The following is a 56958-nucleotide window of genomic DNA, read 5'->3' as shown; positions in this document are numbered from 1 at the left end:
TCAGGCGCGCTTCATCCTGTTCCAGCTCCGGCAGCGCCTTGATGCGCTTCTGGACGTCGTTGATTTCCGCGTCGACTTCCCTGCTCTGGCGGTTCACGCCGCGCACGATCGGGTGGTCTTCGGTGAAGCGGGTCAGCAGTTCGGTCTTTTTCTGCTGCAGCGCGATGCGGCGGCTGCGCGCTTCCGCGGCCTGCTGCAGGCTCATGCGTGCCTCTTCGCGCATGTCGACCGTGCCATGGCTATTGCGAAAATGGTTATAGCGCTCTTCCGATTGTTCGAGCTTGCGCTTTAGCGCGGGCAACTGCAGGTTCAGGAAAGCCAGCGACTTCTCCGCTTCCTCGGTCTTGCGCGCGAGATTCTGGCGCATGTACTCGCGCCCGATTTCGGTGAGCACGTTGTTGATGCGCTGCGGGTCGTCGCCCTGCAGGCGCACTTCGATAATGCCCGATTGCTTGCCCTGTTCGGTGATGACCATCGCGGTCTGGATGGCCTCGATGGTGCCCAGGCGCGACAGGCGGCGCAGGTGGAACTCGGCGCCCGGCCTGGCATCGAGCCGGTCTATGCGCAATTCGAGGTTGCCGCCGCCAGTCTGGGTCTTGAGCGTGGTGCCGACGCGGCCCTCGTAGACTACCGGCTGGCCGCCGCCGCTCAGGCGATAGATGCCGTCGCCCATGGCGGTGACGACGAAGCGCCGGTTCTGCCACGGCTCGGGCACATCGAACACCGACACCAGCGCCTTTTCTGCGCCCCATACAAAGCCGCCATGGCCGAAAATGCCCGGCTCGGACAGCTCGCCGTCGCCGCGCCCGGCGAACCAGAAGCCGATCACGGGGAAATACTTGGGCCGCACCTCGATATACAACTGCAGGTTGTCGACCGCATGCGAGATCACCATGCGCGAGCGCAGCAGCTCCATTTCTGCGATCGCATCTTTCTTGGTCTCGAACAGCGACGATACTTCGGCCAGGATGTTCTTCGACGCATTCGGGCTTTCTTCCTCGACGTGGATCAGCAGGTTGGCCTGGTAGACCGGCTTGGCCACCACCGCGTAGACGATCGCCAGCGCCGTGATCAGGAAGGTGACCAGGCCGATTTGCCAGCGGGCGTTGTACAGGATATTGAAGTAGCTGCGCAGCCCCGGCTCGTCCGGCTCAAGCTGGTGCTCGTAGCGCGGCTCGACCGGCATGTTGAGCATCGGTGGACTGGACAGCACGTTCGAGATCGGATGCTGGTCGGCGGGTCGGTTCATGATGATTGCCTCGTGGCGATTTACGGCCTGGTCGTGACACCGACAGCCTGCGTCAGCGCGCCGGGGAACAGCAGGGACAAGCCGCGGTGCCAGTTGGCCAGTGGCGATGCCGCGACGTAGACCAGGTCCTTGGGGTGCAGCTCGAAGGCTTCGGCCATTGCCAGCGCGCCCTTCTGGCGGGCGTCGAGCTGGAAGATGCGCGTGCCTTCGGCCGCCTTGCGCACCACAAACACCTGGCGCGCGTCACCCGTCATCGGGCTGATGCCGCCCGATTCGCCGAGCGCCTCGTTCAGGCTCAGGCGGCCGTTGTGCATGGTCAGCGCTTTCGGCGTGACGACCTCCCCCGACACGAATACCTTGCTTTCGTCGCGCGAGTGGACCCGAACCACGTCGCCATTGAGCAGCAGGATGGCGCCCGGATTGACGCCCTTCTGCACCAGGTCGCGCAGGTCGAGGTTATAGCGTTTCTTGGCGCGCTCGAGCACGATGCGGCTCTGGTCGGCGGTCGGCTGCAGGCCGCCGGCGCGGTTCAGCGCTTCAAGCAGGGTCATCGGAATGTCGTTGATCGCCTGCAAGCCGGGCAAGCGCACCTCGCCATCCATATAGATACGCTTGCTGCGGTAGGACTGCACGCGCAAGGTGACATTGGGCTGGGCGATATAGCGGGCCAGGCGCTGTGTCAGCAGGCTGCGCGCCTGCTCTTCAGTCAGCCCGGCCAGCTTGAGCGCGCCGGCGAACGGAAACTGCACCTTGCCCTCGTAGTCGACGACGAAGCCCTGGGGCGGCGTGGTCGTTGTGCCGGCCTCGGCGGAACTGCTGGACGCCACCAGCCCATGGCCGGCCAGCTCGGGGTGGTCCCAGACGACGATCGACAAGATATCGCCAGGACCGATTTTATAGGGCGGCGGATCGGCCACGACCAGGTGGCCGAGGGCCTGATGGGCGCGCTGCTCGCGCTGCAGCTTTTCAGCGGCGATCAGTTGCTCGGTGATCAGCTGGGTCTGCGGTGCGGCTGGCGCGGGCCCGGCCTGGTCGGACACATCGGGCATCTCGATGCGGCTGCTGCCGCCCGCGCAGCCGCCCAGCGCAACGGCGCACAGTAGCGCGGCAATGGTGAACAATCGGGTTTGCGCGATATTCTTCATGTTATGACCTCCCACTGTGCTTGCCGGGGACACAGCTTATTTGTGCTCCCGGAAAATTACCTGTCTGATCCAGAGTAAGTGAGCTAGATGACAACGGCTTTGGCGCAAATCAAATGGTGGGCTCAGGCACATTTATGCCATGGAATGATGCGCCGGAATGGGCAGCACGGCGGGCGCCGGCGTGGCTAGCGGACTTCTTCGATCAGCTTGAGCACCTGGTCGAAGGTCCAGAGGCGGCGGATCTCGATCACGTCGTAGCGCGACGCGATATTTGGCGGGAACTTTGAGTACAGCGCGTTGATGCGCACGATGCGGCGCACCGCGTCGTCGGTATCCTGGCGGCCGCTGGAACGAACGATGGTGACGTCCTCGATGCTGCCGTCGCTGCGCACGGCAACGCTGACCAGCGGATCGATGCGCGCACGCTCGCCGATCAGCTTGGGGAAATTCATGGCGCCGTTGCGCTCGATCTTCTGGCGCCAACTCTCGACGTACATGCGCAACGGCACGTCGCGCTCGGCACTGTCGACGACCACGCGGCGCGACTGGCGTGCATCGTCCGGGCGGGGGCGCACAGGCGGGGCGCCGGTCAGCAGGTCAAGACCTTTACTGAGGTCGCGCACGCGGTTGGCCAGGTCGCTGCCGTAATTCCCAGGCGGGCTGCTGGTGCGGCCGCTGCCACCCTGCCCGTCCGGCGCGCCGAATGGATCGCCCGCCGGTGCGGCGGTGCTTGCCACCGCCGCTTCGCGCGCGCGCGCCGCATCCTGGCGCGCACGCTCCTCGGCGAGCCTGCGGGCGGCTAGTTCATCGAGGCGCTGGCGCTCCGCTTGTTCTTGCGCGAGGCGCTGCTGCTCCGCCTGTGCCTGCGCGAGACGCTGCTGTTCCGCCTGTGCCTGCGCGAGACGCTGCTGTTCCGCCTGTGCCTGCGCAAGACGCTGCTGTTCCGCCTGTTCCTGCGCAAGACGCTGGCGCTCTGCCTGTTCCCGCGCGAACAATTGCTCTGCCTTCTGGCGCTCGGCAAGTTCGGCATCGCGGCGCAGTTGCGCCAGGCGTTCGTCCTCTTTCTGGCGTTCCAGTAAGTCGTGGGCGATGCGTTGTTGCGTGAGCGCGGCCTGTTCGCGCGCGGCAGCAGCCGCCTGGCGCTCCTCGTCAGCGGCCCGCTTCAGATCCCCGGCCGCCGCGTCGGTGCTTGCGAGGGCGGGCAACTGCAAGTCAGGCAGCGGCGCTTGTTCCTGCGCGGCGTCGGCAACGCCGTCGCTGCCATGCTGGGCCTCGACCGGGTCGATGGTCTGTTGCGCCGCCTCCTCAGGCTGCGGCAATGGAACGACGAAGTCGCTGTCGGGATTGTCGACCTGGGCGATGACGCGGGTCGGCGCATCGGTCTCGGGCTTCGGCAGCGGCGCGCTGATCCTTGGCGCCTTGCGCGGCTTGTCGCTGTTGACCGCTTTCGGACGCGGCGGCGCAGGCGGCGGCTTGGGGACCGGATCGACCAGCCGCATGCCGCTCGCTGGCGCGGGTGTCACAGCTTGAGTGTCAGGAATGGCCGGATCGAAAACGGCAGCGTCGGGCACTGTGGGCACTGGCGGCAGTACCCGTGCCAGCGTGATGTCGATGGCGGCGCGCGCCCCCTGCAATGCCATGCCCGGCACACCGAATTGCAGCGACAGCAGCAATGCGTGGAACAGGAGCGAGGCAAACAGGCCCCACGCCAGACGCCGTTCGGCGGACAGGCGTGGTGCGGCACCATCCGCCAGGACTAGCGCGCCTGCCTGCAGCATGAAGCGGGAAACTGTCGAGTTCGCACCATGGATGGATTCTAGCGAAAAGCGGACGGCGGCGATAGTATCGCGTGGTACAGGTCAAGATAGCGCGCGGCGATGCGTTCCCAGTCAAAGTTGTCGAAGCAAATCTGGCTGGTATCGAAGCCGGCGTAGTTGTCGATCATCTGCTCGAGGCCGCGCCGGATATCGGCCACGGAAGCCGGGTCGACCGCAACCCCGACATTCCCGCTGAAGGTGCCATCGATGCCCTGTCCCCTGGTGAACAATACCGGCAGGCCCTGCGACAAGGCTTCGACGTAGACCAGCCCGAAGGTCTCGTGGTGCGAGGCCATGGCAAACATATCGCTGGCGCGGCAGATGCCGATCAGCTCCGGCCCCGGCGCGACCGGCCCGTGGTACATGATGCATTCGCCGTGGCGCATCGCCAGCTGGCGCACCTTTTCCTCGTGCGGACCGGCGCCGCCGACCAGGCTTAGCCTGAGCTCCGGGCGCGAGGCGCGCAGCGCCAGGAAAGCCTGGATCAGCCGCACTGCATTCTTGTTGCGGTCGAAGCGCCCGATGAACAGGATGCGCTTGGCACAACTGCGCCTGGCGGGATGCAGGTTCTGCAGCCAGAGCTGTTCGATGCCGTTGTTGATCACCAGCGCCTTGCTCCAGTAGCGCAGGGCGAACATGGCCACCAGCGGATGCTGGAAGAAATTGTCGAGATTGGACTGGCTGATGAACACCAGCCGTGCAGCGTTGTCGAGTATCCGGCGCGCCAGGAAAATCAGGTGCGGCTTGTACTTCAGGAACATGTTGATATCGGTATTGCGAACCGAAACGATGTATGGCTTGCCGTATTTCCGGAACAGCTCATAGGCCAGCGCGCCATCGCTGAACAAGGTGGTCGCGTGCACCAGGTCGCAATCGCCGGCCACGCCGAAGGTCTCGAGATCACGATAGAGCGTGCGAATTTTCTGTTTGAAGAAAATGCGGTGATAGGCGCTGAGCACGCCAGAAAACCGGACCGCCGAACCGGGCACGGTGAAATCGATCTGGTTGTTGTTGCGGTTCGAGTGCTTGCGCAAGGGCGTGAAGATATCCTGCCGCACACCGAGCCGGTCGAGCTGGGTGTACAAGTTCCTGTGAACTCTGGTCCACAAGAAATCATTGCTGATATGAAGTATTCGAAGCTGCCCCATCCGAGCTAGGCTACGGGCTGGCGCACTCCCCTTGCTTGATGACGCGCAATTGCCTTGACATCAGGGCGCACGGATGCCGACTGCCGCAAAGTGCAACACCCAGTGTCGGCCCGGATCGGCGCCAACCAGGGCTGCGGCCTCGTCGTCGTAAAAAGCGCCGACCGGGCAAGCTGCCAGGCCGGCCGCGGTGGCGCCGAGCAGCCAGCGTTCGCCGATCAGGCCTGCTTCAAGCAAGCCGTGGCGATAACCGCGCGCGCCCTGCGCGAGCAGCTGGTCGCGATCGGCCGACAGGATCAGCACCGCGGCGGCGTCGCCGATCACATCTTGCGACAGCGCAGCCGAACGCGCCGTCGCCTGGTGGTCGCCGCTATGCAACGTGAGCAACGCGTGCCGTGGAAGGTAGCGGTAAACGCCGGGCGCCAGTCCGGCCACGCGGTTGACGACGACGTTGAGCGTCACCGCGCCTGACAGCTGCGCCGGCTGCGCGGCGGCGGCAAGCAGCGACGCCAGCGCCGACAGCGGCAAGGCGTCCGCGCTGAACCTGCGCTCGCTGCGGCGCTTGACGATGGTCTCGTGCAGGTCGCGCGTAAACGGCTGTGGCGCCGGCAATGCGGTGATCTCGCCTTCCGTCGCTACCTCGTTCCGCATCGAGGTGGCGCGCTGGACGATGCCGGTGACGCCGAGCGCCGACACGCCAGCCATCGCGATTGGTGCGAAGCGCTCCTGCCGCAGCCGCCCAGGCGCGGACTCGCCACTCAATGCCATCACGGCCAGTACGCCCTCCTCGACGCCATCGACCCTGATCGCACGCGCCGCGGCGGCGTCGTCAAATGCCGGCAGCAGTTGCGCATGCATGCCGGCGCGGTGCGCGCCGAGGCGCAGGTTCTCGAGCAAATGCCCGGCATCGGCGGCCGCGTAGCGATAGGCGCGGTTGTGATACTTGTACCCGGTACGGCGGAACACCGCGCTGAGGACGATGGCCGCCTCGGCCTGGTCGGCAGCAGCGGCGCCGAGCGTGGCCGGCAGCGGACCGAGGACATCGAGCCGGTGGTGCTCGGGGTCGTAGTGATACAGGCCAGGCGCCAGCCCGCCGACCGAGCGCGCTAGAACGTACAGCTCGCTCGGGAACAAGGCGCCGGACGACGGCGCGGCGCGCAGCGCGTTGCCGCCGCGCCGCAGCGTGATGCCGGACGAGAGATACAGCATCTCACCGAGCCGGGCCAGGTCGAGGCGTCCGCGTCCGCCAGCGGGCATTGCCAGCATCTCGGCAAGGCTGGCGCCCCCGGGTGCGCCGCGCGCGAGGGCGACTGTGGGCGCTGCCTGGTAGCGTTTGAATGGCGGCGGCGGCGATCCCCATTCAACCCCGGCCGCGCGCTTGAACACGCCGCTGCGCGATGCCGATGAGAACGCGTGATATTGGATCACCGCCTGCACCGATGCGGGCATGTCGCTTGCAACCGGGCCAGCCACGACATCATCGGCCTGGCGGGTGCCGACGAAATAGGCGACGCCAAATGCCGCCGCCAATGCCGCCGCCTGCAGCACCAGCCGCGGCCCGCCGGGCTGGCGGGCCGCTGGCTTGGCTGCCTTGCGGGTGAACCAGCGTACGACGATCGGCAAGTTGAACACAAGGTGAATCGCGACCAGCACCAGCGTGGCGTAGCCGAACAAATAGTGCCAGTCGAAGACCGGCAACTGCTGATTCGCGACCCAGAAAATGCCGAGGCCTGCCGTGGAGAGCAGGTAGGCCATCAGCAGCAGGCTGGTATGGACGTTGATTGCCATGCGCGCGGGCGCGCGGCCGCGCCACGCCAGCACGGCGAGGATGGCGGCGTACACCGCAAGCGGTATCAGGACCCAGGCGAGTTTCGGCATGGCGGCAGGGGCGAAGGAGTAGCTCTCGAATTCTATCCTTGTTCCCGCTGCACCCGCGCCCGCTGCGCAGGTGTCACAATATGGTTTTAAATGTCGGTGCACACACCATGATGACCTTCAACATCGGCCCCCTGAGCATCCAGGCCAGCCACGTCTTCCTGTTGACCAGCCTGCTAATAGCGACCGCGGTCGGCCACTGGGTGGGCCGGCGCGACCAGGTGCGCATCGGCGGGCTGCTGGTCGATATGCTGGTGGTCGGCCTGGTGGCGGCGCGGATCGCATTCGTCGCCAGCTGGTTCGACCTGTACAGCGCGGCGCCGCTGTCGATGATCGACATTCGCGACGGCGGCTTTTCGGTGTTGCCTGGCATCGGCGCGGCGCTCGGCTACGGCGGCTATCGCGCGTACCGGCACCAGCCGCTGCGCAATCCGCTGGTCGCCGGCGTGCTGGCCGGCGCCTTCGCGTGGTTCATGTCCGGCGCCCCTGCGTTGCTTGGCATGAAAGACCAGAAGACAGTGCCTGACGTCGCCATGATGACGCTGGAGGGCAAGCCGGTGGTGTTGTCCGAACTGGCGCCCGGCCGTCCGCTGGTCGTCAACCTGTGGGCGACCTGGTGCCCGCCGTGCCGGCGCGAGATGCCGGTGCTGGCGGCGGCACAGCAGCGCGATACCGGGGTGACGTTCGTGTTTGCCAACCAGCGCGAAGACGCCGCGCCGGTACTGAAGTACCTCAACGGCGAGACTTTGGCGCTCGACAATGTGCTGCTTGACCAGGCCGGCGAGGCCAGTCGCGCGGTCGGCTCGGCCGGTCTGCCAACGACGCTGTTCTACGACGCCAGGGGGACGCTGGTGGATGCCCATATCGGCCCGCTGTCGGCGGCGTCGCTTGAAGCCAAGCTCGTCAAGTTGCGCGGGAACGATATCGCGTCGCGCTAGCTGGCAAGTTTTCTATCTAGGTATGTTGTTAATTTGCAAACTTGAGGGTGCGCGCGTTCTGCCGTGAGGGGTGTTTCCTAAAGAGACTGGCATACTTGATCCTGTGCCCTTACTCGGGATCTAAAACAGCCTTTCCGGACAAATTTAGTGATGCACTTTGCCATAATCGCGACCGCCGTAGGCTTTATCGTACTAGCGACCCTGATGCCGCTGTCCCGTCTGGCCGTCTGGTGGATACGGGACTTCGACTTTCCCCGCCTGCAACTTGCCGTTCTCGCCTCCGCCCTGCTGATTGCGCAGCTGGTCTTTCTCGATCTCTCAGAGTTCGTGTCCCACGCGCTCATCACGATCACCGCCGCTTGCCTGCTGTATCAGGCCTGGTGGATCGTCCCATATACGAAGGTATTCCCGCACGAGGTCAAGGTGGCGATCAGCAACGACAGCGCCGACCGGATTCGCATCATGACGGCCAATGTGCTGACGCCGAACCGGAACACCGACGGCTTGATCGCACTGATCCGCAAGCATGAGCCCGATGTGTTCGTGACGCTGGAAACCGATGCATGGTGGCAGGAACGGCTCGACGTGCTGGAAGACGACTATCCGTTTTCAATGAAGTGCCCACTGGATAACCTATACGGCATGCACGTGTACTCGCGGTTGGCGCTGGAGGATTCCGCGATTCAATTCCTGGTCGAGGACGACATTCCCTCGATGCATACGATGGTGGTGCTGCCCTCAGGCCGCAAGGTGCGGATCCACTTCCTGCACCCCGCCCCGCCGAGCCCGACCGAGCACGACGAATCGACTGAACGCGATGCCGAACTGCTGGTGGTGGCCAAGAGCGTCAAGGGCCTCGATACGCCAGTGATCGTGGCGGGCGACCTGAACGATGTGGCGTGGTCGACCACGACGCGGCTGTTCCGCAAGATGAGCGGGCTGCTCGATCCGCGCATTGGCCGGGGCATGTTCAATACTTTCCACGCCGACCACTGGTTCCTGCGCTGGCCGCTGGACCATCTGTTCCACAGCCAGCATTTCACCTTGTCGTTCATCATGCGGCTGCCGTCGTTTGGTTCCGACCATTTCCCGGTGCTGGTCGAGCTGGCGTACGACCGCGCACGCGGTGCCGAGCAGGAAGGCCTGGTGCCGGATGCCGACGACGAGGCGCTGGCGGAAGAAAAGATTGCGGCCGAGCCCGTGTCCGAGGCGGATGTGCACGAACCACAGGGCTGACCCCAGCCCGTGGCGATTGCCACTAATGCAACAGATGGCGCATGATCGGCCGCGGGCGAGCGGCGAAAGCTATTGCCTGGCGTTGACTCCGGCAAAATGCTTCATGCTATACTTGACCCATATGGATCGCACCCTCAAGACGCTCATGCTCTGGTTTCTGATGGCTCTGGTACCGCTTCAAGCGGGCGCCGCAGCCATGGGCATGTCTTGTGGCCCCGCGCATCAGCAGCGTATGGCCGAGGCGATGCCGGTGTTCATGGAGCATCGCGAGCATGCCAGCGACACGGCTCACCATCACGATGGCGCGGACGCTTCTGCCGCGCTGGCGGATTCGGCCACCTCCGCTGACGCTTCCGACGCCTCCGAGCATGCCGGTCACGCGACCTGCAGCGGCTGTTCCGATCTCTGCGTCGGCGCCGTTGCGCCCCCTTCTTCTTTCAACTCCCTCCCTGCTTTCAGCGGCGCCGAGACGATCGTCATCGCGCCCGCACCGTCGGTCGCCGGTTTCGTACCGGACGGCCCGAAACGTCCCCCCAGAGGCATTTCCGCTTAATCGTTTGATCCGATCGTGCCCGGACACGCTTGTCCGCCGGCCGCTTCCATCGGATAGATCGTTTGTGCTTTGGCACATCCATACCATCGATTTTGGGAAATGACATGACACAAAGAAAATCCATTGCCATCGGCTTGATGGCCGCGTTGCCGTTTGCCGCCCTGGCACAGAGCGCACCCGCAAAATCCGACCCGCTGGACGCGAAGGCCGCCGTCACGGCCACGGCCTACCAATCCGCGTTTGCCGATTATGTTTCCGCTGCGTCCCTTGACAACGAGACAAGCCCGGACAAGGTTTGGCGTGCCGCCAACGACAAAGTTGCTCAGGCCGAAGGCCATTCGGGACATCACGGCAGCCATGGCATGCCTCCGGCCGAGCCGATGAAGCCAGCGCCCGTGAAGCAAGCGCCAGTCGATCACAGCAACCACTGATTAGGTCCAAAAAATTATGCGAGTAATGATTTCACCTACACGTGTCCGGTTGATCGCGCTTGGCGCCTCCGTCCTTTTCCTGGCCGGCTGCACGACGTTTTCCAAAGACGGTGGCCTCGAGGCGGTATCGGCCATGACCAACGCCCGCACCGGGCAGTCGGTGCAGTTTTCCAAGCCGGGCGCCGACGCGACGGCTGTCGAACGCAGTGTGGCACAGCTGCTGGGCAAGCAACTCACCGCCGACAGCGCGGTGCAGCTCGCTTTACTGAACAACAAGGGCCTGCAAGCGTCGTTTGCCCAACTGGGCATTGCCGAGGCTGACCTGGTGCAGGCCGGCTGGATGAGCAACCCAAGTTTCTCGTTTGGCCGTATGTCCGGCGCTCATGCCGTCGAGATCGAGCGCGCCGTCATGTTCGACATCCTCGGGCTGCTGACGATTCCTGTGCGCAGCAAGATCGAGGGCCGCCGGTTTGACCTGGCCAAGCTGCAGGCTGCTTCTGACGCGGTGAAACTGGCGGCGGACACCCGCAAGGCCTACTTCAACGCCGTCGCGGCCCAGCAGACGGCTTTGTATTCGGCCCAGGTACGCGCCTCCGCAGAAGCCAGCGCCGAGCTCGCAAGGCGCATGGCGCAGGCCGGCAATTTCAGCAAACTGACGCAAGCACGCGAGCAAGCCTTTTACGCCGACACGACAGCGCAGCTGGCACGCAGCCGGCACAACGCCACGGTGGCGCGCGAGCAGCTGTTGCGGCTGATGGGCGTATGGGGCGAACACACGGCGATCATGTTGCCCGACCGTTTGCCGGACCTGCCCGCAGCGCCCGCCAACGGTGACAACGCTGAAGCGCTGGCGATGGAACAGCGGCTCGACATCCAGCTGGCGAAAGGCGAAGCGGCCATGACGGCCAGCGCGCTCGGCCTGTCGAAGGCGACCCGCTTCATCAATGTGCTTGAAGCCGGCTATATGAATACCAGCAAGAGTGGCGAACCGCGCGAAAACGGCTATGAGATCGAGCTGCAGCTGCCCCTGTTCGACTGGGGAGGATCGCGCATCGCGAAGGCCGAGGGACTGTACATGCAATCGGTACACCGCACGGCGGACGCCGCAATTCGCGCACGGTCGCAGGTTCGCGAAGCCTATTCCGCCTATCGCACGTCGTACGACCTGGCGCGCCACTACCGCGACGAGATTGTTCCTTTGCGGAAGAAAATCTCGGATGAGATGCTGCTCCGCTACAACGGCATGCTGATCGGCGTGTTCGAGCTGCTGGCCGATGCGCGCGACCAGGTCGGCAGCGTGAACGCATCGATCGAAGCCCAACGGGATTACTGGATCGCCGAAACGGATCTTCATGCAGCAATCAACGGGACGGGGGGCGCGGCAATGCAATTGCGCGCAGAGGCGTCAGCCGAAGCCCCGCAGGGACACTAATTCAAGGAACAACCATGACTTCACGTCGAAATTTCTTCACCGGTGCAGCGGCCTTGGTCGGCGCCGGACTCGTCAGCCGGGCCGGCGCAGCATCGCTGCCGGAAGCACCAATGATGGCCAGCGCCGACACCCAGCCGCCCCTGGCCCCACCGAACGGCCGGCCATACAACGGCGTTGTGACGCTGAACGGCTGGTCGCTCCCATGGCGCATGAACAATGGCGTCAAGGAGTTCCACCTGATTGCCGAACCTGTGGTGCGCGAAATCGCGCCAGGGATGAAGGCGAACCTGTGGGGCTACAACGGACAGAGCCCCGGCCCGACGATCGAAGTCGTCGAAGGCGACCGCGTACGCATCTTCGTGACCAACAAGCTGCCGGAGCACACCAGCATCCACTGGCACGGGCAGCGCCTGCCGAACGGCATGGACGGGGTAACGGGGCTGACCCAGCCCGGCATCCAGCCTGGCAAGACCTTTGTCTACGAGTTCGTGGCCAAGCGGCCGGGCACCTTCATGTACCATCCGCATGCCGATGAAATGGTGCAGATGGCGATGGGAATGATGGGCTTCTGGGTCACTCACCCGAAGAACCCCGCGCACCATGCCGTCGACCGCGATTTCGTGTTCCTGCTCAATGCGTACGACATCGACCCGGGCAGCTACACACCGAAAGCCAATACGATGCTGGACTTTAACCTGTGGACCTTCAACAGCCGCGCCTTCCCGGGCGTCGACTCGATGAATGTGCGCCAGGGCGACCGTGTGCGTATCCGCGCCGGCAACCTGACCATGACCAACCACCCGATCCACCTGCATGGTCACGAATTCGAAGTCACCGGCACCGATGGCGGCTGGACGCGCCCGGAGTCGCGCTGGCCGGAAGTGACCACCGACATCGCGGTGGGCCAGATGCGCGCGATCGAATTCGTGGCAACCGATCCGGGCGACTGGGCCTTCCATTGCCACAAGTCGCATCACACGATGAACGCGATGGGCCACGAGGTTCCCAACCTGATCGGCATTGACCACACCGGCGTCGCCGAAAAGATCAACGCGCTCATCCCGGACTATATGGTGATGGGCGATAAAGGCGGCTCGATGGGCGACATGGAGATGCCGCTGCCCGACAATACCCTGCCGATGATGACCGGCCAGGGCCCGTTCGGCGGTATTGAAATGGGCGGCATGTTCACGACGGTGAAGGTGCGCAAGGACCAGAAACCTGGCGACTACAAGGATCCGGGCTGGTACAAGCATCCGGCCGGCACCGTCGCCTATGAATGGAAGGGAGAAACCCCGGCGCCAGTACGGCAACGCACGCCAGCCAGGCAAGCGACGCCGGCCGCAAAGAGCCGGCCCGACATTGAACTCAACGTGCGCAAGCCTTCAGGCCACAGCGGACACCGTTGACACTCACTCAAAAGGAAAAACCATGAGCTCCAATATTCTTTCACGCGCTGTGCTTGCCGCTGCACTGGGCTTTCCCCTCGCCGCCAGCGCTGCCCTCCCGATTATCGAGGTCTACAAGAGTGCGCAGTGCGGCTGCTGCACCGAGTGGGTCAAGCACCTGAAGGCGAACGGCTTCTCCGTCAAGCCGGTGAACGTCGAGAATCCGTCGGACTACCGGGCAAAGGGCGGCATTCCAGACCAGCTGGGATCCTGCCACACCGGCATGGTGAAGGGCTATGCCATTGAAGGGCATGTTCCCGCAGCCGACATCAAGCGACTGCTCGCAGAGAAGCCAAAGGCACGCGGACTCGCGGTGCCGGCCATGCCTATGGGTTCGCCCGGAATGGAAGGCCCGCGCAACGATCCGTACGACGTGCTCCTGGTCGGCACCGACGGCAAGATCACTGTTTACAAGCATTACAACTAAGGCTCATTGAAAGGATTCACCATGAAAACAATTACCAAAATCTCCGCCGCCGCCCTGATCGCCGCCATGTCGGTAGCAACCGCTTTTGCCCAGCAAGCAAAGCACGACGCCCACGGTGCGCACGATGCCCACGACGCGCACGCTGCCCACGCCGCGCCGGCGGCACATTCCGGTCACGGATCGGCGCACGCCGGCCATGGCGACGCTGTTGAAATGACGGTTGGCGAAGTGAAAAAGGTCGACAAGGAAGCCGGCAAGATCACGCTGCGCCACGGCGAACTGAAGAACCTCGGCATGGGTGCGATGACGATGGTGTTCCGCGTTCAATCGCCAGCGATGCTGGCCCAGATCAAGACCGGCGACCAGGTCAAGTTCGTCGCCGAGCGTGTCAATGGCGCGATCACTGTCGTTCAACTGGTCCATGTAAAGTAATCGGCGCCCCCTGCCCGTGCCGTCCGCCACCGCGGATGGCACGGGAAGAACGGCGTTCAAGGAGAAGCACATGAACAACAAGTACCTGTTCACCGCCGCGGCGGTGTTGCTGGCATCGGCCATGTCGTCGGCCGCCCATGCCCATGCCAAACTGGAAGCGTCGGTTCCAAAGGCAAACGAGACCGTCGCGACTGCACCGAAGGAAGTACGGCTTCAGTTTAACGAGCCGCTGGAAATGGCGTTCAGCAAAATCAAACTGGTCGATGGACGAGGCGCAACGATTGATCCGCTAAAGCTCGCTGTGGACAAGGACAACGCGAAGGTCATGGTCGCCTCGCTTCCGGCCCTCGCCAGCGGCACCTACCGCGTGCAATGGACGACGTTGACGCGCGACGGCCACAAGGTCAAGGGCGAGTACTCGTTCCAGCTGAAATAATGGCGCCCGACCTTCCTGCCGCGCTGTTGGGGGCGACAGTGGTCGTGAACCTGTCGATGGCCGTGTTGACTGGCGCCAGCCTGGCCAGCCGCTGGCTAGCTGCGAGCAGCTCGCAGTGGGCGATGCGCAACCTCGAGCGCTTGCGCCGCACCGGCCTTGCGGCGGTTACCGCTGCCCTGCTCGCATACGTGACTGTGCTATGGCTCGAATCGGCGTCGATGGCGGAGGTGGCTGTCTGGGAAGCCGCGCCGGCAATGCATGCGGTTTTGACGGCAACGCATTACGGGTTTGCCTGGATAATCGGCGGGATAGCGCTCGCCGCCGTGACCATGGTGACGGCACTGCGCTGGCCGCCGCAGCGCAGGCCGGCTGCCGATCTGGTTCGGCTTGGCGCCATCGGCGTCTTCCTGTACAGCCGCAGCATGGTCAGCCACGCCGGAGCGGGCGGCGATTTCACGTGGGCGGTGGCTGCGGACTGGATCCACCTGGTCCTGATCAGCGTATGGGTTGGCGAGGTGCTGGTCGCAGGCTTCATCACCTTGCGCCAGGGTTCAGGCATGCCCGCGCTCGATGGTCCGGAGCGCGCGCGATACACGCAAGCGTTGTCGACTACGGCGACAGTCGCAGTTGCCGGCATCGTCGCCACCGGCGTTATCAGCGCCTGGCGTGGTCTGGGCGGCCTGGATAACGTTACCGGCAACCCGTATGCAACGGTATTGCTGCTGAAGATCGTGCTCGTTGCCATCGCAATCGCATTGGGTGGCCTGAACCGCTTCCTCGTCATGCCCAGCCTGCTGGCAGACCTGCGCACGGCGCATCGCTCGTCGACCAAGCAGGAACGCAAGTTTGTCTTCATCTTGCAGATCGAAGCGTTCGTTCTTGTCGCCGCGCTCGTGCTTGCCGCCGTTCTCAGCGCGACTTCACCGCCGGCCGCCGGATAAGCGGCGGCGTTTCCATCTTCCTACCGGCGCGGTCACCGGCCGCGCCCGGTTGCTGGACAGCGGCCGCAACCGACCAACAGCCGCCAGCACCCTGTTCCAGGTCAGACTTTGAAATCGTCGAACGCGATGCGGCTACTGTCGACCCCCAGGTCCTTCAGCAGCTTCAGCGTCGACTCCAGCATTGCAGGCGGACCGCACAGGTAGAAGTCGCACGCGGCCAGGTCGGGATGCTTGCGCAGCAGTGCATCGCGCGCCGCCTCATGCACCAGTCCAACCGACACAGTGTCCGCGCCACCGGCATCGTCCGACAGCACCAGCTGCCATTTAAAGTTCGGATGCTTGTCGGCGAAGGCCTTCATCTCGTCGACATAGGGCGCATCGCGCTGGCTGCGCGCGCCGTACCAGAAGTGCATCGGCTCGCGCGCGCCGTCGTCGAGCAGCGAATGGATCATCGCCCGCAGTGGCGCCATGCCGGCGCCGCCGCCAATGAAGACCTTTTCGCGCCCGCCCGGCTTGATCGCGAAGTCCCCGAACGCGCCGCTGAAGCGGACCTGGTCGCCCGGCTTGAGCGTATACATATAGCTTGAGCCTTTACCCGGCTGCGCACCCGGCATGAAGCGCACCAGCAGCGTCAGCTGCCCGCCGCTCTTCTCCACCGGCACCGCAAGCGAATACGAACGGCGCAGCGGCTCGGCATTGACCAGCTGCTGCGGCAGCGTCAGCGTGCTCCAGGCGTCGCGGTGCTCGTCCGGCAGCTCGATGTGCGCTGCGTCGCGCTGATAGTCGGGCACGTGCACCTGGATGTACGAACCTGGCCGGCATTCGACTTTCGCGCCCGGGCGGATCGTGATCTCGCGCAGGAACGGGGTGACTGCCCGCACGCTGGTGACCGTCGCTTCATACTCCGTCGACAATGCGGCGCCGCCTGCGACTTCGACATCGACACTGCCGTCGACCGGCAGGTTGCACGCCAGGCGGTAGCCGGCCGCCAGCTTCTCGGGCGACAGCAGGGCGCGGTCCGCGCTGGTCGGCTTGGGTGCCTTGCCGAGGCAGCGCACTTCGCACAGGCCGCAGCTCTGCCCGCCGCCGCAGTTCGACGGCAACTGCAGGCCGCCGCGCGCCAACGCCTGGAACACGGTGTCGCCGCTTGAGGCTTCAACCGAGCGCAGCTTGCTGCCGTCGTCGCCGAACACATTGATGCTGCTGGCGCGCCGCAGCCGCTGCGGGATGAACTCGGCCAGGCGGAAGCTGGTGACCAGCAGCCATACGCCGGTCAGGGCCATGAACAGCCCGCCTACTGCGCTGGTGACGAGCAGGTTGTTATTGAAGTTCTCGCGTTCGGCGTAATCCATGATGTGCAGCATCCAGAAGAAGTCGAACAGCCGCCAGGTGCTGTTGCGGTGTTCGAGTACCTTGCCGGTGTTGGCCGAGACGTAGACGGTGGTGTCGTCGGCATCGCTGAACTCGATGCCCCATACCGGTTCCTTGTGCTTGCGCGTCTCCAGCGTGTATTTAAGCAGGCGTGCGCTTTCCGGCTTGCCGCTGCCCGAGTAGGATGCCTGGGCGATACGCGTGGCGAGCGCCGCGTCCAGCACGACCGGTGTTCCGTTGACCGCATCGACCATCCAGGCGGCCTTGTCGTTCACCATCTGGTAGACCGGCTGCCCGAGCAGCCAGCCCGACGAGATGTTCATCACCTGGGCGCTGCTCTTCGCCAGCACCGCATCGACCGGCATCACGTTGCCCGGCCAGGCCGGAGCCGCGGCCGGCATGATGCGGAACTCGCGCCCCGCGACCTTGCTGGCGTCGAGCAGGCTCATGATCACGCCGCTGGCCATCCACAGCACGAACTGGACCGCGATGACCAGGCCCACCCACTTATGTATCTTCCTCATCCAGGGCGTCATGCTTGCTTCCTCCGCGTGAAACTGTACAGCAGCAGCCATGCGCCGCTGAGCGCGAACAGGACGCCCGTCAGCGCTGCGATGCGCAGCAGGGTGTTATTGACATCGTCACGGGTGTCGTAGTCCATGATGTGGAGCATCCAGACGAAGTCGAAAATGCGCCACAGGTTGTGGCGGCGCGCCACCAGGTCGCCGGTATGCGGCGAAAAATACAGGGTGGTGTCGCCGGCTTCCTCGTAATGGACGGCCCACAGCGGCACCGGACGCTTGCCGATTTCCGACGGCGCCTTGGTGACCCATTCGATGCCGCGAATGCTGCCTTCGCCGACATGCGATTCCTCGGCCAGGGCCATGATCGTGTCGCGGTCCAGCGGGCTCAGTTTTACGCCGGTGGTGACGTCGACCAGCGCAGCATCCTTGCCCTGCTTGATCTCGTAGACTTCCTTGCCGAGCATGTTCTTGACGCGCACCGACGTGATGCCGGGGTAAAGCTGCGCCAGTTTGTCCTGCGCGATGCGGGTCGCGCCGGGCTTTAGCGGTTCCGTGAAGACGTGGGCGAGATGGTCGCCATGGATCACGTCAATCGGGACAATAACCATATACAGGCCGCTGATCATCCACAGCAAGGCCTGGACGCCGACAATGAGTCCAATCCACTTGTGGGCGCGGCGTATCCAGAAAGATAATTGCATTCTGATTCCGATGTTGAGACGTCGTTCCCGCGCCAACCTCAGGCGGCGCGAGAACGACTTGGGCTATAACTTAGAAACGATATCCCAGGCGTACGTGCCAGCGGCGGCCGAGCAAGTCGTAGGTCATCGTGTCGGTGTTACCGTCGGTCCAGCTCTGGATGTACGGCGGCGCCTTGTCCAGCAGGTTATCGACGCCCAGCGACAGGGTCATCGCCTTGTTGAACGCGTACTTCACGCTGGCGTTGTGGTAAGCCACGCTTGGTGCACGCGCGCCGATGTCGCCTTCGGCCGCGTTGATGTCGTCGGCCGATCCGATGTACTGGATATTGTACGAACCCGACCATGGACCATTCGCAGCGGTCAGCCCGGTGGCCGCGCGCCACTCGGCGTAGCTGCCGCGTCCGCCGGTGATCTTGCCTGCGTACGCGATGGTGTCGCCGCCAGGGAAAGGCGTGACGTCGAAGCGGTTCAGGCGCGACACGTCGGCATTGAGCGCCACGTTCCAGCCATAGGCGCGGAAGTCGTACAGGGCGCCCAGATCGATACCCGATACGCGCTGCTGCGCCGCATTCGCCGGCTGCGAGGACAGGAAGTTAATCTCGCCCGTTGCAGGGTCGCGCGTGAAGCTCGATGGGCTGCAGAAGATGTGCGACAGGCCTGGCGAGTTGTAGCAGACCGACAGCTTGGTCGAACCCGGGACGGTCTGGATCGCGTTGTTGATCTCGATGTTGAAGTAGTCGAGGGTCAGCGTCACGGATTTCGACGGGGTCCAGACTGCGCCGACGGTGAAGGTGTCGGCATCTTCCGGCTCAAGATTGACGTTGCCGCCGCCGGTGGTCAGGATTGACGGGCCGAACTGCTTGAAGCCTACTGGCAGGCGCGAAGCCTGGCAGTTCTTGTAGACGTTCGAGTTCGGGTCCTGGGTGTTCCAGCTGTTGCAAGGGTCGGTGGTGGTCAGGTTACCTTCCGATACGCCGCCGAACAGTTCCGGCACGGTCGGTACGCGGAATGCCGTCGACTTGTTGGCGCGCAGCTTCAGCGATGGAATGACTTGCCAGTCCAGGCCCGCCTTGTAGGTGCTCTTGGAACCGAACAGGCTGTAGTCCGAGTAGCGCGCCGCGCCGTTCAGGGTCAGCGATTCAACCAGCGGCAGCTTGGCAAGCAGCGGCACCGACAGTTCGGCGAAGACTTCGCGCGCGCTGTATTCGCCCGCGATCGGGTCCTGGCGGTTGGTGTTGGCCGCGCCGGAAACGATCAGGCTATCCGGGTCGCGCCAGCCTTTTTCCTGGCGATACTCGAAGCCGGATGCGAAGCCGACCGCGCCGGCAGGCATGTTGAACAGCTGGCCGCTGACGCCGGCGTTGAAGCTCTTCTGGTCATTGCCGCCGTTGTCGCGGGTGTCGAAGTGGATGTAATCCAGTACCGCCGGGCTGAGGTTGCCGTAGCCGAGGTAGTTGCCGCAAGGCGCAGACGTTGGGGTCTTGCCGCAGTTGGCAGCGTCCAGCGTGGCATCGACGCGATCGAGGTTGATGATGTTGGTCATGCCATCGACGCCGGTGTTGCGGCCCCAGTTGACCGACGTGGACCAGTCCCACTTGTCGTTGATCGCGCCAGTCAGCCCGGTGGCGATGCGGAAGGTGTTGGTTTCCTGGAAGAAGTTACGTGGGCCGACTTCCGCCACGCGGCGGCGTTCCAGCACCAGGTTCTGGCCGGTCGGGTTGGTCGGGTGCGACGCCGCGATGTTGATCGGGCGGTTAGCGCCGATCGCACCTGGCGTTGCCAGCTGCTCGGATTGGCGATTGGTGAACATCAGTTCGGTGAACAGCTCGACGTTGTCGTTCAGGTTCAGCTTGCCGAAGGCGCTGACGCCGACGCGCTTGATCGGATTGACCGCGTTCAGTAACGGGTTGCTGTTGTAGCCGTGCTTGGCCGCGGAGTACGTTTCGAAGCCGCGCGGGTTGCCGCCGAGATCCTGGTTGAAGTTGACCCTGCGGCCGTCGGCCAGGCGGGCGCGGCCGCCGATGGTCGCCGAACTGCCCGAGCACACCAGTTCGCCGCCGTCTTCGAACAGCGCGCATGGTGCGCGCGAGGCCAGGTTCACGTCGCCGCTTTCGGAATAGTTCAGCGATGCCATCATCGAGCCGCGGTCGCTGCGCGTGCCCCACACGATGTCGGCCGCTTTTTCCTCGCCATCGTTTTGCGCGGTCTTGCCGTAACGGACGGACATCTCAACGCCGTCGATGGCCTTCTTGGTGATGATGTTGACTACGCCAGCGACCGCGTCCGCGCCATAGATGGCCGAAGCGCCGTCCTTGAGCACTTCCACGCGCTCGATCATGGCGACCGGGATCATGTTCAGGTCGACCGAGCTGTTGGCGCCGGTACCGCCAGCGACAACGCGGCGGCCGTTCAGCAGCACCAGGGTGCGGTCGATGCCCAGGCCGCGCAGATTGACCTGGGTGGTGCCGTAGCCGTTGCTGGTCCAGTAGGCGCTGCTCTGGTTGCCGGCGGTGCCTGCCGACGATGGCATGCGCTGCAGCAGCGTTTCAACCGAGATCGCGCCAGAGCGCTGGATGGCATCCGCATCGATCACGGTGACCGGGCCGACGCCGGAGATTTGCTCTTGTTTGAGGTTGATGCGGCTGCCGGTGATTTGCACACGCGCTACCGGAGCGGCTTTGTCGGTGTTGCCGGGAGCCGCAGGCTGCTGTGCGTATGAGCCTTGGCTCAACAGTAAAAGGCCTAAAGCTGTTGCTGTTGGTACATTTTTATAAGACATTCCATCTCCGCTAATTTATGTTGCATGTGCATATGCGCCGCCCCCCAAAACATGACCGGGCGGGCATCCTCTCGACAAAGCTGCAATACAAAAACCATCTGCCTCCACACGTCAGACCTTATACTTGTCTATACAAGTGCGAATTAGGTTCACTCTAGTCCCTGCGCAATCTCAGCGCAAGAGGTTGTCAGATTCTAAGGCGATATTTCTTATTAAATTCGCTAAAAATGAAATTTAGCAAATTAAATTTTTATAAATTGATGAAATCTTTCGAAATGTGGCGATTATTGAAATAGCATGAAATAGCGGACGCGGAGGCGCGCTCGGAAAACCATTTCAGGCTGGCAACTTGCTGGTACTTTGTCGAGGCGCGGCCCTGGAAAGCGGAATCGATCGGTTTGGCGCGCCGATCAGCTCGGGTCGATTCACCGGTCACTGAAGGGTTTGGCAATCACCGGAATGGAAGCACTGCAGCCCGTCAACGCATGCGGTCAGAAGCCGGCAACCGGAAGCCCTGAAGCGTGCTAGTGCGATCAATAAGGTGGGATGCAGGCGAGCGCGGCCAAAGCCGACTTACACGGTCTTGCAATCGAACTAGCTGTTAGTGGCGCATGGAGCACAACCCGGAGCAGCCATTGCACTCTCAGGATGACATTGCACTACTGCTTATTGGCCTGCCCAGCAGGAATCGAACCTGCGACCCTCAGCTTAGAAGGCTGATGCTCTATCCAACTGAGCTATGGGCAGTGTTTGTTGCAGAGAAGAACTCTCAGCGGAAATGAAAAACGGGCCGCCAACTCAATGACAGCCCGTCTTTTTAATTGGTCGGAGTACAAGGATTCGAACCTTGGACCCCCTGGTCCCAAACCAGGTGCGCTACCGGACTGCGCCACACTCCGAAGACTCAATTATACTGCGCCGACCGAAAGTGGTCAATGTGCGCGGGTAAAGTAATTAGAACAGATGTTGAGGGGTGAGAACGTTTTATGGCAAGTCGGCGGATGCGCGCTGCGCGCCTGCTGACACCCTGTTTCTTACTCAGCATGGATTCCCGCTTTCGCGGGAAGGACGTGCTTATGACTCAGTGCTGACACCCTGTGTATCACACTCCGCATGGATTCCCGCTTTCGCGGGAAGGACGTGCTTATGACTCAGTGCTGACAACCTGTTTCTTACTCAGCATGGGTTCCCGCTTTCGCGGGAAGGACGTGCTTATGACTCAGGGCGTCACTTTGTCTGCGATACGGCGCGCGGTGCTTTCGGCCAGTTCTTGCGTCTTGGCTTCAACCATCACGCGGATCAAAGGTTCGGTACCGGACGCGCGGATCAACACGCGGCCTGCGTCGCCCAGCTCTTTCTCGGCCTTTTCTTTTTCGGCAACCATCTCGGCGTTCTTGGTCCAGTCAAAGCCCGGCGCAACCTTCACGTTGATCAGGCTTTGCGGGTACAAGGTCAGCTCGCCGCAGCACTCGTCGAGGCCCTTGCCGCTGCGCTTCAGTGCGGACAGCACTTGCAGCGCAGAAACGATGCCGTCGCCGGTGGTGTGCTTATCGAGTGCCAGCAAATGGCCGGAGCCTTCGCCGCCGAACAGCCAGCCCTTCTCCTGCATCACTTCCAGCACGTAGCGGTCGCCTACCTTGGCGCGCGCAAAGCCGACGCCAAGCTCCTTGAACTTGACTTCGAGCGCCATGTTGGTCATCAGGGTACCGACCGCGCCGGCCACCGGGCCAACCGTCATGCGGTCGCGCACCATCACGTAGAGCAGTTCGTCGCCGTTGTACAGGCGCCCTTTCGAGTCGCACATGATCAGCCGGTCGGCGTCGCCGTCAAGCGCGATGCCGAGGTCGGCCTTGTGCTCGACGACGGCTGCCGCCATCGCTTGCGGTGCCGTTGCACCGAACCCGGCGTTGATGTTGAAGCCGCTCGGCTGGTTGCCGATCGAGATGACCTTGGCGCCCAGCTCGTGGAAAACGTGCGGCGCAATGTGGTACGCGGCGCCATGCGCGCTGTCGACGACGATCTTCATGCCGCGCAAGTCGAGTTCGTTCGGGAACGTGCTCTTGCAGAATTCGATGTAGCGGCCCTGCGAGTCGTCCAGGCGCTTGGCGCGGCCGAGCTGCTCCGCAGGCACGCATTCCATCGGCAAGTCGATACCGGCTTCGATTTCGAGTTCCACCGAGTCGGGCAGCTTGGTACCGTATTGGGAGAAGAACTTGATGCCGTTGTCCTGGAACGGGTTGTGCGACGCCGAGATCACCACGCCTGCCGACAGGCGCAGCGCGCGCGTCAGGTAGGCAATCGCCGGCGTTGGCATTGGGCCAGCGAGCTGGACGTCAACACCGGCGGCGGTAAAGCCTGCTTCCAGGGCGGCTTCGAGCATGTAGCCCGAGATACGGGTGTCCTTGCCGATCAGTACCGTCGGGCGGCCCGAGGCCGAGCCATTGCGGGCGAGCACTTTGCCGGCGGCGTAGCCGAGGCGCATGACGAAGTCGGGGGTAATTGGCGCTACGCCCACCAGGCCACGCACACCGTCGGTACCGAAATATTTACGTCCCATGATTTCTCTTTTTTCTCTAAATTAATGAATTGCGGCTGCTTGCCACACGTTGAATGCATCTACCGTTTCGGCTACGTCATGTACGCGGACGATTCTAGCGCCATGCGCCACCGCCGCCAATGCGCCAGCCAGACTTCCTGCCATACGCTGCTCCAGCGGCTTGCCGGTAACCGCGCCGATCATCGATTTGCGCGACAATCCAGCCAGCACCGGCAGGCCAAGCTCCTGCCGCATCTTGCCGATATTGCGCAGCAAGGCGAAGTTATGTTCCACCGTCTTGCCGAAACCGAACCCGGGGTCGACGCAGAGGCGGCTGCGCTCGATGCCTGCGTCCAGCATCGCTTCGATGCGCTCGCGCAGGAAGCTGATCACCTCGGCAACAACATCGTCGTAGTCGGGATGCTGCTGCATCGTTTCAGGCGAGCGCTGCATGTGCATCACGCACAGCCCGCAGTCGCTATCGGCCACCGCCGCCAGCGCGCCGGGCGCGCGGAAGGCGTTGATGTCGTTGATCATGTCGGCGCCGGCCAGGATGGCTTCGCGCATCACCTCAGGCTTGTAGGTGTCGACCGACAAGGGCTTGCCAAGGTCGCGCAGCGCATATACCGCGGGAATGACCCGGCGCAGCTCTTCGTCCAGCGCCACGGGCGGCGACCCCGGCCGGGTCGATTCGCCGCCGATGTCGATCAGGTCGACGCCTTCGGAAATCATTTCCTCGGCGCGGGACACGGCAAATTCAAGGGAGTGGAAGCGCCCGCCATCCGAGAACGAATCCGGCGTGACGTTGAGGATGCCCATCACCAGCGGGCGAGCATCGAGGTCGAAGCCATAACGGCCGCATTGCAAATATTGTCGCATTCGGTAAGGCAGTGTCTGGGGACGACGTTGCCGCCACAAAGAAAAAATGCCGTTCAGTTTTATCTGAACGGCATTATATCTGTTGCTAGCGAATAATGAGATTTACGCTGGCGCTGTTGCGTTTGGCGACACATCGCCCGAGCCGCTGCCCGGTGGCTGGTTACGTTTTGGCGGCACTTCAAACTTCGGTGCGCGCGGCTCGTTACCGGCCATGATGTCGTTGATCTGGTCAGCGTCGATGGTTTCCCAGTCGAGCAGCGCCTTGGTCATCGCTTCCACCTTTTCGCGGTTCTCTTCGAGCAGACGGCGCGCCAGGGCGTACTGTTTGTCGAGGATCGCACGGATTTCCGCGTCAACCTGTTGCTGCGTTGCTTCCGAGATGGTCTTGGTGGCGCCGCCGAAGAAGCCTTCGTTCTCGCTGTCTTCGTAGACCATCACGCCCATGCTGTCGCTCATGCCGAAGCGGGTGACCATCGAGCGGGCCAGCTTGGTGGCACGGGAGAAGTCATTCGAAGCGCCGGTGGACATCTGGCCGACGAACAGCTCTTCCGCGATACGGCCGCCGAACAGGATCGAGATCTCTTCCAGCATCTTGTCCTTGTAGCCGGACAGGCTGTCGTGTTCCGGCAACTGCCAGGTCAGGCCGAGCGCATAGCCGCGCGGCATGATGGTGACCTTGTGGACCGGGTCAGCCTTTGGCAGCAGCTTGGCGATGACGGCGTGGCCAGACTCGTGGTAGGCCGTATTGCGGCGCTCTTCCTCGCGCATGACCATCGATTTACGCTCGGGACCCATGAAGATCTTGTCTTTCGCGTCCTCGAAATCGCTCATTTCCACCAGGCGTTTGCTGCGGCGGGCCGCAAACAGCGCTGCCTCGTTGACCAGGTTGGCCAGGTCGGCGCCCGAGAAGCCAGGGGTGCCGCGGGCCAGGATATCGGCCTTGACGTCGGTGCCGATAGGCACTTTGCGCATGTGCACATTGAGGATCTGTTCGCGGCCGCGGATGTCCGGCAGGCCAACCATGACCTGGCGGTCGAAACGGCCTGGACGCAGCAGCGCCTTGTCGAGCACGTCGGCGCGATTGGTCGCAGCGACGACGATGACGCCGGAGCTGGCTTCAAAGCCGTCCATCTCGACCAGCAGCTGGTTCAGCGTCTGTTCGCGTTCGTCGTTACCGCCGCCCATGCCGGCGCCGCGGTGACGGCCGACAGCGTCGATCTCGTCGATGAAGATGATGCAAGGCGAATGCTTCTTGGCGTTCTCGAACATGTCGCGGACGCGGCTTGCGCCGACACCGACGAACATTTCAACGAAGTCGGAACCCGAGATCGAGAAGAACGGCACCTTGGCTTCGCCGGCAATGGCGCGCGCCAGCAGGGTTTTACCCGTGCCCGGAGGACCAACCATCAGCACGCCGCGCGGAATGCGTCCGCCCAGCTTCTGGAACTTGGTCGGGTCTTTCAGGAAGTCGACGATTTCGGTAACTTCTTCTTTCGCTTCGTCGCAACCGGCGACATCGGCGAAGGTGACGGTGTTGTTGGTCTCATCCATCATGCGTGCTTTGGACTTGCCGAAGGAGAACGCGCCGCCCTTGCCGCCGCCCTGCATCTGGCGCATGAAGAATACCCAGACGCCGATCAACAGCAGCATCGGGAACCAGGAAATGAATACTTGCTGGAGGAACGAAGGCTCCTCAGGCGGCTTGATGTCGAAGCGCACGCCGTTCTCGCGCAGGTCGCCGATCAGGCCGCGGTCGAGCCCGGTCGCGGTCGAACGGACCTTGGAGTCGTCGACTCGGGTCGCGGTGATGTTCGCACCTTCGATCACCACATCCTTGATGCGGCGCGCCTTGATCTCATCGAGCAATTCGGAATAAGCGATGGACTTGCTGCCGCCGGCAACGGTGTGGGTGTCAAACTGCTTGAACAGCATGAACAACAGCAGTGCGACGACCACCCAGATGGCGGATTTGGAAAACATATTATTCACGAAAACTCCTTCGATGCCGGGGCATCTTTTTTACCGAATATAAGGGCCGATTCTACTCTCAATCAGCGGGCTATGCCACGCACGCCCGCGATCCTGGCCAAAAAAGCCCAGAGAAACCCTCTTGCTTGCGGTTCACCTGCGCAAGATGTGCGGCTATGCGGTCAAATATCAAGAGCAGATTCATCATCTGCAGCGTGATTCTTTTCGGTAGGATTTTTCAGCCCGCGGCCGACCAGGAAGATTTCCGACGACTTATCCCGGCTTGCCTTGGGCTTGACTTGCTTTACGGTCTTGAATTCGGCGCGGAATTTCTCGACGATCTGGCTGAAACCCATGTCCTTGAAACATTTGACCACCAGCGCGCCAGACGGTTTCAGGTGGAACTGGGAAAATTCAATTGCCAGATCGATAAGATGCTCCATGCGTGCCGAGTCGGCCGTCGGGATGCCCGACAGGTTCGGCGCCATGTCCGACAGCACCAGGTCGCAGCGCTTGTCTTCCAGGATGACGTTCAGCTCTCGCAGGCTGCGCGCTTCGCGGAAGTCGCCCAGGATGAAATGGACGTCGGCAATCGGCTCCATCGGCAACATGTCGAGGCCGATAATGGTGCCGTTGATGCCCCCGCCCTCCTTGCCGGACAGCTTTTTCCGCGCGTACTGGCTCCAGCTTCCTGGGGTGGAGCCGAGGTCGACAATGACCTGGCCCGGTTTGATGAGCTTCTCCTGTTCGTCGATTTCCTTGAGCTTGTAAGCGGCGCGTGCACGGTATCCCTCTTTTTGTGCCAATTTGACATAGGGATCGTTTATGTGGTCGTGCAACCAGTTTTTGTTTAATTTGTTCTTTGCCATTCGCGTAGAATACTGCTTTTAAAGGATTATCTTAAAATATTATGCAAAAACTTACCCCCGTCGAGCGCAGCGCACTGCGCGCCGAAGCCCACGGACTGAAGCCTGTTGTGATCATCGGCGAAGCCGGCCTGACTCCGGCAGTGATGAAAGAAATCGCGGCCAGCCTCGATTCGCACGGCCTGATCAAGGTGCGTGTGTTCGGCGACGACCGTGAAGCGCGCGTCACCATTTACGACACCATCTGCGAAGAACTCGACGCAGCGCCGGTCCAGCACATCGGCAAGCTGCTGGTGCTCTACCGCCCGAAAGTCGAAACCGTCAAGGAGCGCAGCTCCAAAGCCGGCAAAGGCATGCGCGAAGTCACCATCGTCAAGGCCAGCGCCAGCGGCACCAAGCGCCCAAGCGTGACCAAGGTCATGATCAAGGGTAATGAGCGGGTCACGGCCGGCGGCAACATCAAGCGCGCCAAGCCGCGTCAGACCAGTTCCAAGAAGAGTCTGGGTTAAACCCGAACCTTTACTGGTTTTGCAGGGCGGATAAGCCGAAGGCGCATCCGCCGGGTTGGCGTCAGCGTGGCGCGAATCCGGCGGATGCGCTTTCGCTTATCCGCCCTACGTTTTAGATTTCAGCACCAGCGTCACACCCAGCACACTCTGCACCAGGTAAATCAGCGCGGCCACGCCGTGCACGATGCCGAACTTCATCCGCAAGTCCGAGTCCATCACGCCCTGCGCGCCCGCCGACTCGCGCAGCATCGCCATCACCGGCTGCATGCCGAAGTAGCCAATGACCGTGCAAGCCAGCATGCCGCCCACGATCAGGTTCAAGGTGCGCTTGCGCCTGGCGTCAAGATCCGTGGCCAGCATCACCAGCACAAACATCGCCAGCGCGCAGGCCACCGTCAGCCACGCCTCGCCGCGGAAAATGCCCGCTGCGATATTGCCGAACATTTTGCGGTCCGGCAGCGTGTTCGACAGAATCGGCGCCACCAGGTAGCCGACCGTCCACAGGCTGCCCGCCCACAGCGCGGCGACCAGCAGGCGCAGGCGCGTCAGCATCAGATGTACTTGACTTCGAGGATTTCGTATTCGCGCGGGCCCGACGGCGCCTGCACCTCGACCACGTCGCCGGCGTACTTGCCGATCAGCGCGCGCGAGATCGGCGAGGTCACCGAAATCTTGTTCAGCTTCAGGTCCGCCTCGTCCATGCCAACGATCTGGTAGGTGACCTTCAGGCCGTTTTCCAGGTCTTCCAGGTCGACGGTGGAGGCGAACACCACGCGCCCTTCGGCGTCGAGGCTGGCCGGGTCGATGATCTGGGCCGAACTCAGTTTGCCTTCCAGTTCCGCGATGCGGCCTTCGACGAACGCCTGGCGCTCTTTCGCCGCGTCGTATTCAGCGTTCTCGGACAGGTCGCCGTGCGAGCGCGCTTCGGCGATCGCTTCAATCACAATGCGGCGCTCCTTGGTCTTCAACTGGTGAAGTTCGTCCTTGAGCAGCTCGGCGCCGTATTTGGTAAGTGGAACAGTGTTGTTCATGTCGTATTCGGTATCAGCTAGAAAGTGAAAACCACAGAGCCCGAGAGACAAAAGCCTCACGAGCTCTGTGGTTAGTGGTACTGCTTGCTGCTTAGTTTAAGGTTTTATGCAGACCTTGTAAATCGTACACGCGCAACTCGTCGAGATGACGCATGCCTTCAACCGCAGCCTCCGCACCCGCTATTGTAGTGTATGTCACGACACCTGCGGCCAAAGCCGAAATACGGATCGCGCGCGAGTCGACAATCGCACTGCGCTTTTCTTCCACCGTATTGATCACCAGCGCGATCTCGTGGTTCTTGATGATGTCGACCACGTGCGGCCGGCCCTCGATCACCTTGTTGATCGCCTGGCACGGAATGCCTGCGGTATTGATGACGGCCGCGGTGCCTTTGGTCGCCACGATCTGGAAGCCCATCTCGTGCAGGTCGCGCGCCACTTTCACGGCGCGCGGCTTGTCGGAACCCTTCACCGACAGGAACACCTTGCCCGACTCCGGCAGCTTGACGCCGGCGCCCATCTGCGACTTGACGAAGGCTTCGCCGAAGGTCATGCCAACGCCCATGACTTCGCCGGTCGACTTCATCTCCGGCCCGAGGATGGTGTCGACGCCCGGGAATTTCACGAACGGGAACACCGCTTCCTTGACGCTGAAGTAAGGCGGAATCACTTCCTTGGTGATGCCCTGCGATTCGAGCGTCTGGCCGACCATGCAGCGCGCGGCGATCTTCGCCAGCTGCAGCCCGGTGGCTTTCGATACGAACGGCACCGTGCGCGACGCGCGCGGGTTCACTTCCAGCACATACACGGTGTCGCGCAGCTCGCCGTCGCGTTCCTGCTTCTGGATCGCGAACTGCACGTTCATCAGGCCGACCACGTTCAGGCCCTTGGCCATCAGCGAGGTCTGGCGCTTGAGTTCATCGATGGTCTCCTGCGACAGCGAGTAAGGCGGCAGCGAGCACGCCGAATCGCCCGAGTGCACCCCGGCCTGCTCGATGTGCTCCATCACGCCGCCGATGAAGGTGGTCACGCCGTCGGAAATGCAGTCGACGTCGCACTCGATGGCGTCGTTTAGGAAGCGGTCCAGCAGCACCGGCGAATCGTGCGATACCTTGACCGCTTCGCGCATGTAGCGCTCGAGGTCGCGCTGCTCGTGGACGATTTCCATCGCGCGTCCGCCCAGCACGTACGAAGGGCGCACCACCAGCGGATAGCCGATTTCCGAGGCCAGTTCGAGCGCCTCGGCTTCGGTGCGCGCGGTACGGTTAGGCGGCTGGCGCAGGTTCAGCGTTTGCAGCATCTGCTGGAAACGCTCGCGGTCTTCGGCCGCGTCGATCATGTCCGGCGAGGTGCCGACGATCGGCACGCCGTTCGCTTCGAGGTCGAGCGCGAGCTTCAGCGGGGTCTGGCCGCCGTACTGCACGATCACGCCAACCGGCTTTTCGAGCGCGACGATTTCGAGCACGTCTTCCAGGGTCAGCGATTCGAAGTAAAGGCGGTCCGAGGTGTCGTAGTCGGTCGACACGGTCTCCGGGTTACAGTTGACCATGATGGTCTCGTAGCCGTCTTCGCGCATCGCCAGCGCCGCGTGGACGCAGCAGTAATCGAATTCGATACCCTGGCCGATGCGGTTCGGGCCACCGCCCAGCACCATGATCTTCTTCTTGTCGGTCGGCTGCGACTCGCACTCTTCGTCGTAGGTCGAATACATGTACGCGGTGTTGGTCGAGAATTCAGCCGCGCAGGTGTCGACGCGCTTGTACACCGGACGGATGCCCAGCGCATGGCGCTTTTCGCGCACCGCGGTATCGGTGGTCTGCAGCAGGAACGCCAGGCGGCGGTCCGAGAAGCCTTTTTGCTTCAGCTTGTACAGCAGCGGCTTGTCCAGCTGGTCAAGCTTCTGGGTGTCGAGCCACAGTTCGATGTCGACGATTTCCTTGATCTGGATGAGGAACCACGGATCGATGCGGGTCAGCTGGTGCACTTCTTCCAGCGTAAAGCCCTGGGCGAACGCGTCGCCCACGTACCAGATGCGGTCCGGGCCTGGCTCGCCGAGTTCTTCTTCGATCTTCTCGCGGTCCTTGGTCTTCTCGTTGAGGCCATCGACGCCCACTTCGAGGCCGCGCAGCGCCTTCTGGAACGACTCCTGGAAGGTGCGTCCGATCGCCATCACCTCGCCGACGGACTTCATCTGCGTGGTCAGGTGCTGGTCGGCCGCCGGGAATTTCTCGAACGTGAAGCGCGGGATCTTGACGACGACGTAGTCGATCGACGGCTCGAACGAGGCCGGGGTCGCGCCGCCGGTGATCTCGTTGCGCAGTTCGTCGAGCGTGAAGCCCACCGCCAGCTTGGCCGCCACCTTGGCGATCGGGAAGCCGGTCGCTTTCGATGCCAGCGCCGACGAACGCGACACGCGCGGGTTCATCTCGATGACGATCATGCGGCCGTCTTCCGGGTTGATCGAAAACTGGACGTTCGAGCCGCCGGTATCGACGCCGATCTCGCGCAGCACTGCCAGCGAGGCATTGCGCATGATCTGGTATTCCTTGTCCGTCAGGGTCTGCGCCGGCGCCACGGTGATCGAGTCGCCGGTGTGCACGCCCATCGGGTCGAGGTTTTCGATCGAGCAGATGATGATGCAGTTGTCCGCCTTGTCGCGCACCACTTCCATCTCATACTCTTTCCAGCCGATGAGGGACTCTTCGATCAGGAGTTCCTTGGTCGGCGAGGCTTCCAGGCCGCGCTTGCAGATGGTCTCGAATTCTTCTTCGTTGTAGGCGATGCCGCCGCCCGTGCCGCCCATGGTGAACGACGGACGGATGATGGTCGGGAAGCCCAGCTCGCGCTGCACGGTCCACGCCTCTTCCATCGAATGGGCCACGCCCGAACGCGCCGAACCCAGGCCGATCTTGGTCATCGCTTCCTTGAACTTGGAGCGGTCCTCGGCCTTGTCGATGGCTTCCGGCGTCGCGCCGATCAGCTCCACGTTGTAGCGTTCGAGGACGCCGTGGCGGTGCAGGTCGAGCGCGCAGTTCAGCGCGGTCTGGCCGCCCATCGTCGGCAGGATCGCGTCTGGACGCTCCTTGGCGATGATGCGCTCGACGACTTTCCAGGTGATCGGCTCGATGTAGGTCACGTCCGCCATTTCAGGGTCGGTCATGATGGTGGCCGGATTGCTGTTGACGAGGATGACCTTGTAGCCCTCTTCGCGCAGCGCCTTGCACGCCTGGGCGCCGGAATAATCGAACTCGCAAGCCTGGCCGATGATGATCGGGCCTGCGCCAATAATCAGAATACTTTTAATGTCACTACGTTTTGGCATGTTATTTTTTCTCCGCGGCTTGCATCAGGCTGATGAAGCGGTCAAACAGGTAACTCACGTCGTTCGGTCCTGGCGATGCCTCAGGGTGGCCCTGGAAGCAGAACGCCGGCTTGTCGGTACGGGCGAAGCCCTGCAGCGAACCGTCGAACAGCGACACGTGGGTGACGCGGCAGTTGGCCGGCAAGGTATCGGCATCGACCGCGAAGCCGTGGTTCTGCGAGGTGATCATCACCTTCTTCGAATCGAGGTCCTGCACCGGATGGTTGGCGCCGTGGTGGCCGAACTTCATCTTCAGGGTCTTGGCGCCGGAAGCGAGCGCCATGATCTGGTGACCCAGGCAGATGCCGAAGGTCGGGATGCCGCGCTCGATCAGCTCTTTCGAGGCCGCGATCGCGTAGTCGCACGGCTCCGGGTCGCCCGGGCCGTTGGCCAGGAAGATGCCGTCCGGGTTCAGCGCCAGCGCGTCGGCGGCAGTCGCTTGTGCCGGCAGTACCGTCACCTTGCAACCGCGCTCGGTCAGCATGCGCAGGATGTTCTTCTTGACGCCGTAGTCGAAGGCGACCACGTGGAATTTGGGATCGGTCAGCTGGCCGTAGCCTTCGCCGAGGGTCCACTCGGTTTCGGTGAACTCGTAGGCCTTGGTGGTGGAGACCACCTTGGCCAGGTCCATGCCGGCCAGGCCAGGGAAGGAGCGTGCCAGCTCCAGCGCCTGCGCCTCTTTCGGCTCGACGCCCTGGTTACCGACCAGGATGGCGCCGCCCTGCGCGCCCTTTTCGCGCAGGATGCGCGTCAGCTTGCGGGTATCGATGCCGGCGATGGCGACGATGCCTTCGGCCTTCAGGTAGTCCGACAGCGACTGGGTAGAACGGAAATTGGACGCCATCAGCGGCAGGTCGCGGATGATCAGGCCAGCCGCGTGCACCTTGCTGGCCTCGACGTCTTCGAGGTTGACGCCGGTGTTTCCGATGTGAGGATAAGTCAGGGTAACGATCTGTCGCGAATAGCTCGGATCGGTGAGGATTTCCTGATAGCCGGTCATGGCGGTATTGAAGACCACCTCACCGGTTGTATGGCCGGCGGCGCCGATGGAAAAACCTTTGAATATTGTCCCGTCTGCGAGGGCCAGGATGGCTGGAACGGCGGGGCCAGAAAAAAATGGCGGCAAGGGCAACTCCTGATAAAGTTACCGTAGCTGCGCCACGTCAGACCGACGACCCTGCGATCCCGAGCATTTCAGCTCGAGGGATGGGGTCATGTTGAATGAGGGATGTGTGGTAGTCGCTACGGTAGATGTAATGAATGGCTAAACCTCCGAATTATAGCGCAAAGCGACCCTCTCGGCAATCGCCCCTTGGCGAATTGATGGCGAATTTTTCCGCCTCTGGACAGCGGCACCGCGCTTCTCTACATTAGCGCACTTGGCGCCTGGCGCAACCTCGAAAACTCAGGAATAAAAATGGCAACGACAGTATTTGGCATGGACACGCCGATGGAGCGTCCCGACCCGGGCGGTCGCGCGGGGGTGTTCGTACCGAGCCTTGACGCGAGCGAGCCGGTGCGCGCGGCGATGAAGAACGGCTCGGGCATGGTCGGCTTTGGCAACCTCGACGGCACGGTCCTGATCTACTTCGAGAACAACAGGTTCAACGACCATGGCTTGCACAAGTGGGAAAACAAGGTCTACAAGTCATACGACCGGATGGTCAACCTGGCGCCCACCGTCAACAAGCTCAACTGCGACGCCGCCAGCCTGGTCCAGGTCGGTTTTGTAAAGGGCCGCGAGATCCTGGTGACGGACATGGACGCGCTGATGGGCTGGCTCAAGCGCTGCGACGCGCTCGACACCGCGCCCGAAAACGCCGAAATCCACGACTAAGCCGGCCGGCCAAGCAAAACGCAAAAAGTTCCAAAATCGGGGACAGACCACCATTTTAGAACATTCTAAAATGGTGGTCTGTCCCCGATTTTGGAACTTTTGACTTTGGAGCTTTTGCGCGGCTTAGGCTGTCAGCGCGGCCATGCCGGCTTTTGCGATCTGCGCGTCTTCCGGGGATTTGACGCCCGAGACGCCAACCGCGCCAATCACGTGGCCGTCAACGATCACCGGGACGCCGCCTTCCAGCATGCCTTCGCTGAACGGCGCGCTGCCGAATGCCGTGCGGCCGTTGTTGATCATGTCTTCGTAGATCTTGGTCTCGCGACGCCCCAGCGCCGATACCCTGGCCTTGGCCGCCGCAATGTGCGACGACAGCGGCGCGGCGCCGTCCAGGCGCTGCAGCCACAGCAGGTGGCCACCGTCGTCCGTGATCGCGATCGTCACCGGCCACTTGTTGGCGACCGCTTCCGCTTCCGCCGCTGCGGCTATCTTCTTGGCGTCGTCCAGGGTCAAATAGGGTTTGCTTTGCATGGTGCCGTCCTTGTCTGTGAGTGATGGCGCCGATTTTAAGGCTGGCGCCCTGCCCTGCGATAAGTTTTGACGTATAGCCGTTATTGCTGTTGCTTCGCTTTGAGCTTGGCCTTGATCTGCGGCATCAGCTCGGCGGCGGCTTGCTCGCCCGCCAGGATCGCCAGGTTGCGGCCGTTGAAGTCGGCGCCGCCCATCTTGCCCAGCGCGGGCTGGATGACGATGTCCGCATCCTTGAGCTCGTAATGGTTCAGCCGCTGTCCCATGATGGTGAAAGTTTGCATCAGCACGTCGAGCGAGCTGACGGTGGCTTGCACGTCGGTCTGCGTTGAAATGTTCACCGCGATGATGAAGTCCGCGCCCATCTCGCGCACGAAGCGCACCGGCACCGGCGCAACCAGGCCGCCGTCGACGAACGAGCGCGTGCCGATCTTTACTGGCTGGAACACGCTCGGCACCGCCGATGAGGCGCGCACTGCCTGTCCGGTATTGCCGCGCTGGAACAGAATCGGCGCACCGGTCTTGAGGTCGGTGGCGACCGCGCCGAAGCGCAGCTTGAGCTTTTCCATCGGCTGGTTCTTGACCGCCTTGTTGACGTAGCTCTGCAGCGCTTCGCCTTTCAGCACGCCCGTCGACGAGCCGAACAGCGGCAGCGCCCAGTCCGAGATCGTCGCCTCGTCCATCTCCATCGCCGTTTTCTGCAGCGCGAAGCCATTCAGGCCGGACGCGTACAGCGCGCCGACCACGCTGCCGGCGCTGGTGCCGACCACGATTTCCGGCTGGATGCCCTGCGCCTCCAGCGCCTTGATCACGCCGATGTGGGCGAAACCGCGCGCGGCGCCACCGCCCAGCGCGAGGCCGATCCGGATTTTCTTGGGAGGGACAACGGCCGCCGGGGCCGGCACGATCGCCGCCGCCGGCTGGACCGGCGCCTTCGGCGTGCTGCCGCAACCGGCCAGGATCAAGGCGAGGGCAATCAGGGAACTGCGTTTGGAATACATAGGTAGACAGGAAAGGACAGAGACCGCGATTGTAACTGGTATGCGCCGCCGGGGCGACCGGACATGGCCCGTTAAAGTTGTTGCGAAGACAATACCTCGATGGCAGAATGGCCGCACCACGACACAGCGAAGCGGCCACATCATGACACCTGCCCCACTGAGCATCACGCCAACCACCATCGCCGATGCCCAGCTGGACATGCGCATCGCGTACTACGACGGCGCACCCGGCATCGTCTGCTCGGGACTGGTGTGGCTGATCGCCGGCATGGTCGCGCTGAACCTGTCCGCCAAGCATGCGGTGTGGACCCTGCTGATCGGCGGCATGTTCATCCATCCTGCCGCGGTGCTGCTCAACAAGCTGCTTGGCCGCAGCGGCAAGCACCATCCCGCCAATCCGCTGGCCTCGCTGGCGATGGCGTCCACCTTCTGGATGATCATGTGCCTGGTATTGGCCTACGGCGTGTCGATGCTGCGGATCGAATGGTTTTTCCCGGCCGTGCTGCTGATCATTGGCGGGCGCTACATGACCTTCGCCACGCTGTACGGCATGCGCATCTACTGGGCCATCGGCATCGCGCTGGGTGCGGCGGCCTACCCCTTGTTTGCCATGGGCGCGTCGCCAGCCGCCGGCGCGCTGGCCGGCGGGGCCATCGAGGTGGCGTTCGCCATCGCGGTGTTCCTGATGCCGGGCCGCGCCGCGCCCGGCAGCGCGCGCCCCGCAGGCATTTAAGCCGCCGGCCCCGGCAGCGACACGATAAAGCTGCTGCCCTTGCCCGCCGCCGACTTGATCGACAGGTTGCCGCCATGGCGCAGCAGCACGTGCTTGACGATCGCCAGCCCCAGACCGGTGCCCTGGGTTTCGCGCGACCGGCTCTTGTCGACCCGGTAGAAGCGCTCGGTCAGGCGCGCGATGTGCTGCTGGTCGATGCCGATGCCGGTATCGGTGACGGCAAACTGCGGGCCGGCGCCATCATTGCTCCAGGAGATGTGAATGGTGCCGCCCTCCGGCGTGTAGCGCACCGCATTCGAGGCCAGGTTGCCAAACGCCGAACGCAGCTCTTCCGCGCTGCCCATCACGCCCGGGCCGTCCACGCTGGTGGTGACCTGGTGCTTGCCGCCCGACAGCGCGCGCGCTTCCTCGGCCACGTCGTTTACCAGCGCCATCACGTCGACCTGCTCGCTGCGCAGCGGGTAGTCGACCGATTCGAGGCGCGACAAGGTCAGCATGTCTTCGATCAGGCGCTGCATGCGGTGCGCCTGGTCGGTCATCAGCTTGAGGTGCGCTTCGCGGGTGGCCGGGTCGAGCGCCATGCCGCTCGACGCAATTTCCAGGAAGCCCACAATCACCGTCAGCGGCGTGCGCAGTTCGTGCGAGGCGTTGGCGATGAAGTCGCGGCGCATCTCTTCGATGCGGTCGGTCTCGGTGGCATCGTGCGTCACCAGGATCTGGCGCCGGTTTTCAAACGGAATCAGCTGGACGATCAGCTTGCGGTCGCGCAGGCTCAGGGTCAGCGGCTGCTCGTAGCGCCCGAGGATGATGTAGTCGATGAAGTCGGGGTGGCGGATCAGGTTGGTCACGCGCATGCCCTTGTCGCGCTCCAGCGTCAGTCCCAGGTGCCGTTCGGCGGCCGGGTTGCACCATTCGAGGAACAGCACGTCGTCCATGATGGCGACGCCGTCGGGCAGCAGGTGCATGGCCTGGCGGAAGCGCGCCAGCCATTCGGTCAGCTCGGCCTGGTGGCGCTCGTCGTCGCGGCGCAGGCGGTACAGGCGGGAAAAGATTTCAGTCCAGGAACCCCAGCCGTCGGGCAGCTTGGAGCTGTGCGGATTGTCGAGCCAGACGTTCAGCTGGCTCAGGTAGGACAGCTGGGTAAACAGCATCGCCATCACCGCCAGCAGCGCGAAGCCGAGCCCGTAGGCGGCGCCGAACAGCCACCAGATGATGCTGGCGCCAGCCATGACAAACACCATGCGCAGCAGCGCGGGGATCCAGAACAGCAGCTTTGGATTCATGTTTTATTTTTCTGAGAGCATGTAGCCGACGCTGCGGATGGTCTTGATCAGGTATTCCGATTCCTTCAGCGCCTTGCGCAGCCGCAGGACATGGACGTCGACGGTGCGCTCTTCGATGGCGACATGGTCGCCCCACACCTTGTCGAGCAGCTGGCTGCGCGAGAACACCCGTTCGCGGTGCGCCATCAAGAACTTCAGCAGCTTGAACTCGGCGTGGCCGATGTCGATCTTCTGCTTGTCGATCTCGACGGTGAAGCTGGCCGGGTCGAGCGTCACCGCGCCGGCCGACATGACTTCCTGCGCATGTTCCGGGCTCTTGCGGCGCAGCAGCGCGCGCGCGCGCGCCAGCAGCTCTTTCGGCGAGAACGGCTTGGTGACATAGTCGTCGGCGCCGGTGTCCAGGCCCGCCAGCTTGTCTTCTTCCATGCTCTTGGCCGTCAGCATGATGACCGGAATGTCCTTGAAGTCGCGGTCCGAGCGGATCCGCGACAGCAGGCGCAGGCCGGTCTGGTCGGGCAGCATCCAGTCCAGCAAGATCAGCTGCGGCGTGCGGTTCTGGATGAATTCCCAGGCCGCCGCGCAGTTCTGTACCGAGCAGACGTTCCAGCCGGCTTCGCGCAGCGAAAAGGTGACCAGTTCGATGATGGCCGGTTCGTCTTCTACAATCAGTACAGTGGTTTTATCGGCTGCCATGACGCGGTCACGCTGGTTGGTCGGCGCTCGGAGCGGCTGGCTTGGTGTGGCGGATGTCCTTGCCTTCGACGACATAAATGACATATTCGGCGATGTTCTTGGCATGGTCGCCAATCCGCTCGATCGCCTTGGCCACCCACAAGGTGTCCAGCGCCGACGAAATCGTGCGCGGGTCTTCCATCATGAAGGTGATCAGGTTGCGCATGATCGAACGGAACTCGTGGTCGACCACTTCGTCGCGCGCGATCAGCTGCAGCGCCTGCTTACCGTCGAGGCGCGCGAACGCGTCGAGCGAGTCGTGCAGCATGTCGCCGGTGGCGGTGGCGATGTTGCGCACCATGTCGTAATGGTTCAGCGCGATCGCGCCGCGCGCATGCAGGCTTTTCGAGGTGCGCGCGATCTTGGTCGCTTCGTCGCCGATGCGCTCGAGGTCGGTGATGACCTTGATCGTCGCCATCACCGTGCGCAGGTCGTTGGCGGTGGGCTGGCGCTTGACGATCAGGTGGCTGCAGGCGTCGTCGAGCGACACTTCCAGCTGGTTGACCGTGTTGTCTTCGGCGATCACGTGGTCTGCCCGCTCGACATTGCTGGCGCGGAAGCAGTGCATCGCTTCCTGGAACTGGGTTTCCACGATGCCGCCCATCAGCAACACCTTGGAGCGGATGGTTTCAAGTTCGTGGTCGTACTGTTTGGATGAATGCTCGCCAATCATGCTGCTCTCCGTCTTGTCGTTTTTATAGGATCGTGCGGCTTAGCCGAAACGCCCAGTGATGTAATCCTGCGTCTCTTTGCGCGCGGGGTTCATGAATATCTGATCAGTTTCGCCGAATTCAACCAGCTCGCCAAGGTACATGTAGGCGGTGTAGTCGGAGCAGCGGGCTGCCTGTTGCATATTGTGGGTCACGATCGCAATCGTATAATCCTGCTTCAGTTCACTGATCAGTTCTTCGACCTTGGCGGTCGAGATCGGGTCCAGCGCCGAGGTCGGTTCGTCCAGCAGCAGCACGTCGGGCTTGACCGCAACGCCGCGCGCGATGCACAGGCGCTGTTGCTGGCCGCCCGACAGCGACAGGCCGCTCTTGGTCAGCTTGTCCTTGACCTCGCCCCACAGCGCGGCCTTCTTGAGCGCCCATTCGACGCGCTCATCCATCTCGCCCTTGGACATGTCTTCATACAGGCGCACGCCGAACGCGATGTTGTCGTAGACCGACATCGGGAACGGGGTCGGCTTCTGGAACACCATGCCGACCTTGGCGCGCAGCATGTTGACGTCCTGGTCGGCGTCGAGGATGTTCTTGCCGCGGTAGACGATCTGCCCTTCGGCACGCTGGCCCGGGTACAGGTCGTACATGCGGTTCAGGGTGCGCAGCAAGGTCGATTTGCCGCAGCCGGACGGGCCGATGAAGGCAGTCACCTGCTTCTCGTGGATGTCCAGGTTGACATTGGTCAGGCTCTGCGTCTTCCCGTAGAAGAAGTTCAGGCCAGAGATTTCGATGGTTTTATTTTTCGGCGTCACGGTCGGGATCGGAGTCGGAAGTGGGCTGTTCATAATCATTTTAATGTGGAGTTTTCTGGCTGAACACGGTACGCGACAGGATGTTCAGGAACAGTACGCTGAACGTCACGATCAGTGCACCACCCCATGCGAGGGAGCGCCAGTCATCATACGGGCTCATCGCGAACTGGTAGATCACGACCGGCAGGTTGGCCAGCGGCGCGTTCATGTCCTTGCTGAAGAACTGGTTGTTCAGCGCGGTAAACAGCAGCGGCGCGGTTTCGCCGGCGATGCGGGCCAGCGCCAGCAGCACGCCGGTGATCACGCCGGCCTTGACCGCGCGCAGGCGCACCATGGTGGCCACTTTCCAGCGCGGCGCGCCCAGCGCGAACGCGGCTTCGAGCAGGCTGTTGGGCACCAGGCGCAGCATGTTGTCGGTGGTGCGCACCACCACCGGCACGGCGATCAGCGACAGCGCCAGGGTGCCGGCGTAGCCGGAAAAGTGGCCGACGTTGGCGACATAAATCGCGTAGACGAACAGGCCGATCACGATCGACGGCGCCGACAGCATCACGTCGGTGACGAAGCGGGTTACCTGGGCGAACCAGTTGCTGTCGCCGTACTCGGCCAGGTAGACGCCGGCCAGGATGCCGATCGGCGTGCTGATCGCGGTCGACAGGCCGACCATCATCAGGCTGCCGAGGATGGCGTTGCGCAGACCGCCGCCGGTGCTGTTCGGCGCCGGGGTATCGGCCGTGAACAGCTGCAGCGACAGCGCGCCGAAGCCGTTGAACAGCAAGGTGTAGAGGATCCACGCCAGCGCCAGCAGGCCGATCGTCATGGCGGCCACCGACAGCACGATACCGATGCGGTGGACCAGCAGGCGTTTGCGATAAACAGGGTTCATGGTGTTCACTTGACGCCCTCCTTGCGGGACATGCCAGCAAGCATCAGCTTGGCGGCGGACAGGACGACGAAGGTAATCATGAACAGGATCAGCGCGAGGGCGAACAGCGACGACACGTGCAGCGGCGAAGCGGCTTCGGCGAATTCATTGGCCAGGGTCGACGAAATACTGTTACCGGCAGAGAACAGCGACCACGACAGCGAGTGCGCGTTACCGATCACAAAGGTCACCGCCATCGTCTCGCCGAGCGCCCGGCCGAGGCCCAGCATGACGCCGCCGACCACACCGGTCTTGGTGTAAGGCAGCACCACCTTGCGCACGACTTCCCACTGGGTGCAGCCGAGGCCGTAAGCGGACTCTTTCAGCACCGCGGGCACGATTTCGAACACATCGCGCATCACCGACGAGATGAACGGGATGATCATCACTGCCAGGATCAGGCCGGCGGTCAGGATGCCGATGCCCATCGTCGGGCCGCTGAACAGCTGGCCGATGACCGGCAACTGGCCGAGCGTGCTTTTGAGCAGCGGCTGGACATGGTCGGCGAACAGCGGCGCGAACACGAACAGGCCCCACATGCCGTAGATAATCGACGGCACGCCGGCCAGCAGCTCGACGGCGGTGCCGAGCGGGCGGCGCAGCCAGACCGGGCAGATTTCGGTGAGGAACAGGGCAATGCCGAAGCTGATCGGGAACGCGATCAGCAAGGCGATGAAGGACGTGGCCAGGGTGCCGACAATGGCGATCAAGGCGCCGAACTTGTCGTTGACCGGGTCCCATTCGACGGTGGTAATGAAGGAAGCGCCGAACTCGCTGAATGCGGGTGCGGCGCCGATGATCAGCGAGATGATGATGCCGATCAGGACCAGCAGCACGGACGCTGCGAAGGTCAGGGTGACTTTATGGAAGATGAAATCCTGGATGCGCTGCTTGCGCATGGTGGAATGCATCGCGGCGACGCTGCGTTGCTGCGCTGCGCTTCCCTGCACATCCGTCATCGCTACGGGTGGGTGTACGCTCATGGTATGTTTTTTATGTTAACCGTGCCTCTGACGGGCTTAGGTTGGGTAGATCGGGACAACGCTTTTGCCCCGCAGGGCGGATAAGCGAAGCCGATCCGCCGATTCCGATGCGCCTGGTTGCAGGCAAATCGGCGGATGCGCCTTCGGTTTATCCGCCCTGCGAGGGCGGCACTACTGTTACCAGGCAGCCTTGCCCGATGCGTCTTTCATGTTCGCCTTCCAGGATTCATTGACCAGCTTGACCACCGAATCCGGCAGCGGGACATAGTCCAGCTCGACCGCGGCGGCGTCGCCGTTCTTGAATGCCCAGTCGAAGAACTTGAGCGCTTCCTTACCCTTGGCGGCATCAGCCTGGGTCTTGTGCATCAGGACATACGATACACCGGTGATTGGCCAGCTGTTCTTGCCAGCCTGGTCGGTCAGCACGATGCCGAAGCCTGGGGTCTTGGTCCACTCGGCCGATGCCGCTGCCGCCTTGAACGCTTCGTCGTCAGGCTGCAGGAACACGCCATCCTTGTTCTTCAGCTGGGTGTGCGCAATGCGGTTCTTCTTCGCGTAAGCCCACTCAACGTAGCCGATCGAGCCCTTGATACGCTGGACGTTGGCGGCGACGCCGTCGTTGCCCTTGCCGCCGACACCGGTTGCCCACTTGACGGTGGCGCCGGCGCCGATCGCGCTCTTGAACGATGGGCTGGTCTTCGACAGGTAGTCGGTGAACAGGAACGACGTGCCCGAGCCGTCAGCGCGGTACACCACGGTGATGTCGTCGTCCGGCAGCTTCACGCCCGGGTTCAGCGCGGCGATTTGCGGTGCGTTCCACTTGGTGATCTTGCCCAGGTAGATGTCCGCCACAACCGGGCCGGTCAGCTTTATCGCGCCTGGGGCGATGCCAGGCAGGTTGACGATGGTAACCACGCCGCCCATGATGGCCGGGAACTGGAACAGGCCGGCTGCATCCAGGTCAGCTGCGCTCAAAGGCATGTCGGAGGCGCCGAAATCGACGGTTTTTGCCTTGATCTGCTTGATGCCGGCGCTCGAGCCGACCGACTGGTAGTTCACGCTGTTCTGGGTGGCGGCTTTGTAATTCTCGGCCCACTTGGCGTACACCGGATAAGGGAAGGAGGCGCCCGCGCCGGTCACATTGGCAGCCATCGCCGAGGACATAGCCATCACTACGGTTGCGCCGGTGACCAGGGAAGCCAACATCTTGTTCATTCGCATATCAAGTCCTTAAGAGTGGAACTACGGGTGGAATGCTGCGCAGTGTACCGACTGAATATGACACGTTTATGACATCGCAAAAACTGAACTGACTGCACATTTTCTCGCTGCATGATACCCTCAAATTGTCACAATATTGATGTCACACAAACAATGGCAAGTCATTGGCTTGTCATATTTCCTAACCACACTATCGCGGGATAAGATCACTCATCAGACGATAGAACATCATGAAAACTGCTGCACAAGCCGACATGTCGACGCACACCACGTTTCTTGACCGCGAGTTGTCGCAGCTCACGTTCAACCGGCGTGTGCTGGCGCAGGCGGAAGATCCCGACATTCCCCTGCTCGAACGCCTTCGCTATCTCTGCATCGTCAGCAACAACCTCGATGAATTCTTTGAAGTGCGGGTCGCCAGCCTGCTGGCCCAGGGCAACCCGGCCGAAAATCCGGGACTGAGCGCCAACCTGGCCCGCATCAACGTCGAATGCCATGACCTGGTGCAGCGCCAGTACGCGATCCTGAACACCGAAGTCTTGCCTCAATTGCAAGAAAAAGGCGTGCAGCTGGTACGCCATACCGACCGCAACGACGCCCAGCGCGCCTGGGTCAAGGAGTATTTCGAACGCGAAGTGCGCCCGCTGCTCACGCCGATCGGCCTCGACCCGGCCCATCCCTTCCCCCAGGTCGTCAACAAGAGCCTCAATTTCATCATCGCGCTGACCGGCAAGGATGCATTCGGGCGCGGCACCGGCATCGCCATCGTCAAGGCGCCGCGGGTGCTGCCGCGGGTCATCAAGCTGCCCGACCACCTGTCGCGCAATGGCGGCGCCACCTTCTGCCTGCTGTCCTCGGTGATCCACTCGCATATCGAAGACCTGTTCCCGGGGCGCGAAGTGGCGGCCTACTCGCAGTTCCGCGTCACCCGCGACTCCGACCTCTGGGTCGACGAGGAAGAGGTCAAGAACCTGCGCCAGGCGCTCAAAGGCGAATTGCAGGGCCGCCAGTTCGGCACCTCGGTGCGCCTCGAAGTGGCGCGCAATTGCCCGCCCGAGCTGTCGCAATTCCTGCTCAACCAGTTCAACCTCGACCCGTCGCGCCTGTACGCTGTGGACGGGCCGGTCAACCTGGTGCGCCTGAACGAGCTGATCGACCATGTGCAGACCGCGAGCCTGCGCTTTGCGCCGTTCGCACCCGGGCAGCTGCAAACGGCCGGCGGCGCCGGCATTTTCGAGCACCTGAAGAAGCATGAAATTTTGCTGCACCACCCGTTCCAGTCGTTTCAGACGGTGATCGACTTCATCTGCGCCGCCGCGCGCGATCCCGACGTGGTGGCGATCAAGCAGACGATTTACCGCACCGGCACCCACTCGGAGCTGATGGAGGCGCTGGTGGCAGCGGCGCGCGCCGGCAAGGAAGTGACCGTCATCCTCGAGCTGATGGCGCGCTTTGACGAAGAAGCCAACATCAACTGGGCCGACAAGCTGGAACAGGCTGGCGCCCAGGTGGTCTACGGCGTGGTCGGCCTGAAGACGCACGCAAAAATCGCGCTGGCGATCCGCCGCGAAGAAGGCGGCCTGAAGTTCTACTCGCACCTCGGCACCGGCAACTACCACCTGACCACCACCCGCCTGTACACCGACTTCGGCCTGCTGACCGCGCACCAGGAAATGGGCCAGGAAGTCAACGAGGTGTTCATCCACCTGACCAGCCTGTCCAAGCCGCAAAAGCTGCGCCACCTGTGGCTGGCCCCGTTCACCTTGCAGAACGAGATCATCCGCGCGATCCGCAACGAGGCGCGCCTGGCGCGCTCGGGCCGCCCGGGCCGCATCATCGCGAAAGTCAATGCGCTGGTCGACGAATCGGTGATCCGGGCGCTGTACGCGGCCTCGCAGGACGGCGTGAAGATCGACCTGATCGTGCGCGGGGCCTGCACCCTGAACCCAGGCGTGCCGGGGCTGTCTGAAAACATCAAGGTGCGCTCGGTGATCGGGCGCTTCCTCGAGCACAGCCGGATCTACTACTTCCGCAATGACCTGGCGCACGACGTCTACCTGGCCAGCGCCGACTGGATGAGCCGCAACCTGTTCCGCCGCATCGAAGTCGCCTTCCCGGTGCTGGACAAGGCGCTCAAGCGGCGCGTGATCACCGAAGGGCTGAACCCCTACCTGAAGGACAACTCGAACGCGTGGGAACTGGAACCGGGCGGGCAATACCAGCGCCGCCGCGCGCGTGGCAAGCTGGCCGCCTTCTCGGCCCAGCAACACCTGATGAAACTGCTCGGCACGCCGGCCGGGGAGCACGAATAGGGAGCGTCGCCCCAGCGCGGGCGCGGGCGGCGATGATCTCATCAACAACAAGGAGCAAGGCATGGACCTGATCTTGTGGCGACACGCGGAAGCAGCCGATCCCGAGCGCGGGCAAAGCGACATGCAGCGCGCCCTGACCTCGAAAGGCCAGAAGCAGGCGCGGCGCATGGCCGAATGGCTGACCTCGCAACTCCCAGAAAGCTGCAAGGTGCTGGTCAGCCCGGCGCTGCGCACCCTGCAAACGGTCGAGCCGCTCGGGCGCAAGTTCAAGGTCATGCCCGAACTTGCTCCCGGCGCCGACCCGCACGAACTGCTGCGCGCGGCCAACTGGCCCCATGCGCGCGACCCGGTGCTGATCGTCGGCCACCAGCCGACCCTGGGCCAGGTCGCCGCCCTGCTGCTGTCGGGCCAGCCCCAGTACTGGGAAATGAAGAAGGCCAGCGCCTGGTGGTTTGTCCAGCGCGAGCCGAACGAGCCCGCCAGCCTGTACCTGAAAGCGGTGATGGCGCCCGACCTGATCGTCAAATGACCGACTCCCCTTGTAATGAGTCTGCCATCTGCTAAAGTTTAGATGTATCAATTCTTAGGGGGGACGCCGGAAACGGCGCTGTGAATCATGTTAAACATGCTCGTCATTGCCATACTAGGGGGCATGGTCGGGCTGATCCTTTACGAACTGGTGGATGAAGTCCGCGGAGGCTCGCACGAACTGCACGACCGCTATCACGAATAGCACCCGGCCTGGGGTCGACCCGGCCAAGCAAAAAGCGGCAAGGCCCATCCAGGCGCTTGCCGCTTTCGCTTGTGCGGAAGCGCGAACTTACACGTGCAGCAGCAGGTGCTCGCGCTCCCACGGGCTGATCACGGTCATGAACTCCATGTGCTCCTGCTCCTTGATCGCCGCGTACACATCGATGAAGCGCTGGCCCAGCACCTCGGCCAGCTTGTCTTCGGCGCGCAGCATTTTCAGGGCCTCGGGCAGGCCCTGCGGCAGTTCGAAGTCGAGATGCTGGGCGCTGCTGCCGGTGGCGTCGGTCGGCTCGAGCTGCTCGGCCATGCCGAGGTAGCCGCAGGCCAGCGTCAGGGCAAACGCCAGGTAGGGATTGGCGTCGGCGCCGATCACGCGGTTCTCGATGCGGCGGTCGGCCGGGCGCGAATTGGGCACGCGGAATCCCACCGTGCGGTTGTCCATTCCCCACTGCACGTTCACCGGCGCGTAGGTATGGCGCACGATGCGGCGGTAGGAATTGACGTAAGGAGCGGCCAGCGCCATCGCCGACGGCATGTAGCGCTGCAGCCCGCCCACATAATGGTAGAACGCCCTGGAGGGCGAACCATCGGGGTTGCTGAACAGGTTCTGCCCGCTCTGGGTATCCATCACGCTCTGGTGCACATGCATTGCCGAGCCCGGCTCGGCGGCCATCGGCTTGGCCATGAAGGTGGCATACATATTGTGCTTCAGCGCCGCTTCGCGCAGCGTGCGCTTGAAGTAGAACACGTTGTCGGCCATGCCGAGCGGGTCGCCATGCAGGAAATCGATGCCCATCTGCCCTGCCCCGATCTCGTGGATCAGGGTGTCGACGTCGAGCTGCATCAGCTCGCAGTAATCGTAGATGTCCTCGAACAGCGGATCGAACTCGTTGACCGCGTCGATGCTGTAGATCTGGCGGCTGGTCTCGGCACGGCCGCTGCGCCCGACCGGCGACTTGAGCGGCTGGTTCGGGTCCATGTTCTGCGCGGTCAGGTAAAACTCCAGCTCCGGGCCGATGACCGGCGACCAGCCACGCTCGGCATACAGCTTGAGCACGCGGCGCAGCACCGAGCGCGGCGCGAAATCGACCAGCGTGCCGTCGGCGAAGAAGCAGTCGTGGATCACCTGGGCGGTCGGGTCGGCGGCCCACGGCACCATCGTGATGGTGGCCGGATCGGGCTTGAGGATCATGTCGCGGTCCAGGGTCGAGATGGCCCGCTCGTAGGCGGCGTCGCCGCTGGGATGGTTGCCGGTGACGGTCATCCCCAGCACCGCCTCGGGAATGCGCATGCCGCGCTCGTCGGTGAACTTGAAGCGCGGCAGGATCTTGCCGCGCGCCACGCCGGTCAGGTCCGGCACCAGGCATTCAATTTCGGTGACCCGTTTCTCGTTGAGATACAGGTCCATATCGCTATCGGTAAAATTCTGGCGCAGGACCATTATTTCTCCTGTTCCGGGAAGGACTGTTGTCGATATTGAATTATATCGCGCCCGTCGCCGATGCTCAGTCCAGTTCGCGCAGGCGGTTGAACGCCTCGTCGATGCGCTCCACCGCCACGATCGTCATGCCCTCGATCGGGTGCTTGGGCACGTTCGACTTGGGGATCATCGCGATCGAGAAGCCCAGCTTGGCCGCTTCGCGCAAGCGCTCCTGGCCGCGCGGCGCCGGGCGGATTTCGCCGGCCAGGCCCACTTCGCCGAACACCACCAGCCCGCGCGGCAGCGGCTTGTTGCGCATCGACGAATTGATCGCCAGCAGCACGGCCAGGTCGGCCGCCGGTTCGCTGATCTTGACGCCGCCGACCGCGTTGATGAACACATCCTGGTCGAAGGCGGCGATGCCGGCGTGGCGGTGCAGCACCGCCAGCAGCATCGCCAGCCGGTTCTGCTCCAGGCCCACCGACAGGCGGCGCGCGTTGGGCAGGTGGCTCGAATCGACCAGTGCCTGGATCTCGACCAGCAGCGGGCGCGTGCCCTCCTGGGTGACCATCACGCAGGCGCCGGGCACTTGGGTGCCATGCTGCGACAGGAACAGCGCCGACGGATTCGACACGCCCTTCAGGCCCTTCTCGGTCATCGCGAACACACCCAGCTCGTTGACCGCGCCGAAGCGGTTTTTGATCGCCCGCACCAGCCGGAAGCTCGACTGGGTATCGCCCTCGAAGTACAGCACCGTGTCGACGATGTGCTCAAGCACGCGCGGGCCGGCCAGCGCGCCCTCTTTCGTCACGTGGCCCACCAGGATGATCGTCACGCCGGTCTGCTTGGCCATGCGGGTCAGCTGCGCCGCGCACTCGCGCACCTGCGCCACCGACCCGGGCGCGGAACTGAGGGCGTCCGAATAGACGGTCTGGATCGAATCGATGACCGCCACTTCGGGCTTCAGCGACTCCAGCGTGCCGAGGATCTTTTCCAGCTGGATCTCGGCCTGCAGCTTCAGGCTGGCCGCTTCGACGCCGAGGCGGCGCGCGCGCAGCGCGATCTGGGCGCCGGATTCCTCACCGCTGACATACAAGGTGCTCTTGAGCTGCGAGATATTGGCCAGCGCCTGCAGCAGCAGGGTCGACTTGCCGATACCCGGGTCGCCGCCGATCAGCACCACCCCGCCCGCCACCAGGCCGCCGCCCAGCACCCGGTCGAATTCCTCGATGCCGGTGCCGAAGCGCGGCACGTCGACCGCCTCGATGTCGGCCAGCGACAGCACCGGCGCGGTCTGCGCCAGGCTCTTGAACTGCTGGTTCGACAGCCGGTTGACGCCAGGCGCCTCGACCACCGACTCGACCATCGTGTTCCACTGCTGGCAGGAAGTGCACTGGCCGGTCCATTTGCTGCTGATGGCGCCGCAGTCGCTGCAGGTGTAATTGGTTTTTGCCTTAGCCATGGTTTTCCAGGTCAGCTTCCATCATGCGCACGCGCGGCGCGACGGCGCACATCAATTCATAGCCGATGGTGCCGGCGGCGTCGGCCACTTCGTCGACCGGCAGGCCGGCGCCCCACAGCACCACCTTGCTGCCCACCCGCGCGCCGGCCAGGCCGCTCAGGTCGACCGTCATCATGTCCATCGACACCCGGCCGACCAGCCGGGTGCGGACGCCATCGACGATCACCGGGGTGCCGTGCGGCGCATGGCGCGGGTAGCCGTCGGCATAGCCGCAGGCGACGACGCCGATGCGCATCGGTTCGGTGGCCTCGAAGCGGCTGCCGTAGCCGACGGTCTCGCCGGCGCCGATCTCCTGGATGCCGATGATCTCGCTGGCCAGCGTCATGGTCGGGCGCAAGCCGAAGTGGTCGGCCGTGTTGCCGCCGGGCGTGCCGCCGTACAGCATGATCCCCGGGCGCACCCAGTCGTTCGACAGGTCCGCCGCCAGCTCGGCCTGGTGCAGCACGCCGCCGGAATTCGACAGGCTGCGCGGGCCATCGATGCCGTCGGCGCCGGCGCAGAAGCGGCGCACCTGTTCGCGCACGCTCAGGCGCGGGTGCTCCAGTTCGTCGGCGTTGGCGAAATGGGTCATCAAGGTGATCTCGCGCACCGCGGCGATGGCGCGCAGGCGCTGCCAGGCGTGCGCGAACTGGTCGGGGCGGAAGCCGAGGCGGTTCATCCCGGTGTTCATTTTCAGGTGCACGTCGATCGGGCGGCTAAACCGGGCCTGCTCCAGCATCGCGATCTGCTCGACGCAGTGAACCGCGCTGTTCAAGCCGTACTGATCCAGCAGCGCCGTGTCGGCCGGCTCGAAGATCCCTTCGAGCAGCAGCAGCGGCCGGGTCCAGCCCAGTTCGCGCAGGCGCACCGCACCCTCGGTCTCGATCAGCGCCAGGCCGTCGGCATCGGCGAAACCGCGCAGCGCGTGCTCCAGGCCATGGCCGTAGGCGTTCGCCTTGACCACGCCCCACACTTTCGCCCCCGGGGTGCAGGCGCGCACCCGCGCCAGGTTGTGTCGCATTGAATCGAGGTGAACGGTAGCGCTGAGCGGCCTTGGCATGGACAAAAATGGCGTAGTTTACAAGAGGCTCTATTTTACCCGGCCCTGCCCGTTTCGCATTGCGGATTTCTTTGGGTTCATGGGCATTCATGGTATAAAGCAACCCACACTTGTTTTAGAGCTTTCGAATGAATCGTGGTTTTTATACCATCATGGCGGCGCAGTTTTTTTCGTCGCTGGCGGACAATGCACTGCTGTTCGTAGCGATTGACCTGCTGATTTCCATGAATGCGCCGGCATCGCTGACGCCGCTGCTCAAGCTTTCATTTGTGCTCTTCTACGTTCTTCTCGCCGCCTTTGTCGGCGCCTTCGCCGACTCGATGCCGAAGGGCCGGGTGATGTTCATCGCCAACCTGATCAAGATCTTCGGCTGCGCGCTGATGGTATTCCAGCTGCACCCGCTGCTCTCGTACGCGGTGGTCGGCTTTGGCGCGGCGGTGTACTCGCCCGCCAAATACGGCATCCTCACAGAACTGCTGCCGCCCGAAAAACTGGTTGAAGCAAACGGCTGGATCGAAGGCCTGACGGTCATGTCGATCATCCTCGGCACCGTCATGGGCGGCGCGCTGGTCAGCGCGCACGGCTCGGCGCTGCTGCTCAGCATCGACCTGCCGCTGATCGACACCGGCATCGACAGTACCACCGAAGCGGCGCTCGCCGTGGTCGTGTTCGTCTACATGCTGGCCACGCTGTTCAACCTGCGCATCCCCGACACCGGCGCCATCTACGCCCACCAGGAACGCAACCCGGCCAAGCTCATTGCCGAATTCTCCATTTGCTGCGGCCTGCTCTGGAAGGACAAGCTCGGCCAGATTTCGCTGGCGGTGACGACGCTGTTCTGGGGCGCGGGCGCGACCCTGCAATTCATCGTGCTCAAGTGGGCCGAGAAATCGCTCGACATGCCGCTCGACAAAGCCACCGCGCTGATTGGCGTGGTCGCGCTGGGCGTGGCGCTGGGCGCGGCCGCCTCTGCCAAGATCATTCCGCTGAAAAAGTCGCTGACCGTGATCCCGCTGGGCATCGCGATGGGCGTGGTGGTGATGTGCATGCCGCTGGTGCATTCGGTGGTGATGGCTTACCCCCTGCTGATCTTCATCGGCATCCTGTCCGGTTTCTTCGTGGTCCCGATGAACGCGCTGCTGCAGCACCGCGGCCACGTCCTGATGAGCGCCGGGCACTCGATCGCGGTTCAGAACTTCAACGAAAACCTGTCGATCCTGACGATGCTCGCGCTCTACGCGGTGATGATCACGCTCAACCTCGACCTGAACATCATCATCGTCCTGTTTGGCGCCTTCGTCGCCGGCATCATGTTCCTGATCATGAAGCGCCACGCGCTGAACCAGAAAGAACACGACTCGCTCGCCCTGATTGGCGAGCACAAGCACTAATCCCCACGCTCACAAACATTCCAAAATCGGGGACAGACCACCATTTTAGAAGATTCTAAAATGGTGGTCTGTCCCCGATTTTGGAACTTCCCGATTTGGACCTTTTGTTTATTGCAGGCGGAGGGCGGCGCGGGAGCGCCAGGTGTCGGGGACGATGAAGCCGCGCGCGGTTTCGATGATGTCGCCACCCTCTTCCCGTACCGCCGCTACCAGCGATGGCATCGCGGCGCCAGCCAGCGCCGCTTGCAGCGCTTCCCTTCCCATCACGCTGTCGCTGCCGTCGCCACGGTAGGGCGCCAGCCATTGCATGCGCGGCAGGATCACGAAGCGGTCCGCTTCCAGTGCCGCTACTTCGGCCAGCGCGCACCAGAAGCCCCGGCAGTGCTGCGCCGAGATGCCGCCCATCGGCTGGTGCCCGCCCGATGGGTAGAACAGCCAGCCTTTGACCAGCGCCCGCGCGCGGATCACGGGACGCTCGAGCAGCGCCTGCGCGGCCGGGTGAATGCCTAGTTCGAGCTGGCGGGTGAATATCTTGCGCATCTTGGCACCGAGACTGTCGGCCAGGTTGGGACCGACAAAGGTGTCGAAGCGCGAGGCGGCAGTGCCTTCGAGCAGGTAGAACTTGGTCGCGAATTCGATGTGCTCGACGCCGCCCTCGCCCGCGTCGAGCAGGAAGTCGAACTCGCCAACCGTGTCGTTGCGGCTGCTGCGTACCTGCAGGCCGTGCGCCACCAGTTCACCGCGCTCGCGAAAGTAGAAGGCCATCAGCTTCTCGGCATACAGCCCGAGCCGGGTGTAGACGCGCTCGCCAAGCGAGGCTTGCAGCGCCGACGGGTCGGCGTCGAGCTCGCCCAGCCAGCGCGCGACACCGGGACCGACCTCGCCGAGCGAGGCGATCTTGTGTTCCCAGTAGGGATCGTGCGCATCGAGCAGGTCGGGGGCGTCGAGCAGCCACGCCAGGGTGCGCACGTGCGGCTGGCGCAGATGCCCCCAGCGGCGCGCGAACTGCGCCTGGAAGGTGTCAGCCCGTGCGTCCATCGTGCGCCTTTGCCAGGCACAGGTCGGCCCACGCGAGCGCCTTGTCGGCGCCGCGGCGCAGCAGTTCGCCCGGATGCAGTGTCGCCACCAGCGCTACCTCGCCCAGTGCATGCACCGCGCCACGCGCGGCCGACAGCGGCTCGGCGAGCGGCTTGCCAAGCAGGCCGTTGGCGGCGATCTGGCCCACCGTGAGCACCATCGCGGCGCCGGTCAGCGCAACTTCGCGTTCGAGGTAGGGCCGGCAGGCGCGCGCTTCGTCGATCGTCGGCGCGCGGTCGCCGCCATTGGCGCTGGTCGGGCGGCATTTGACCAGATTGGTGACCCAGGCGCTGGTCTCGCGCGAGAGCTCGACCGCGGCCAGCATGTTACCCAGCAGCTTGCCGGCCTCGCCCGCGACCGGCTGGCCCTCGGTTTCGTCGGCCGCCGTCGTCGCACCCGCGGCGACGACCCATTGCGCCTGGCGCGCGCCGCTTCCGTAGACTGGCTTGCTGCCGCTTGCGCACAGGCCGCAGCGGGTGCAGCCGGCAATCGCCGCGCGCAGCTGTGCCCAGTCCATGGCGGCGATCTCTTCGTCCGTCGCTGCGGGCGCGACATCCGCGTCGGCCCAGGCGCTGCCCGGCGGCTGCGGATGGTTCATCGGCGCGCGCGGCTCGTGGCCGGGCTGGTATACCGGCGGCGGCGGCAGCGCCGGCGATGGCTCGGGACGGTACGGCTTAGTCGCGGGCGCCGCCTGCACCTCCGGCACGGCTTCCGCGGCTGGCGGTTCGGCCGCGGGAGCGCCTGCGCTGCCGCGCAGCGTCCACAGCGGTCCGATGCCCATCTCTTCGAGGAAGGCGGCGCTGCGCTTACTCATAGAACGTACCTCATCACGATCGCATCCTCGCGTTGTCCGTTATGGTCGGGATAGTATGCCTTGCGCCGGCCGATTTCGGCGTAGCCGTACTGTTCATACACCTTCAGCGCGCGCAGGTTCGATGGGCGCACCTCCAGCAGCACCGATTCCATGCCCAGCGCGCGCGCGCAGTCGGCGACCTTGTCGAGCAGGTGGCGCCCCAGCCCTTCGCCCTGGCGCTCGGCGCGCACGGCGACGTTGAGCAGGTGCGCTTCGTCGACCGCCGCCATCAGCAGGAAGTAGCCGACCAGCTGGCCGGCGTCGTCGCGCAGCACGCGGCCCTGGTAGCCGGTGGCGAGCGAGTCGGTGAAATTCCCGCGCGTCCAGGGATGCGGGTACACCGACAGCTCGACGCCGAACACTTCGTCGATGTCGGCCATCGCCATGCGCGACAGGTGCAGACCGGCGTCGGTCATGCGGCGGCCTTGCTGGCGTTGATGACCTGGCGCTCGGCGCTGGTGTAGGCGACCTTGTTGCGCAGGTAGAGCGGCTGCGCTTGCGCTGCCGCCACGCCGTGGCCGGCGGCCAGCGCCGCGCTGCCCAGCCGTGCGACCTCGCCGGCATGCGGCATGATGGCGGCCAGCGCGCCTTGCGCCCACGGACGGCCGGCGAACGCGTCCGGGTAAGCGGCGAAGCCGTTGCCGCAGGCAGTCAGGACGCCGCCGGCATCGACCGGGGCGACGTCGCCCGGCGCGCACAGGGCCGGCTCGGCCACCACCGTCAAGCCGCCATCAAACCGGTACTGGGCCCAATACACCTCGCCCATGCGCGCGTCGAGCACCGTGAGGATCTCGGTGGCGCCGGTTTGCAGGCGGCAGGCCAGCGCCATCGCTTCGAGGGTTACCAAGGGGACCACCGGCAGGCCGGCGCCAAAGGCGAGGCCCTGGGCGATGCCGCACGCGGTACGCACGCCGGTAAACGAGCCCGGGCCCGCCCCGAACGCGATCGCGTCGCACTGCGCGAGCGTCAGCCCGGCTTCGGCAAGCAGCTCCTGCACCATCGGCAGGATCGATTGCGAGTGGGTGCGCACGCCGGACGAGGCGCGCGCCAGCAGCGTTTCGCCGTTGAGCAGCGCGCAGGATGCGAGTTCGGAGGAGGTTTCGATGGCGAGAATGATAGACATACCGTATTTTAACCCGGCCAGCCTGCGCTGGCAGCCCTGCGGCGGGCGTTGTAGAATGCCGCATGCATAGCCTGACTCTCGACCTTGACAACCGCGACACGATCACCCAGGCGCTGGCCGGCGATCGCTGGGTCGTGGCCTGCCTGTGCGCCGCGTGGTGCGGTACCTGCACGGCGTACCGGAACGCCTTCGAGACGGTGGCCGCGCGCCATCCCGACAAGCTGTTCGTGTGGATCGACGTCGAAGACCAGGCCGACCTCGTTGGCGACCTCGATGTCGAGAATTTCCCTACGCTGCTGATCCAGCGCGACGATACCGTGGCCTTCTTCGGCACCATGCTGCCCGATCCCGCACTGGCCGACCGGCTGGTCAAGGCGCAGGCCGAACAGACCCGCGAAGAACTGGCACGCCTGGCCGGCAGCAGCTCCGAACGGCGCGAGTGGCAGCTCGACTGCAACCTGCGCGACCTGATTCGCGACGCCGGCTAGGCGCCGGCGCCCGGGCCGCGCCTAGCCCAGCTCTTTTACCTGCCAGTCTTCCAGCAGCGCGCCCGGCATCACCGGCCGGCTGTAGTAGTAGCCCTGCGCCAGGTTGCAGCCGTGGCGCAGCAAGAACTCCGCCTGCTCGGCAGTCTCCACCCCTTCGGCGATCACCGACAGGTTCAGGCTCTTGCCAAGCTGGATGATCGCGATCGTGATCGCTTCGTCATTGATGTCGGTCGAGATGTCCTTGATGAAGCTGCGGTCGATCTTCAGCGTCTGCACCGGCATCTGCTTGAGGTAGGCCAGCGACGAGTATCCGGTGCCGAAGTCGTCGATCGCCAGTCCCACGCCGATCGCGTGCAGGTCGTTGATGAAGGCCAGCGCGTCGCCGGTATTCATGATCACCGATTCGGTCACTTCAAGCTGCAGGCGCTGCGGATCGAGACCGGTTTCGGCCAGCACGTCGGCCACCATGCTGGCGATGCTGCCGCGCTCGAACTGCTTGACCGACAGGTTGACCGCGATCTTCGGCACCACCAGGCCCTGCCCTTCCCAGCGAATCATCTGGCGGCACGCCTCGTACAGCACCCACTTGCCGAGCTGGCTGATGAAGCCGATGTCTTCCGCCAGCGGAATGAAGCGGGCCGGCGGCACCACGCCCAGCTCCGGGCTGTTCCAGCGCACCAGCGCTTCAACCCCGATCAGGCGGCCGGTGTCGATTTCGACCTGCGGCTGGTAGTTCAGGAAAATCTCGTTCTTGTCGATCGAGCGGCGCAGCATCGCTTCGAGGCGCAGGCGCTCGACGCCCTCGCCCGTCATCGACGGCGCGTAGAACTGGTAGCCGTTGCGGCCGCGCGCCTTGGCCTGGTACATGGCGACGTCGGCGTTCCGGATCAGCATGTTCAGATCGATCGCGTCGCTCGGATACAGGCTGATACCGACGCTGCCGGTGACGAACAGCTCGTAATCGGAGACCAGGAAAGGCTGCTCGAACATGGCCATCAGCTTTTCGGCGACCAGCGCTGCGCCGTAGGCGCCGTCGACGTTTTCGAGCAGGACGATGAACTCGTCGCCGCCCAGCCGCGCCAGGGTGTCGCCCTCGCGCAGGCGCTCCGACAAGGCGCCCGCCACCTTGATCAACAGCTCGTCGCCAACATGATGGCCGAGCGTGTCGTTAACGTTCTTGAAGCGGTCAAGGTCGATGAACAGCACCGCGAGCTGCTCGTCCATCCGGCTGGCGCGCTGCAGCGCGTGCTGCAACCGGTCGTGGAACAGCAGGCGGTTCGGCAGCGCCGTCAGCGGATCGTGGTGCGCCATGTGATCAAGCTTTTCCTGCGATTCCTTGGCCGCCGTGATGTCGCTGAAGACGCCGACATAATGGGTGATCCTGCCGCTGCGGTCGCGCATGACCGACACGGTCAGCCACTCCGGGTATACCTCGCCGTTTTTGCGGCGGTTCCAGATTTCGCCGCGCCAGAAGCCTTTGGTCTCCTGCTCCGCCCACATCGCCTGGTGGAACGCGGCGTCGTGGCGGTCGGAACGCGTGATACTGGCCGGCTGGCCGATCGCTTCGTGCTCGCTGTAGCCGGTAATCTGGGTAAATGCCGGATTGACGGCGACAATGCGGCGTTCCGCGTCGACCACCATCACGCCGTCGGCGATGTGCTCCAGCACCGTGGCGGACAGGCGCAGCTTTTCTTCGGCCTGCTTGCGTTCGCTGATGTCGGCGTAGACCCAAATGCTGCCTTCGTTCGGATGCAGCGGATCGAGCGCGCAGCCGCTGACCATGCACCAGAACGTCGAGCCGTCGCGCTTGTGGTATTCGCGCTCTTCGCTGAAGTCGCGGCCGTGCGACAGGCCAGGATGCTGGCGCATGCCGCCCAGCGCGAAGTCCATGCGCGAGTTGAAGAACACGTCGGTCGAGACGCCGGCCAGTTCGCCGCTGCCGTAGCCGAACAGCTCCTCGCAGCGGCGGTTGGCCGACACCACGTGGCGCCCGCGCACGAACATCACGCCGAACATCACGTTATCGAGAATCGCGCTTTGTTCAGCCAGCAGGCCTTCGATGCGCATCTCGTTGTGTTTGCGCTCGCTGATGTCGGTCAGGATGCCGTCGATCCATTCGACCGCGCCGGCGCCGTCGGCGCGCGGATGGCCCTTCTCGGACACCCAGCGCTCGGTGCCGGTGGCGTCCTGAATGCGGTACTCGATTTCGTAGGGCTGGCCGGTGCGGCTGGCC

Annotated in this window: 50 protein-coding genes and 2 tRNA genes (2 of these 52 running past the window's edge); 17 read left to right on the top strand and 35 right to left on the bottom strand. The window is 63.6% G+C overall.

The window, feature by feature from the left end; all coding sequences use genetic code 11:
* From I4X03_RS08565 to I4X03_RS08545, 5 genes are all read right to left on the bottom strand, one after another.
* Positions 1-1249 carry the 5' portion of a polysaccharide biosynthesis tyrosine autokinase gene (locus I4X03_RS08565; RefSeq protein ID WP_223467802.1) on the bottom strand. The gene continues 1034 nt to the left of window position 1, outside the view, so only the first 1249 of its 2283 coding nucleotides appear in the window; its start codon is at positions 1247-1249; its stop codon lies off the left edge, out of view.
* A gap of 20 nt (positions 1250-1269) precedes the next feature.
* Positions 1270-2394 carry a polysaccharide biosynthesis/export family protein gene (locus tag I4X03_RS08560; protein ID WP_223467801.1) on the bottom strand — a complete coding sequence of 375 codons (1125 nt, stop codon included), beginning with the start codon at positions 2392-2394 and terminating at the stop codon, positions 1270-1272.
* A 185-nt stretch (positions 2395-2579) separates the two neighbouring features.
* Positions 2580-4172 (bottom strand): TonB C-terminal domain-containing protein, encoded by a 1593-nt coding sequence (locus tag I4X03_RS08555; RefSeq protein WP_223467800.1) that lies wholly within the window; start codon positions 4170-4172, stop codon positions 2580-2582.
* Positions 4173-4210: 38 nt separating this feature from the next.
* Positions 4211-5296: a glycosyltransferase family 4 protein gene (locus I4X03_RS08550; protein ID WP_229428120.1), complete on the bottom strand. Its 1086-nt coding sequence runs from the start codon at positions 5294-5296 to the stop codon at positions 4211-4213.
* Between the two features lie 123 nt (positions 5297-5419).
* Positions 5420-7234 carry a SagB family peptide dehydrogenase gene (locus tag I4X03_RS08545; protein WP_223467798.1) on the bottom strand — a complete coding sequence of 605 codons (1815 nt, stop codon included), beginning with the start codon at positions 7232-7234 and terminating at the stop codon, positions 5420-5422.
* A 107-nt stretch (positions 7235-7341) separates the two neighbouring features.
* Here I4X03_RS08545 and I4X03_RS08540 point away from each other — a divergent pair, with 107 nt between their 5' ends.
* From I4X03_RS08540 to I4X03_RS08495, 10 genes are all read left to right on the top strand, one after another.
* Entirely contained in the window at positions 7342-8169 is an 828-nt protein-coding gene (locus tag I4X03_RS08540) for a TlpA disulfide reductase family protein (protein ID WP_223467797.1), read from the top strand.
* A 204-nt stretch (positions 8170-8373) separates the two neighbouring features.
* On the top strand, positions 8374-9405 hold the full coding sequence (locus tag I4X03_RS08535) for an endonuclease/exonuclease/phosphatase family protein (protein ID WP_223467796.1): 1032 nt from the start codon (positions 8374-8376) through the stop codon (positions 9403-9405).
* A gap of 25 nt (positions 9406-9430) precedes the next feature.
* Entirely contained in the window at positions 9431-9958 is a 528-nt protein-coding gene (locus tag I4X03_RS08530) for a hypothetical protein (RefSeq protein WP_223467795.1), read from the top strand.
* Between the two features lie 104 nt (positions 9959-10062).
* The gene (locus tag I4X03_RS08525) at positions 10063-10389 is read left to right on the top strand and encodes a hypothetical protein (RefSeq protein ID WP_223467794.1); all 327 of its coding nucleotides are present in this window, start codon (positions 10063-10065) and stop codon (positions 10387-10389) included.
* Positions 10390-10414: 25 nt separating this feature from the next.
* The gene (locus tag I4X03_RS08520; RefSeq protein ID WP_223467793.1) at positions 10415-11821 is read left to right on the top strand and encodes a TolC family protein; all 1407 of its coding nucleotides are present in this window, start codon (positions 10415-10417) and stop codon (positions 11819-11821) included.
* Positions 11822-11835: 14 nt separating this feature from the next.
* On the top strand, positions 11836-13230 hold the full coding sequence (locus I4X03_RS08515; protein ID WP_223467792.1) for a multicopper oxidase family protein: 1395 nt from the start codon (positions 11836-11838) through the stop codon (positions 13228-13230).
* Between the two features lie 22 nt (positions 13231-13252).
* Positions 13253-13696 carry a DUF411 domain-containing protein gene (locus I4X03_RS08510; RefSeq protein ID WP_223467791.1) on the top strand — a complete coding sequence of 148 codons (444 nt, stop codon included), beginning with the start codon at positions 13253-13255 and terminating at the stop codon, positions 13694-13696.
* Positions 13697-13717: 21 nt separating this feature from the next.
* Positions 13718-14128 carry a copper-binding protein gene (locus I4X03_RS08505; protein WP_223467790.1) on the top strand — a complete coding sequence of 137 codons (411 nt, stop codon included), beginning with the start codon at positions 13718-13720 and terminating at the stop codon, positions 14126-14128.
* 70 nt (positions 14129-14198) lie between these two features.
* Entirely contained in the window at positions 14199-14564 is a 366-nt protein-coding gene (copC, locus tag I4X03_RS08500; protein ID WP_223467789.1) for a copper homeostasis periplasmic binding protein CopC, read from the top strand.
* Positions 14564-15505 carry a CopD family protein gene (locus I4X03_RS08495; protein ID WP_223467788.1) on the top strand — a complete coding sequence of 314 codons (942 nt, stop codon included), beginning with the start codon at positions 14564-14566 and terminating at the stop codon, positions 15503-15505. Before copC ends, I4X03_RS08495 begins: the two co-directional genes overlap by 1 nt.
* A 101-nt stretch (positions 15506-15606) precedes the next feature.
* Here I4X03_RS08495 and I4X03_RS08490 read toward each other — a convergent pair whose 3' ends face one another.
* The 9 genes from I4X03_RS08490 to I4X03_RS08450 all read right to left on the bottom strand — a co-directional run bounded on the left by I4X03_RS08490 (position 15607) and on the right by I4X03_RS08450 (position 27132).
* Positions 15607-17400, bottom strand: a complete 1794-nt coding sequence (locus I4X03_RS08490; RefSeq protein ID WP_223467787.1) for a 2Fe-2S iron-sulfur cluster binding domain-containing protein — start codon at positions 17398-17400, stop codon at positions 15607-15609.
* Between the two features lie 8 nt (positions 17401-17408).
* Positions 17409-18101: a PepSY domain-containing protein gene (locus I4X03_RS08485; protein WP_223467786.1), complete on the bottom strand. Its 693-nt coding sequence runs from the start codon at positions 18099-18101 to the stop codon at positions 17409-17411.
* 70 nt (positions 18102-18171) lie between these two features.
* A complete protein-coding gene (locus I4X03_RS08480) occupies positions 18172-20832 on the bottom strand; it encodes a TonB-dependent receptor (protein ID WP_223467785.1) in 2661 nt (886 codons plus the stop codon).
* A 718-nt stretch (positions 20833-21550) separates the two neighbouring features.
* Positions 21551-21627: transfer RNA gene (locus I4X03_RS08475), tRNA-Arg, on the bottom strand.
* A gap of 75 nt (positions 21628-21702) precedes the next feature.
* Positions 21703-21779 (bottom strand) — tRNA-Pro (locus I4X03_RS08470).
* A 320-nt stretch (positions 21780-22099) separates the two neighbouring features.
* A complete protein-coding gene (gene glmM / locus I4X03_RS08465) occupies positions 22100-23437 on the bottom strand; it encodes a phosphoglucosamine mutase (RefSeq protein ID WP_223467784.1) in 1338 nt (445 codons plus the stop codon).
* A 21-nt stretch (positions 23438-23458) separates the two neighbouring features.
* Entirely contained in the window at positions 23459-24295 is an 837-nt protein-coding gene (gene folP / locus I4X03_RS08460) for a dihydropteroate synthase (protein WP_223467783.1), read from the bottom strand.
* 102 nt (positions 24296-24397) lie between these two features.
* A complete protein-coding gene (ftsH, locus tag I4X03_RS08455; protein WP_223467782.1) occupies positions 24398-26284 on the bottom strand; it encodes an ATP-dependent zinc metalloprotease FtsH in 1887 nt (628 codons plus the stop codon).
* A gap of 161 nt (positions 26285-26445) precedes the next feature.
* Positions 26446-27132: an RlmE family RNA methyltransferase gene (locus I4X03_RS08450; protein ID WP_223467781.1), complete on the bottom strand. Its 687-nt coding sequence runs from the start codon at positions 27130-27132 to the stop codon at positions 26446-26448.
* A gap of 41 nt (positions 27133-27173) precedes the next feature.
* Between I4X03_RS08450 and I4X03_RS08445 the strand changes: the two genes are divergently transcribed.
* Positions 27174-27638 (top strand): YhbY family RNA-binding protein, encoded by a 465-nt coding sequence (locus I4X03_RS08445; protein WP_223467780.1) that lies wholly within the window; start codon positions 27174-27176, stop codon positions 27636-27638.
* 105 nt (positions 27639-27743) lie between these two features.
* On the opposite strand, the gene I4X03_RS08440 is transcribed toward I4X03_RS08445, so the two are convergent.
* The 4 genes from I4X03_RS08440 to carA form a co-directional block, all read right to left on the bottom strand.
* Positions 27744-28190: a DUF4149 domain-containing protein gene (locus I4X03_RS08440; RefSeq protein WP_223467779.1), complete on the bottom strand. Its 447-nt coding sequence runs from the start codon at positions 28188-28190 to the stop codon at positions 27744-27746.
* A complete protein-coding gene (gene greA / locus I4X03_RS08435) occupies positions 28190-28669 on the bottom strand; it encodes a transcription elongation factor GreA (RefSeq protein WP_223467778.1) in 480 nt (159 codons plus the stop codon). Before greA ends, I4X03_RS08440 begins: the two co-directional genes overlap by 1 nt.
* A 91-nt stretch (positions 28670-28760) precedes the next feature.
* Entirely contained in the window at positions 28761-31991 is a 3231-nt protein-coding gene (gene carB, locus I4X03_RS08430) for a carbamoyl-phosphate synthase large subunit (RefSeq protein ID WP_223467777.1), read from the bottom strand.
* A gap of 1 nt (position 31992) precedes the next feature.
* Positions 31993-33156 (bottom strand): glutamine-hydrolyzing carbamoyl-phosphate synthase small subunit, encoded by a 1164-nt coding sequence (gene carA / locus I4X03_RS08425; protein ID WP_223467776.1) that lies wholly within the window; start codon positions 33154-33156, stop codon positions 31993-31995.
* Positions 33157-33447: 291 nt separating this feature from the next.
* On the opposite strand from carA, the gene I4X03_RS08420 reads away from it, so the two are divergent.
* Positions 33448-33867 (top strand): hypothetical protein, encoded by a 420-nt coding sequence (locus I4X03_RS08420; RefSeq protein WP_223467775.1) that lies wholly within the window; start codon positions 33448-33450, stop codon positions 33865-33867.
* A gap of 123 nt (positions 33868-33990) precedes the next feature.
* On the opposite strand, the gene I4X03_RS08415 is transcribed toward I4X03_RS08420, so the two are convergent.
* Together I4X03_RS08415 and I4X03_RS08410 are read right to left on the bottom strand one after the other, a co-directional pair.
* Positions 33991-34398 carry a GlcG/HbpS family heme-binding protein gene (locus tag I4X03_RS08415; RefSeq protein ID WP_223467774.1) on the bottom strand — a complete coding sequence of 136 codons (408 nt, stop codon included), beginning with the start codon at positions 34396-34398 and terminating at the stop codon, positions 33991-33993.
* An 80-nt stretch (positions 34399-34478) separates the two neighbouring features.
* Positions 34479-35396, bottom strand: coding sequence for a patatin-like phospholipase family protein (locus I4X03_RS08410; RefSeq protein ID WP_223467773.1), 918 nt, complete (start codon positions 35394-35396; stop codon positions 34479-34481).
* 142 nt (positions 35397-35538) lie between these two features.
* Here I4X03_RS08410 and I4X03_RS08405 point away from each other — a divergent pair, with 142 nt between their 5' ends.
* On the top strand, positions 35539-36129 hold the full coding sequence (locus I4X03_RS08405; RefSeq protein ID WP_223467772.1) for a DUF7010 family protein: 591 nt from the start codon (positions 35539-35541) through the stop codon (positions 36127-36129).
* On the opposite strand, the gene phoR is transcribed toward I4X03_RS08405, so the two are convergent.
* From phoR to pstS, 7 genes are all read right to left on the bottom strand, one after another.
* Entirely contained in the window at positions 36126-37412 is a 1287-nt protein-coding gene (phoR, locus tag I4X03_RS08400) for a phosphate regulon sensor histidine kinase PhoR (protein WP_223467771.1), read from the bottom strand. The genes I4X03_RS08405 and phoR overlap by 4 nt on opposite strands.
* 3 nt (positions 37413-37415) lie before the next feature.
* Positions 37416-38105, bottom strand: coding sequence for a response regulator (locus I4X03_RS08395; protein ID WP_223467770.1), 690 nt, complete (start codon positions 38103-38105; stop codon positions 37416-37418).
* A 7-nt stretch (positions 38106-38112) separates the two neighbouring features.
* Complete coding sequence (gene phoU, locus I4X03_RS08390) at positions 38113-38817, bottom strand: phosphate signaling complex protein PhoU (RefSeq protein WP_223467769.1); 705 nt, start codon at positions 38815-38817, stop codon at positions 38113-38115.
* Between the two features lie 39 nt (positions 38818-38856).
* The gene (gene pstB, locus I4X03_RS08385) at positions 38857-39654 is read right to left on the bottom strand and encodes a phosphate ABC transporter ATP-binding protein PstB (protein ID WP_223467768.1); all 798 of its coding nucleotides are present in this window, start codon (positions 39652-39654) and stop codon (positions 38857-38859) included.
* A 7-nt stretch (positions 39655-39661) separates the two neighbouring features.
* Positions 39662-40507 carry a phosphate ABC transporter permease PstA gene (gene pstA, locus I4X03_RS08380; RefSeq protein ID WP_223468105.1) on the bottom strand — a complete coding sequence of 282 codons (846 nt, stop codon included), beginning with the start codon at positions 40505-40507 and terminating at the stop codon, positions 39662-39664.
* A 5-nt stretch (positions 40508-40512) separates the two neighbouring features.
* Positions 40513-41505 (bottom strand): phosphate ABC transporter permease subunit PstC, encoded by a 993-nt coding sequence (gene pstC, locus I4X03_RS08375; RefSeq protein WP_223468104.1) that lies wholly within the window; start codon positions 41503-41505, stop codon positions 40513-40515.
* A 201-nt stretch (positions 41506-41706) separates the two neighbouring features.
* Positions 41707-42735, bottom strand: a complete 1029-nt coding sequence (pstS, locus tag I4X03_RS08370) for a phosphate ABC transporter substrate-binding protein PstS (RefSeq protein ID WP_370660501.1) — start codon at positions 42733-42735, stop codon at positions 41707-41709.
* A 245-nt stretch (positions 42736-42980) separates the two neighbouring features.
* Here pstS and ppk1 point away from each other — a divergent pair, with 245 nt between their 5' ends.
* Together ppk1 and sixA are read left to right on the top strand one after the other, a co-directional pair.
* On the top strand, positions 42981-45062 hold the full coding sequence (ppk1, locus tag I4X03_RS08365; RefSeq protein ID WP_223467766.1) for a polyphosphate kinase 1: 2082 nt from the start codon (positions 42981-42983) through the stop codon (positions 45060-45062).
* Between the two features lie 61 nt (positions 45063-45123).
* The gene (gene sixA, locus I4X03_RS08360; protein WP_223467765.1) at positions 45124-45591 is read left to right on the top strand and encodes a phosphohistidine phosphatase SixA; all 468 of its coding nucleotides are present in this window, start codon (positions 45124-45126) and stop codon (positions 45589-45591) included.
* Between the two features lie 291 nt (positions 45592-45882).
* Here sixA and I4X03_RS08355 read toward each other — a convergent pair whose 3' ends face one another.
* The 3 genes from I4X03_RS08355 to alr all read right to left on the bottom strand — a co-directional run bounded on the left by I4X03_RS08355 (position 45883) and on the right by alr (position 49793).
* Positions 45883-47253: a glutamine synthetase family protein gene (locus I4X03_RS08355; protein WP_223467764.1), complete on the bottom strand. Its 1371-nt coding sequence runs from the start codon at positions 47251-47253 to the stop codon at positions 45883-45885.
* Positions 47254-47317: 64 nt separating this feature from the next.
* Positions 47318-48694: a DNA repair protein RadA gene (radA, locus tag I4X03_RS08350; protein WP_223467763.1), complete on the bottom strand. Its 1377-nt coding sequence runs from the start codon at positions 48692-48694 to the stop codon at positions 47318-47320.
* Positions 48687-49793: an alanine racemase gene (gene alr, locus I4X03_RS08345; RefSeq protein WP_223467762.1), complete on the bottom strand. Its 1107-nt coding sequence runs from the start codon at positions 49791-49793 to the stop codon at positions 48687-48689. The genes radA and alr overlap by 8 nt, the downstream gene beginning before the upstream one ends.
* A gap of 128 nt (positions 49794-49921) precedes the next feature.
* Here alr and lplT point away from each other — a divergent pair, with 128 nt between their 5' ends.
* Positions 49922-51184: a lysophospholipid transporter LplT gene (lplT, locus tag I4X03_RS08340; protein WP_223467761.1), complete on the top strand. Its 1263-nt coding sequence runs from the start codon at positions 49922-49924 to the stop codon at positions 51182-51184.
* Between the two features lie 108 nt (positions 51185-51292).
* Here the strand turns inward: lplT and I4X03_RS08335 are convergent, their stop codons facing one another.
* The 4 genes from I4X03_RS08335 to tsaB are packed head-to-tail and all read right to left on the bottom strand — an operon-like array spanning position 51293 to position 54237.
* Positions 51293-52222, bottom strand: a complete 930-nt coding sequence (locus I4X03_RS08335; RefSeq protein ID WP_223467760.1) for a DUF1853 family protein — start codon at positions 52220-52222, stop codon at positions 51293-51295.
* Positions 52206-53075 (bottom strand): uracil-DNA glycosylase, encoded by an 870-nt coding sequence (locus I4X03_RS08330; RefSeq protein WP_223467759.1) that lies wholly within the window; start codon positions 53073-53075, stop codon positions 52206-52208. Before I4X03_RS08330 ends, I4X03_RS08335 begins: the two co-directional genes overlap by 17 nt.
* Positions 53072-53530 (bottom strand): ribosomal protein S18-alanine N-acetyltransferase, encoded by a 459-nt coding sequence (gene rimI / locus I4X03_RS08325; RefSeq protein WP_223467758.1) that lies wholly within the window; start codon positions 53528-53530, stop codon positions 53072-53074. Before rimI ends, I4X03_RS08330 begins: the two co-directional genes overlap by 4 nt.
* Positions 53527-54237, bottom strand: coding sequence for a tRNA (adenosine(37)-N6)-threonylcarbamoyltransferase complex dimerization subunit type 1 TsaB (tsaB, locus tag I4X03_RS08320; RefSeq protein ID WP_223467757.1), 711 nt, complete (start codon positions 54235-54237; stop codon positions 53527-53529). Before tsaB ends, rimI begins: the two co-directional genes overlap by 4 nt.
* A 62-nt stretch (positions 54238-54299) precedes the next feature.
* Here tsaB and I4X03_RS08315 point away from each other — a divergent pair, with 62 nt between their 5' ends.
* Positions 54300-54725 carry a thioredoxin family protein gene (locus tag I4X03_RS08315; RefSeq protein WP_223467756.1) on the top strand — a complete coding sequence of 142 codons (426 nt, stop codon included), beginning with the start codon at positions 54300-54302 and terminating at the stop codon, positions 54723-54725.
* A gap of 21 nt (positions 54726-54746) precedes the next feature.
* Here the strand turns inward: I4X03_RS08315 and I4X03_RS08310 are convergent, their stop codons facing one another.
* On the bottom strand, positions 54747-56958 hold the 3' portion of the coding sequence (locus I4X03_RS08310; RefSeq protein ID WP_223467755.1) for a bifunctional diguanylate cyclase/phosphodiesterase. 917 nt of this gene lie beyond the right edge of the window; 2212 of the gene's 3129 nt are visible here — the last part of the coding sequence; its start codon lies off the right edge, out of view — the gene reads right to left on this strand; it ends in the stop codon at positions 54747-54749.

It is taken from the genome of Massilia soli (assembly GCF_016809835.1).
GTDB classification, from domain to species: Bacteria; Pseudomonadota; Gammaproteobacteria; order Burkholderiales; family Burkholderiaceae_D; genus Telluria_A; species Telluria_A soli.
This window is presented reverse-complemented; position numbering and strand designations above follow the sequence as displayed.

Bases quoted from the DNA above. Each gene is read 5' to 3' on its own strand.
- I4X03_RS08560 (WP_223467801.1), bottom strand. From the start codon at position 2,394: ATGAAGAATATCGCGCAAACCCGATTGTTCACCATTGCCGCGCTACTG.
- I4X03_RS08555 (WP_223467800.1), bottom strand. From the start codon at position 4,172: ATGCTGCAGGCAGGCGCGCTAGTCCTGGCGGATGGTGCCGCACCACGC.
- I4X03_RS08545 (WP_223467798.1), bottom strand. From the start codon at position 7,234: ATGCCGAAACTCGCCTGGGTCCTGATACCGCTTGCGGTGTACGCCGCC.
- I4X03_RS08540 (WP_223467797.1), top strand. From the start codon at position 7,342: ATGATGACCTTCAACATCGGCCCCCTGAGCATCCAGGCCAGCCACGTC.
- I4X03_RS08535 (WP_223467796.1), top strand. From the start codon at position 8,374: ATGCCGCTGTCCCGTCTGGCCGTCTGGTGGATACGGGACTTCGACTTT.
- I4X03_RS08530 (WP_223467795.1), top strand. From the start codon at position 9,431: ATGCAACAGATGGCGCATGATCGGCCGCGGGCGAGCGGCGAAAGCTAT.
- I4X03_RS08525 (WP_223467794.1), top strand. From the start codon at position 10,063: ATGACACAAAGAAAATCCATTGCCATCGGCTTGATGGCCGCGTTGCCG.
- I4X03_RS08520 (WP_223467793.1), top strand. From the start codon at position 10,415: ATGATTTCACCTACACGTGTCCGGTTGATCGCGCTTGGCGCCTCCGTC.
- I4X03_RS08515 (WP_223467792.1), top strand. From the start codon at position 11,836: ATGACTTCACGTCGAAATTTCTTCACCGGTGCAGCGGCCTTGGTCGGC.
- I4X03_RS08510 (WP_223467791.1), top strand. From the start codon at position 13,253: ATGAGCTCCAATATTCTTTCACGCGCTGTGCTTGCCGCTGCACTGGGC.
- I4X03_RS08505 (WP_223467790.1), top strand. From the start codon at position 13,718: ATGAAAACAATTACCAAAATCTCCGCCGCCGCCCTGATCGCCGCCATG.
- copC (WP_223467789.1), top strand. From the start codon at position 14,199: ATGAACAACAAGTACCTGTTCACCGCCGCGGCGGTGTTGCTGGCATCG.
- I4X03_RS08495 (WP_223467788.1), top strand. From the start codon at position 14,564: ATGGCGCCCGACCTTCCTGCCGCGCTGTTGGGGGCGACAGTGGTCGTG.
- I4X03_RS08490 (WP_223467787.1), bottom strand. From the start codon at position 17,400: ATGAGGAAGATACATAAGTGGGTGGGCCTGGTCATCGCGGTCCAGTTC.
- I4X03_RS08485 (WP_223467786.1), bottom strand. From the start codon at position 18,101: ATGCAATTATCTTTCTGGATACGCCGCGCCCACAAGTGGATTGGACTC.
- glmM (WP_223467784.1), bottom strand. From the start codon at position 23,437: ATGGGACGTAAATATTTCGGTACCGACGGTGTGCGTGGCCTGGTGGGC.
- folP (WP_223467783.1), bottom strand. From the start codon at position 24,295: ATGCGACAATATTTGCAATGCGGCCGTTATGGCTTCGACCTCGATGCT.
- I4X03_RS08450 (WP_223467781.1), bottom strand. From the start codon at position 27,132: ATGGCAAAGAACAAATTAAACAAAAACTGGTTGCACGACCACATAAAC.
- I4X03_RS08445 (WP_223467780.1), top strand. From the start codon at position 27,174: ATGCAAAAACTTACCCCCGTCGAGCGCAGCGCACTGCGCGCCGAAGCC.
- I4X03_RS08440 (WP_223467779.1), bottom strand. From the start codon at position 28,190: ATGCTGACGCGCCTGCGCCTGCTGGTCGCCGCGCTGTGGGCGGGCAGC.
- greA (WP_223467778.1), bottom strand. From the start codon at position 28,669: ATGAACAACACTGTTCCACTTACCAAATACGGCGCCGAGCTGCTCAAG.
- carB (WP_223467777.1), bottom strand. From the start codon at position 31,991: ATGCCAAAACGTAGTGACATTAAAAGTATTCTGATTATTGGCGCAGGC.
- I4X03_RS08420 (WP_223467775.1), top strand. From the start codon at position 33,448: ATGGCAACGACAGTATTTGGCATGGACACGCCGATGGAGCGTCCCGAC.
- I4X03_RS08415 (WP_223467774.1), bottom strand. From the start codon at position 34,398: ATGCAAAGCAAACCCTATTTGACCCTGGACGACGCCAAGAAGATAGCC.
- I4X03_RS08410 (WP_223467773.1), bottom strand. From the start codon at position 35,396: ATGTATTCCAAACGCAGTTCCCTGATTGCCCTCGCCTTGATCCTGGCC.
- I4X03_RS08405 (WP_223467772.1), top strand. From the start codon at position 35,539: ATGACACCTGCCCCACTGAGCATCACGCCAACCACCATCGCCGATGCC.
- phoR (WP_223467771.1), bottom strand. From the start codon at position 37,412: ATGAATCCAAAGCTGCTGTTCTGGATCCCCGCGCTGCTGCGCATGGTG.
- I4X03_RS08395 (WP_223467770.1), bottom strand. From the start codon at position 38,105: ATGGCAGCCGATAAAACCACTGTACTGATTGTAGAAGACGAACCGGCC.
- phoU (WP_223467769.1), bottom strand. From the start codon at position 38,817: ATGATTGGCGAGCATTCATCCAAACAGTACGACCACGAACTTGAAACC.
- pstB (WP_223467768.1), bottom strand. From the start codon at position 39,654: ATGAACAGCCCACTTCCGACTCCGATCCCGACCGTGACGCCGAAAAAT.
- pstA (WP_223468105.1), bottom strand. From the start codon at position 40,507: ATGAACCCTGTTTATCGCAAACGCCTGCTGGTCCACCGCATCGGTATC.
- pstC (WP_223468104.1), bottom strand. From the start codon at position 41,505: ATGACGGATGTGCAGGGAAGCGCAGCGCAGCAACGCAGCGTCGCCGCG.
- pstS (WP_370660501.1), bottom strand. From the start codon at position 42,735: ATGTTGGCTTCCCTGGTCACCGGCGCAACCGTAGTGATGGCTATGTCC.
- ppk1 (WP_223467766.1), top strand. From the start codon at position 42,981: ATGAAAACTGCTGCACAAGCCGACATGTCGACGCACACCACGTTTCTT.
- sixA (WP_223467765.1), top strand. From the start codon at position 45,124: ATGGACCTGATCTTGTGGCGACACGCGGAAGCAGCCGATCCCGAGCGC.
- I4X03_RS08355 (WP_223467764.1), bottom strand. From the start codon at position 47,253: ATGGTCCTGCGCCAGAATTTTACCGATAGCGATATGGACCTGTATCTC.
- radA (WP_223467763.1), bottom strand. From the start codon at position 48,694: ATGGCTAAGGCAAAAACCAATTACACCTGCAGCGACTGCGGCGCCATC.
- alr (WP_223467762.1), bottom strand. From the start codon at position 49,793: ATGCCAAGGCCGCTCAGCGCTACCGTTCACCTCGATTCAATGCGACAC.
- lplT (WP_223467761.1), top strand. From the start codon at position 49,922: ATGAATCGTGGTTTTTATACCATCATGGCGGCGCAGTTTTTTTCGTCG.
- I4X03_RS08335 (WP_223467760.1), bottom strand. From the start codon at position 52,222: ATGGACGCACGGGCTGACACCTTCCAGGCGCAGTTCGCGCGCCGCTGG.
- I4X03_RS08330 (WP_223467759.1), bottom strand. From the start codon at position 53,075: ATGAGTAAGCGCAGCGCCGCCTTCCTCGAAGAGATGGGCATCGGACCG.
- rimI (WP_223467758.1), bottom strand. From the start codon at position 53,530: ATGACCGACGCCGGTCTGCACCTGTCGCGCATGGCGATGGCCGACATC.
- tsaB (WP_223467757.1), bottom strand. From the start codon at position 54,237: ATGTCTATCATTCTCGCCATCGAAACCTCCTCCGAACTCGCATCCTGC.
- I4X03_RS08315 (WP_223467756.1), top strand. From the start codon at position 54,300: ATGCATAGCCTGACTCTCGACCTTGACAACCGCGACACGATCACCCAG.